Raw genomic sequence first — 57,671 nt, 5'->3', positions numbered from 1 at the left:
CATTTACTGAGAAAGTCTTGAATATCCCATTAAGTAATATCAATGTTCCGGATAGTCTTCGGTTAAAGTGTTTTCCGTCAGATGTAAAAGTTTCGTTTACGGTAGCTGTAAGTCGGTTTAACAATATAACAGATGGTGATTTTAAAGCTGTTGTAGATTATAATTCAGGTACTTCAGGATCCCTGCCCGATCGTTTAAAGGTAAAACTTACCAAAATACCTGAGGGAATTAAAAATCTGGATTATGCACCTTTGTTTATAGAGTGCCTGTTTGAAAAAGTAAATCAAAAATGATTAGCATAGGAATTACCGGTGGCATAGGTAGTGGCAAGAGTACTGTTTGTAAAATATTTGAAACGCTTGGGGTACCTGTTTATTATGCAGATGCCAGGAGCCGGATGCTGACAGATTCTCATCCGCAGATTATTTCTGGTGTAAAAAGCTTGTTTGGCGGGCAAATCTATACTCAGGGAAAGTTGGATAGGAAAAGAGTGGGGGAAGTTGTTTTTAAAAATAAGAATCTTTTAAATGAATTAAATAGGATTATTCACCCTGTTGTTGCTGAGGATTATATTCATTGGAGCAGGCAGCATTTTGATAAGCCTTATGTGCTGAAGGAGGCTGCAATTTTATTTGAGAGTGGGGCATATAAACAGGTAGATAAGATAGTTACCGTATCTGCCCCAAGAGAATTGAAGATTATGCGTGTGATGCAGAGGGATGGTGTTACCAGGGAAGATGTAATGAGCAGGATGAATAACCAATGGGATGATGAGCAAAAAGTGGCTAAGTCCGATTATGTTATATATTGTAACGATACCGATTTGGTGGTGACCCAGGTGTTAGGGTTGCATGAAAAATTAATAAATAGTAAAGGCTGAAATAGAAATGAAACATTTTAAAATATCAACTTCCTCTTTGCTGGGGGCCGGATTAGGTTGGTGGTTTTTAGGACCGGTAGGTGCGGTACTCGGTTTTGTGGTAGGGACAATAGCAGATAATGTTTCTCCTGAGTTTGGTGGAAATGCCGAATATCAGGGAGGTAACCCCAGGGATGGTTTTATAGCTTCTTTGTTGGTGTTGATTGCTGCAGTAATGAAAGCAGATGGGAAAGTTGTGAAATCAGAGCTTGATTATGTAAAAGTGTATCTGGTTCGCTCCTTAGGTGAGGCAAAATCAGCGGAAGCCTTGATTATGTTAAGAGATATTTTGAAAAGGAATATTCCTGTGTCTCAGGTGTGTGGTCAGATTAAAAATCATGTGGACTATAATTCAAGGGTTCAGTTGGTGCATATGTTATTTGGAGTGGCAAATTCCGATGGAAGTATTCCTCAGAGTGAAGTGTCCGTTATTCAGCAAATTGCTTTTGGACTCGGGCTTTCTACTCCTGATCTGCAATCGTTGCTGAATATGTATGTGAAAAATACGGAGTCGGCTTATAAAGTTCTTGACGTGGATCCAAAGGCTGCTGATGATGAAATAAAAAAAGCATACCGGAGAATGGCGCTCAAGTTCCATCCTGATAAAGTAGCTCATTTGGGAGAGGAGTTTCAGGAAGCGGCAAAAGAAAAATTTCAGAAAGTCAACGAAGCGTTTGAATCCATTAAAAAGGAAAGGGGCTTTAACTAGTGCTTTTTTTAGGTTGATTTTTTATGAGTGTAATTTGCTAATTTTATGCGATCTAATCCTTTATTGAAGAGGCTTAGCAATAGTATCATCGGTTACTGATTCTTTATATGCTAAACTTTGTTATAAAACATCTTTTTTGTTTATAGTAATCTGTTATTTTTGCAATCGGATTATTAGGAATATGATTGTTGTGAAAAGCAATTGGAATGTAAACAGGGAAAAATAAATAGAAATGAGTGATATGTTAAAAGGAATATTAGCTGTTTCAGGACAAGGAGGATTATTTAAAATGATTTCTCAGGCAAAGAACAGTATTATTGTAGAGTCGTTAGTTGATGGCAAAAGAATGCCGGCTTACGCTACATCAAGAATTAGTGCATTGGAAGATATTTCCATATTTACAGAAGACGAAGACGTTAAATTGTTGGATGTTTTTAAAAATATTTTCGAAAAAGAAGATGGTGGTCAGGCTATTAGTCATAAATCTTCAGCTAATGAATTAAAATCATATTTTGCGGAGGTTTTACCAGATTATGACAGGGACAGGGTTTATGTTTCTGATATGAAAAAAGTTATTCAGTGGTATAACCTTTTGATTGAAAAAGAAGTGCTTAAGTTTGGTGAGGAAGAAGAGGTTGTAGCTGACGAACCGGATAAGACAGAAGAGTAAATTACGTTGTTAAAATACCAGAGGGAGCGAAGCAGTCTGTTTCGCTCTTTTTTTTAGAAGAAGTTTAATATAATAATAATGTAGGATGAATGGAGGGGTAATATTGTGAGAGTTACTTAGATAATAAAAAATAAACCTGCTTTTTATATGAGAAAAATTAGAACCTATATTGTTGGGATTTTCAACAATACCAAACGGAAGTTTGTTGACCTTGTTTCAAAAGAACTATCTGTGTATAAAGTGGCCAATGCCATAGCCCTTGGTTTTGTACTGGGTATAATTCCTTTCTTTTTAGGAATGAATATCTGGTTGTCGTTGTTTCTTGCCTGGAGATTTAAATTGAATCATGTATTGGTTCAGTTTATTACAAACGTAGTTTACCCTTTGCAACTTTTATTTTTTGTTCCATTTATGAAATATGGTACCCTGCTGTTTTCTGATGAAAGTCTTGAGTTTTCAATGGCATTTATATTTGCAGTGTTTAAAGAAAGCTTTTTAGGAGGGTTGCAAGTTTTTGGAATGTACAATTTTTATGGAATATTGTTGTGGTTATGTATCTCGTTTCCTGTGTATTTTGTACTTTATTTTATATTCACGTATAGTTTTTCCAGATTGAAGTTGGTGCCGGTGAAAGCATAAGATATGGATTTAATAGTAGAGGTAGATTTTTCCAAAGGTTTGCACTTTGGAAAAGTTGCCCATGTAAACATCAATTTCTTTTGATAAGGGTATTTAACTTTTTGATATAGTTTTTCCTTTAGAGTAAAAAGTTAAATATTTTTGTTGGTTGAAATTTAATGTTGCATATAAATTAAACCTCATAATCAGATGCGTATTTTTTTAATCGTTGTATCTATTGTATTTTGTTTTTTATCAAGTTGCAGTAGTTCAGATGATCCTGTTGATTTAGGAGACAACAGTAATGGAACTGTTGATGAATCCAAAGAACCGGAAGAAGACTTCCTGACCGTAGATGTGGATACTATAAGTTTTGCTTCAGACGTAAAAGCTGATATTGTAATTGTTCAGGCCAACACCAATTGGAATATTCAAAGCAATGCAAGCTGGCTTCAACTGTCTCAAACCTCCGGTAGTTCGGGTAATGTTGCCCTTGTTGTTAAAGTAAGTGAAAATACAGGGCTTTCCCGATCAGCAGATTTAACCATTTCCTCAGCTGATATTACCCATAAGTTAGTGGTGATGCAAAAGGGAAGCGATAAATTATGCTTTAATGTTGGTGGAGCAGAGTTTGATTTGATTCGAATAGATGGAGGAACCTTTATTATGGGAGATTCAGAAACCATATCTTTTGAAAGTGCCACCAGGACTGTGCAACTCAACGACTATTATATCTGTGAAACAGAAGTGACCAACCAGCTTTGGGAAAATGTAATGGGTGGTTTGCCTTATGATACCATTGAGGATTTTCAAGGTTATATGCCAAAGCCATTAGAACCTGTTTCAGGGGTAACGTGGGCTGCAGTTGTTAATGATTTTATTCCAAAACTGAAAGAGAAAATTGGAGTTGACGTGTTGTTGCCAACAGAGGCTCAGTGGGAATATGCAGCTTCAGGGGGAAATAAAAGTGAAGGGTATACTTACGCTGGTTCTGATGAACTTAAAGATTATGCCTGGCAGTACTTAAATTCAGATGATATAAAACATGAGGTTAAAACCAAACTTCCCAATGAATTAGGATTATACGACATGAGTGGTAATGTTGAAGAGTGGTGTTCTGATTGGTTTGAAAGTCAGTATTTTGATTGGGATGCTTATGTTAATCAAGTGCCGGAAATTGAACCACAAGGCCCGGAGAGTGGAATCTATAAAGTTGTTAGGGGAGGGAGTTATACCACTCAAGAGCAATTTGGTATTGGCGAATGTGCTGTTAAATACAGGTCATACAAAATCCCTGGACTGGTAGATGGATGTTGGGGAAATTCTGGTCATCCGGATGAACCCCAATGCTTTTTTGGTGTGACAACGGGTTTTCGTTTGGTTGTAAATGCAATAGTTCGTTAATTTTTTGTAAGTGTAAGAATATGAGATATTTAATAAAATCAACTTAAGTTAGGTAAAGATTTGATTTTAAGCATCTTGTAAATAAGTCTCTTATCTTTTATTTAAAATCTAACGATCTGTTAAAATGGTAACTAACAAATTTAGGAAAGAAATTATGAAAACTATAATTACGATAAGCTTGTGTGTGTGTGCCGTATTGCAACTCAACGCACAAACAGTAGTGAAAATGAAAATTACCGAACCGCAACAAGAGGAGTTTACCGCAAAATCTGTTTTAGAAGATAATCTTCCCATTAATGCAAAAGTGCGATTTGGGGCCATTGGGTACTTGGTTTCGGGCGGTCAAGAGCCCTATGATTACACCTGGCTTGAGAATAATATTGTTGTTTCGAAAGGAGAAACAGTGGATTTTGTACTCCGCAAGATGAATCAGTATTCGGTGGTTATTTCTGACGAGAATAAGTGTAGTGTGGAATTGCCTATAAATACAGAAGATGTATCGGTTGAGGAAATCAGATCAAAGGTAAGTATATATCCCACTGTCGTAACAAGCCGTATTACAGTTGATTGTAATATTGGTGAAGCTGAGATAAAAATATTTGATGTTAACGGGACTGAGCATCAGTATGAAGTGGTTTATGGAAACAAGGATTTGGAAGTTGATTTAAATCCGGGGATGTATTTTGCAAAAATCAGCACTCCAATTGGTAGTTATGTTGAAAAAATCATTGTTAAATAGTGAATTAGGATAGAAATGAGAATATATATATATCACTTATGCCTTTCGTTGTTAATAGTTTTTTTAGGTATTAGTATAAACATAACCGCTCAAAGTCCTTTTGATGAGGCAAGGAAATGCGGTGGAGAATTTTTGGCGACGAAGGGAGTTAAGGAAATAAGGCTTGATTTGGTTTATAAATCAGGTAAAGCTGCATCCACTGTACTGTATAATTACAATAACAATCCTGAAGGTTATGTAGTTGTGGCTCAGTCGGGCAATGACTATGCCGTGGTAGGGTATTCAATGACAGGTATTTTGTCTGAAAAAAATACAAATGAGGGTTTTGATGGATTAATCAATAGTCTTGAGAGTATACCGATGTTGGATGTTGAGTCAATAAAGGAACGATATCTGTCTTCATTAAAAAGTACTATGGCTTCTGTAGGCCCACTTTTGGGAGAGGCAGGAGTGAGTTTGGATCAATATTACCATGCTGACGTTGGCGAGTGCCCCAGCGGATGTACAGCAACTGCTTTAGCCCAGATAATGGCCTATCATCGATATCCTGATTTTGGATCGGGTACGTATTGTTACACTCATGATGTATATGGTGAGCAATGTGGCGATTTTGAAAACACTAATTATAATCTGAGTGATCCTGGTCACGCTGATTATAATATATTATCGCGACATATAGGAGTGGCACTAAATATGGATTATTGTGGGAGCCCTTATGGTTCAGCTGCGTATGGCAGACCAGAGCCTATGAGAGAGTTCTTTAAATATCATGCCATTTATGGTGAAAACAACTCTGGTTTTATTAGAAATGAACTAGATCAGGGGCGACCTGTATATGCTTCCTTACCAGGTGAGCCCGTTGGGCATGCGGTTGTTATAGATGGCTATGATGGTGATTATTTTCATTATAATTTTGGTTGGGGTGGAGCCGGAAATGGCTATTATTATATGAACAGTAGAGATATTCATAAGTCATCATATACATTTAATCCGAACCCGGGGTCAATTATCTGTATGTCACCGGAACCCTTTACGGTAAACCAACAGGATTCATTGGCATTGTTAGCTGTTTATAATGCTTTTGATGGTGAACTAGATTGGAATATAAATGATTATGTAGTGTATTGGGGTGCAGATGTTGGTATATGGAATGGAAGGGTAATAAAGCTTAATATTTCGGTTGAAAAAACAGGTGCACCTTTTGAGATACCAGTGGAGATTGGTGGTTTAGAAGAGTTGCAGTTTTTAAGTATCAGAGCCGATATGCAAGGTCCTTTAACAGAAGGAATAGGCAACTTAAAAAAATTACAAGGACTGGATATTTACGATATAGCAGATAAAGATGTGCAGTTTCCTGACAATATTGGTGATATAGAAAGTTTAAAATACCTGAATTGTAATGGGGTTTCAGGAAGCATACCTGTTGGTATTGGCAATTTGCAAAAACTGGAATCCTTTTCAGCTAATGATTGTAACTTTAACTCTGCTATACCTTATGAAATCTGTAATCTTTCCAACCTTAATTATCTGTATTTATGGAATAGTAACCTTACAGGAACTTTGCCTGATAATTTTGGTAATTTAACTAAGCTGGAATATTGTACTCTGTCAGATAATCAATTAGAAGGGGTATTGCCTAATTCAATAGGAGGATTAGTAAGCTTGAAAACCCTCGAAATTGCCAATAATAATTTTTCAGGAGAAATACCAGCTTCGATAGGTAATATGGTTAGTCTCGAAAAATTTGATGCTACAAACAATGATTTTTCAGGAACCTTACCTGGTGAAATAGGTAACTGTTCTGAGTTGACGGATTTATATTTGAGCAACAATTATATTGAGGCAATTGAAAATGGTTTTGGAAACTTAAAAAAGCTCAAAAGTATTGTACTTACAAACAATGCCCTTACAGCACTTCCTGATTCTATTTCTAATTTGCGTGATGTAGAGGGATTTGATGCTTCAAATAATGATATTGCCTCTATTCCCGAGGATTTTGGAGAGTGGCAAAATTTAGCAGTATTGGATTTGTCCTACAATCAGATCCCAATATTCCCTGCCGGAATTTGTTTAAGTAATGAGCTTGTTTCTGTAAAATTAAATAACAATAATATTAAGGAGCTTCCGTCAACCCTTGAGATGATGAAGCAGGTCAATGAATTTTATATTGATAGCAACCAAATTTCAAGTCCATTACCTAAAAACCTATTGACCTACGATCAGGGACATGTTACCTTCTCCTATAATAATTTCTTATTCTGCGATTTACCTGATATGGATGAGTTTTCTGAAACAGCATTGGGGTACGAACAAAATAATGTGCCTGTTAAGGAAAATTTAATCAAGGTACATAAGGGGGATACCTTAAAAATTGATGTAAGGGATATTGCTCCATTTAAACATCCTTATAATAAATACTATTGGTACGAATACCCGGAAAATATCAGGATGAATACCCCTTGGGAGGATCATGATGGTGATCCTGTTTTAGAGTTGGTGATGGATGAGTATTCTATCAACAAAAAATATTACTGCAAAGTGTTTAATGATAGTATTCCCCGTTATAAATGGGATTACTATGGAACAGAACATGAAAATGCAATGATATATTGCTTAAATACTGATACTGTTTCGTTTGGTATTATTACCGAAGATGAGGAAGTAGAGAGGGATTATCCTGATGAATATATCTTAGCTTCTGATGAAATAGTAAATACAAGTATTACGGATAAAAATGTAACTCTGGTTGCGCCTAAATATCTTCGTGGTCGGACCATGTGGGAGGCTTCGTACGATAATGAGAGCTGGTTTCCGGTTGCGGATACCATGGTGCAAACAGATGTGTGGGCCAACGTAGTTAGTGAAAAGGACAGTGAACTCGTGCTGTATCCTAAAACTGCAGCATATTATCGATCGGTAGTAAAAGAGTCAACGTGCAACCCTATAGTAAGTGATGGTGTAAAAGTAAATCCGTATGGACAAGTTTTGTATGAGGATATGATTCCTGTTTCCGATCAGGATATTATCATTTCGGTGGATAGTATTGATGTAATTGTGCCGGCTAATTTTTCAGGAGAGGAATTCAGGTTGAGTATAGTGAAGTTGGATAACCCACCGGCAGGACCAGAAGGTGCAACTATGGGATCGTGTTATGATGTTACCGTTAGTGTGGGAGACGTGTTTGATGTTCCACTTATGATCAGACTCAAAAATATGGATGCCTCTTCATTTCCCAAAGAAGAAATACCAAACTATCGTCCGGTTTACTATGACGATACAAATCAAAAATGGGTTGAATATGAATTAAGTGATTTGTGTGTTGACGATAATTGTTTGGTGTTTAGTACCAAGCACCTTACAAAGTTGTCGTGGTATAACCTGTGGCAGGGTACTTTTACTCATTTTCTGAAACAAGGTAAGGTTACCGTTTATTATAAAACAGGAGGTAATTATGATACACAATATACATCCTATGAATTTCAGCTGCGTAATGAACCTACTGAAGTATGGCGTAATTCAAATACCGATCCGGAAGCAGGAGGAAATCCTTATTTAGTTCAGGATGTTGCAGGCTATGTAAATATTATCATGGATAAATTTAATAGTCTTGGTCTTGAAGTGCCTGAAGAGATTGGAGTTTACCTTGATTATAATATGGGTGCAAAAGGAATGATTAATATTATTGGATATTCGGCCCCTACAGGGTATTTAATTATTGATATTTTGGAGAATGTTGATCCTGTTGATTTTAAACAGACTTTGGCTCATGAATACATGCATTATACTCAAGATTATTATATGAGCGTTGCTCTTGATAATTATTTTTGGTGCGAGGTGAACGCACCTTTAAGTGGCTATCTGGTATGGAATACTATTTTAGAAAGATTAGAGCCTGAGGATGAAATTAAGAATAGGTTGGTTCGTTATAGAGATGATGCAAGTATATTTGAATTGTTGTCAAAATCTTGGGATAACGAAGCAACCTTGCCGGTTTTCGAAAAAAGAATCAATAGTGGAAATGCAAATCTGTCAGGTTCGTTTTTGCATTATATGCAAACCAAGCGAGCCGGAACAAAGCTGGATATTGTAAAGCTTTTAAAGGAGCATACTTTAGGTAGTAATCTGACAACGTGGTTGTGGAGAAGTTATTTAAATGAACAGATTGTATCTCAGTTGAATTCAACAGCAGGGGCGGAATATGATGCATATGTAAGGTATTTGCTGGAAGGAGGAGATGATAATTTTACAGTTATTAGCAAAGATGAGGGGAAGACTCCGTTGAGTCATGTTATTATGGTTTCTAAGTCTGGTCAAACTGAAGATTTTGCACGTAGGATATTATATGGTTTTAAAGAAGGTGAGGGGGAACCTCAGATAGATACTGTAAAAATGACCATCCCATATATGGCATCCAGAGTTGTATTGCTTCAGAATCAATCTGATGAGTTGGCAACGGTGGTCAGGTATAAAGCCAGTCATGCGCTCAATGAAAAATACAAAGTATATCATGGTAAATATAATTACGAAAGCAAAAAAATGGAGTTTGTTGATATTTCCGACAAAGAAAAATATGCATTGTTTTTAGAGCCAAAAACAAAAGATAATTCCGAAAAACAGATGCATGCCGGATTTTTGCTTTTTGTCAATACAAAATGTCCTACAGCTACTGAAACCGGTAGTGATTTTAATGTTGATGTTGAAATATCTGCCCAGCCGGTTCCAAATATTGTAGATGTTGCTTATGCCAATGTGGGTGATGGTTTTGTACACAACTTTAGTAATGGGAAACGCTATTTTATTTTAAGTGGGAATATGGAAAAAGTATTGCCGGATGACTATAACTATATGTTCCAGGTATTGGAGTATGATTCATATAAAACAGATATAAAAGATTCTTCATATACTGTTATCGTTAATTATAAACAAGAGCTTGTTATGGATAATGGACAGGATTTGCCTGTGTCAACAGGTACAGAGACAGGTTCTCAAACTATTACCTATAATTTTATGGAGGGATTGTTAGATATTACATTGAATCGTCATGTTGTCAATAGTTATAGTGGATATGTTGATTATAATACAAAAACAGAATACGACCCATTTATTGGTGGAATAGAGGATGAGACCTATCATGTAGTATATCAGGATATCACATCTTTTGAAAATAGAGATTATGGTACAGAATTCGGAGTTGGTGAGGTTGCTGAATTTACAACTTCTTCATCCGCAGAAACTCAGGCAGTGATCAAGAGCATGAGCGCTTCTTTTACTGACAATCACTATTATAGTAGTGGAGAACTAAATTCTGGTACATCAGGCTCTTATGTTTCTACTGATTATTCGGGCAGCGAAGTAAAGATTACGATTTGGTTGCATACAGAAAAACCAGAAGAGGAGTCGGATGTATATGAGCCCTTGTTTTAGTCTTGTTACTGAGCGAAGATAATTTAAAGAAAGTGTTGTGATAATGTTCGCAACACTTTTTTTTTGTATAAGGTTAGCAGGTTAGTAGACGGTTTGGAATTCCATATATTTATATATGCGTTATGTGAAATAATTTGTTGGAATATGACTTTTGAAGATTTGTAAAAAAAGATGTATTTGGGTATGTGTGGGGTGGTAAAATGGGAGGGTGGTTGAGTTATTGTGTGTTTTATTTAATGTGTTGCCCTGGTAATATTTGGGTGGAGGTAAATTAATTTAAACTTACATTATTTGTATGTGTTCTAAATAGAGGTAAAAGCTGATTTTTATCATATTGCATATGAAGTGGTGTAAAGTCTTGATGTTGATGTGTTATGGTGTAGTGGTGTGGTGAAAATATATGGTATAATGCAAAGGTGGTGTGTTAAAATAGGGGGTGTCCTGCTGAAAAAATATATACTTTTGCGGCAACGCATATAAAATTATTAATTAACAGTTTTTATTATTTATGTTTGATACTGGAACAACAACGTTCATGTTGCTGGCCACTAGCTTGGTTATGCTCATGACTCCAGGATTGGCATTTTTTTACGGGGGCTTGGCCTGTAAAAGAAATATTCTTGGAGTAATGATACAAAGTTTTGTATCGCTTGGAATCACTACTATTTTATGGTGGGCTTTTGGATATTCTTTATGTTTTAGCGGAGGAGAGGGCGCTATTATAGGGAATTTTGATAAGGCCTTTTTAAATGGAGTGGGTCTGGACTCGATGTATTCACCTGACAAACGTTTTCCTGAGCTGGTGTTTATTTCATATCAGATGATGTTTGCCATCATAACACCGGCGCTTATTACAGGGGCATTTGCAAACCGGGTTACATTTAAAGCGTACATCTTGTTTTTAATTGTATGGCAGATATTGGTATACTATCCATTTGTACATATGGTATGGGGTGGAGGATTACTTGCAGAGTGGGGAGTGCTCGATTTTGCAGGTGGTATCGTAGTGCATGCTACTGCTGGAGCTGCTGCCCTTGCATCCGTTTTTTATGTGGGAAAAAGAAGAAACCGGGATTCAAAGCCCAACAGTATTCCATTAGTGGCCGTAGGTACTGGTTTGTTATGGTTTGGGTGGTATGGTTTTAATGCTGGTTCAGAATTGTCGGTAAATGGTATTACAGCCATGGCTTTTTTAAACACAGATATTGCCGCATCAGTTGCTGCTATTACCTGGTTGGCCATAGAATGGGTGCGAACCGATCAAAAAAAGCCGACATTTATAGGCTTGTTAACTGGTTCAATTGCCGGATTGGCAACTATAACACCGGCAGCAGGATATGTTACCATTAATACAGCTGTGTTAATTGGAGTAATTGCAGCAATTGGCTGCTATATTGCTGTAAAAATAAAGGACAGGTTCCAATGGGATGATGCTCTTGATGTATGGGGCGTTCATGGTGTTGGAGGTGTTTTGGGTACCTTGATGCTAGGGTTGTTTGCAACAAAAGCTGTAAATGCAAATGGGGCAGATGGTTTGTTTTATGGTGATTCATCATTTCTTTTCAAGCAAGTTGTAGCCATTATTTTTTCTTCGGTATACGCCTTTGGTTTTACCTATGGTATGCTATGGTTAATCAATAAGATTACTCCGGTTAAAGTTTCTGTTGAAGACGAAGAAATGGGACTTGATGCTGCTTTACATGGTGAAACAGCAAGAGATAGTTATTAGAACTATTTAAAAAATACAATGAGATATGATAAAGGCCAGTAAGTATCAATTACCTACTGGCCTTTTTGCTTCTCCAAGAATGTTATATCTTTAGTATTTCGACATCATAGCAGCAATTCCCCCTCCGTTCTTTACATTGGTAAATCCTCGCTGCATCAAAACTTGTTGTGCATATGCCGAACGTGCCCCTGATGCACAATAAACAATTATTTCTCGATCTGTATTGTTTCCTATATCTGCCTTGTTTGCCATAATGTCATCTAACGGGATATTTACAGCATTGGGGAATGCACCTCCCATAAATTCGCCAGGCGTTCTAACATCAATTACCAAACGTTCCATTTCGTTGGCCGAAATATTTTTGTTAGTCTCCTCTTGCTCAATTGCTCTTTCTGCTGTTGATTTTTTTTCAACGGGTAATAGTTCAACATGGAAGTTTTTAAAACCTACAGTAATGGCATGGCGCTGCAGCGATATATGACCTCCTGATATATTGACGACTTCTTTACATCCTGCACCAACCAGAGTACGTAATGCCTGATGTCCTTTTTTACCAGTTTCATCATATACTATAATAGGAATGTCTTTGGGAATCTGGTCCAGATGCTTTGATAGCATCTCTATAGGTAAATGGTGTGCCCCTTTTAAACTGCTTTTCTGAAAAGCGAAAACATCTCTAACATCTAATACGATGACTTGCTGTTTTGATTCCAGGTAGGCGTCAAGGTTGCTTACGGGAATGCTGGTACTGTATCCTGATATCTTATTTTCAGCCGTATAGGCAGCCATATTCATAACATCATTGGCTGTTCCTATAGGAGGCGAATATGCAAAATCCATATCTGCTATTTCACTAACAGGTAATTTGGCCGCTGTTGCTGTTGCAATTACATCTAAACGTTTGTCGGCACCTTTATAGCCAGCAGTTTGTCCTCCAAGAATAATACCTGTTTTTTTATCAAAGACTAGCATAACGCTTACGGTTTCAGCCCCTGGATAATATGATGTATGATGTTCTTTATGTACAACCACGGCATCGGCATCAATTCCTGCAGCCAGGGCTTGTTTAAGCGAAAGACCGGTTGTGCCCGCTACTGCATCAAAAACTCGAACTACAGAGGTGCCTATAGAACCTTTGTAACTATGTTTTCCTCCCAAGGCGTTTTCCGCAGCAATTCTACCTTGTCTGTTTGCTGGTCCTGCTAAAGGTATTCTTACCTTTTTGCCATTGACACGATGCTCAATTTCAACCATATCTCCGGCGGCATAAATATCAGGATCTGAAGTCTCAAGTTTGTCGTTAACCAATAAGCCACCTGCTTCACCTATTGCCAAACCTGCATCCTTTGCCAATTGTAGGGTAGGTCGAACACCAATCGATAGAAGCACCATGTCAGCATCAATAACTTTTCCATTATCCAGTTCAACAGTGTTTGTATTTATTTTGGTGACTGCAGTTTCTGTATGCACATCAACACCATATTCAAGTAATTCGCGAGTTATAAAACCTGCTGTTTCAGCTTCCATAATTGACATTACATGCGGCATCTTTTCAACAACATGAACCTTTAGACCCCTTTTTACCAGGGCTTCAACCATTTCTAAGCCAATAAAACCTCCTCCAACAACAACTGCCGTTTTAGGATCTTTGTTGTTCAGGTGGTTATCTATTTTGTCCATATCTTCTAAGGTCCATAGACTAAAAACATGGTCGGTGTCTGCACCGGGCAGGTCTGGCTGAACTGGTCTTCCTCCCTGTGCCAATATAAGCTTTGTATACCCGTAACTGTTTTTTGACCCATCGCGGCTGTCAACTGTTTCAACCATGCGTGCCTCTTTATCAATTGCTGTTACCAAAGTATGAGTATGTACATCAACATCATACTGTTCTTTAAAACTTTCAGGGCTTTGCAGTATTAAGCTTGAGCGGTTTTTAATATCACCGGCTATATAATATGGGAGTCCGCAATTGGCAAATGAAATATCAGGCCCGGCTTCCAGCATTGTAATTTGGGCATCTGGTGAAATCCTTCTTGCTTTTGCTGCTGCTGTTGCTCCTGCAGCAACCCCTCCAATAATTAAAATTTTGTCCATATTTTGTATGTGTTTTTTTAAAAAGAAAAATTGATAGGTAAAACTATATTCAAATTATGAGGGAAAAAAGATTTCAACCTTGACTATAATCTGTTTCAAAATTGATCTTGAACAACTTTTTTATTGGGTAAAGTTTTATATTTGAAGATTCCTTGATAAAAAAAGATGTAATGAAGACTCTTTCAGAAAACGATAGTGAATATATATGTGAAATTAAAGCCCCCTGCTTTCAGGCATTAAATCCTGAAGAAGCCGACTTAATCCGGAGCAGCCGTACTCAGGTACTGTTTCGTAAGGGCGACAATTTGATAAAACAAGGGACTTTTGCATCTTATGTGCTTTTTGTGGTAAAGGGATTGGCTATACAGTATGTAGAAGGAGATAATAATAAGAGTTTTAATTTGCGTATCATTCAACCAGGTGAATTTGTGGGCTTGTCATCTGTATTTTCAGCCAATACATTTAGCTATTCATCTGTAGCTATTTGTGATTGCCAGGTGATGTTGGTTGAAAAAACAGCTATTTCAAAAGTCATTAATCAAAATGGTAGTTTTGGTTTGAGCCTGATAAGGAGGTATACAGAACAGAATAATAATCTATTTGAAACCTTGAGGGTGGTTTTGTATAAGCAAATGATGGGAAGAATAGCAGAAACCTTATTATATATAGATGAGATAAAGAAGGAGTATGTTGAGGTGTTTACTTTGTTAAGCAGGAAGAATCTGGCTGATTTTGCCGGTATTACCACAGAAAGTGCAGTCAAGATGCTGAAAATGCTTGATAAAGAAGGGGTGATTAAATTGGAAGGAAAGGATGTGGAGTTGTTGAATAAACCTTATTTGCTGGAGTTGAGCAAGAAAGGTTGAGCTTTTATTTTAAAAATTACAATTCATTATAATTTCTTTTGTATTTGATACTTGATATTTGACGATTGGGTCATTATTTTTGCGTTAATAAAATATGTTTTATTTATTTCGCGTCAAACTTAATATTCTAACACTAAAAAGTAAACTGAATGTTTATTCTTAAAAAGAAATATGTCCGTTCCAAACTAAAGCATCATGTGTTTTTCTTGCTATACGCTTTGTTTTATTGGAATGTAGCCATTCGGTTAGCACTATTTATACAATGGTTGGGGTATAAGTCAGAAAATACTGGCGAGATGCTTACAAAGGGAATGGTTTTCATGCACGACCGTATGTTAGGTTCATCTATAATCATTTCGGTTTTTGCAATACTTACCTGGTATATCCAAAATTTCGTTTATCCTTCTTGGGTTCGCAAATATCATATTAAACGATTAACACCGGTATTTGTATTGTTTGATACAGCAATATTTGTTTTGATTGGTGTTTTGCTCGGGTTGGTACATTATAGTGTAGATAAGGGCTTGGCATGGAGTGAGGTACGCCTTGAAATGGGCGATTTTCTTTTTAATTCTACCATACTGTTCTTTTTTACTGTAATGTTTGTGGGTAGCTATGTATACCAGCTGTTGATAACCCTGTTTCGTCAGATTGGATTTGGAAAGTTGGGAAGGGTTATGATGGGGTATTATCAGAAACCAAGGGAAGAAAACAGAATCTTTCTGTTTCTTGATCTGAAATCATCTACTACTTTTGCAGAGGAGTTAGGACACGAACAGTATAGTTATTTTATTCAGGACTGTTTTAAAATACTTTCAAACCCATTATTGCTAACTCAGGGAGTGGTTTACCAGTTTGTAGGTGATGAGGTAGTGGTAACCTGGGAAGCCCATAATCAAAAGAATTTTAAAAAGGCAGTTGATTTTTTCTTTCTCTTTCAAAAAGAACTGGAGGATAACCGTTCTTATTTTGAAGATAAATACAATATGGTTCCCATATTCTCTGCATCAATTAATTCAGGAAAAGTTATGTCGGCAGAAGTAGGTGAAATAAAAACTGAGTTAGCTTACCATGGAGATGTATTAAATACTGCAGCCCGCATTCAAAAGCAATGCAAACAGTACAATAAAGACATGTTGGTTACTGAAAACTTTGCCCTTACTTTGAATAACTTTAAAAATGGCTACGAAATTTGTTTTGTAGATCATGTCATGCTAAAGGGAAAGGCACAGAAAGTGAGACTTTATGAAGTGAGTTTCAGGAATTAGAAGTGTTGTAGGAATATGTAATATAGATTTCCTTCATGTCATCTCGCCAAAAAATGAGTATTGATACAATTTGATTATTGACTTACCTTTGATTATGTCCATTTTTAATTAGGGATATGATGAAAAGGTACATTTTTCTATTCATATTATTAATTGGGGTGTTGGGTAATGCTCAAAATAGTTATGTTGTGGATATTGATAACCGCAATATGGCTTTGGATTTATTGAATGTGGCAAAGGAGCGTATTGATGAAAACAAAAGTAAAGAAGCCATAAAAATATTGCTAAAAACTGTATCGATAGATTCTGTTTTACGTGATACTTACTTATTGATTTACCAGACCTGGCTTGCTGATAAGGATCTGAAAGATACCGTTGTTTATGCACTTCAGATAGGGAGAAAAATTTTTAAGGATGATGATGAACTGTGTTTTTATCTTGCAGAAATTCATCGCGATAGTTTTGAACTGCCCGAAGCCATTTTGGAGTATACAAACGCTACTAATTACGCCAGGCAAAATGGCGAAGACTTCTATCTGGTTCACTATTATTATTTTAACAGGGCTAATTGTTTTATGAAAATGGATATGTACGATGGGGCCCTTCATGATTATGATTATACCATTAAGTTGAAACCGGAGTTTACCAGTGCTTATTATAATAGAGGGGTTTGCTATTTTAAAAAGGGAGATAAAGCCAGGGCTTGTGCTGATTGGGAAAGGGCAACCCAATTGGGTTGTAAGGTATCAAAACAATATTTTGATACATATTGTAAGCATTAATAAAAAAAGGAGGCTGCCCGTTGAGCAACCTCCTTATAGTTATCTAATAATTGTTCAATTTACTTTTTGTAAAGAGGGTCGGCTCCAATAGTACCTACCAAATCATCAACAAATTTGTCTGATTCAACATAAGCAAGTCTTTCTTTTGCAATTGTAATCCTATTGTTAATGTTCATCTCATTAACAAGTTCTGTATTTTCAGCTTTACTTGCAAAGTCTTCAAGATCTGCTAATTGTTTGGTTGTGAAAGCAAGCTCTTTTGATTGCTTAAGCTTAAGTCTTTCTTTGTACCAATCGCTTTCAATTACGTATTCCCTGTCAAAATACTTGCGTAATTCCGGATCGCAGATATTTTTACCTTCATACTCTCCATAAGCCATAATGTTTAACAATATTTTCAATGGAGGTATAGCAGCTTCAACACTTCCGTCTTCAAAATATGCCAAGGCCACTTTTTGTTGGGCTTCAACAATATTGTTGATTCCATCAACGAAGTCTTCCATACCCTGAAGTTCTGGTTTAAGCATTTCTTCGCTGAACACAGCCTTTGGTTCGTCAAACAGACGGTTCATACATCTGAAAGCAAAGTTTTCAGTAATTCTATATCCTAAACGGCTAGCCAATACTTTTTTTCCTTCAAAATCAAAGTCTTCAAGCTTTTCTAAACAGCCTGTTTCAATTAATAGTTTAGGATCCCTGTCTTCCGGTACTAAACGTGCCCAAATTTCAGGAATCAATAAACTGATATCGTGATCAAAACGACTTTGACCAACATATCCTGCTGCCGAACTGAATCCTTGGTACTCAGTTAAGATGTATGATAATAAAGCGTTGTTCAAGTCAGATGTTGGGGCCAGCATATTAAATGGTCCTTTTGTTAAAGCACCTTCAGTACCCGCTCCGTGAGTTGATGGAGATTTACCTGTTAAACTACAGATGAAGTCCATAAATAATTCAGGAAGTTCCTGATAGTGAATTGGGTTGTAAACACTCAACGGACGAATTCCATTTTCTTTATCAACCGGGTTGTTTCTACGTCCTGGTAATACTGCATTTACAGTAGTGATCACAGGTTCGTCTTTTTTAATCCTTCTTCTTAGTCTGATACCTACGTCCGCTAAATAACTATCCTCTGTTTCAACAGCATAAATGTTCTTTTGCAGGTAACGAGGGTTTTTTGTAGGGCCGTCAGCCACTACGCGTGTATGCGAAGGTGTAACAAAGAAACCATCCTTATCGCTTTCTGCAACTTTTGATATCAGATCCTTAACTGGTTGAGTATATTTATCAAAGTTGATTGCATCCTCTACTAATTCAACGGCATCAGCTTTGCGCATTGGTTCGTAGTTGGTCAAGAATGTGTTTGGCTGAACCATGTCTAACTCAGCATCAATGTCATAACCTCTGATTACAGCCTCATCTGGACGTTGGAACAAGTGGCTCTCACAGTTCTTGGTTACTTTTACACTTGGGTTGCTATATTCATTGTTTAAGTGTGCAACTTTTGAAGCCGGGATAGTAATGGAAGCTGTAATGTCATCCTCCATCTGGATTTTGTGACTAGGCACAAAGTCTGAACGCAGTTTGTGTACTAACCAGTTACCATCTTTGCTAAAACCAATACGAACATAGCTACCGATAACCGCATTATTTTTATACATTAAGGTGGTTCCTGCACGACCGTTTACAATTTCTACAGTCATATAATCTTTCCAGTTGCCTTTTTCTGTATCGTTTCGGTATAAACGCTTGATAAATAATACTAAAGTTCTGATGTGCTCCGGCATATCTTTTAAGAACTTGTTGTATTCGTCGCTATACTGATCAGATGGTGTTAACAACTTAACCGCAGAACCTAAAGTTCTTTCTGTACTTAGGAAAGGACGTGAATCTCCAGCATCAGAACGGATGTTTTTCCATCTTGTAGAGTAGTCTTTGTTAATAATTTCATCAGCCAGTTTAAAATCTTCTTCAAGATTCTGAATGTTGAAAGTTCCGTATTTAATAGCGTTTTGCAGCGACTTGGAAATTTCAGATTTACCGCCACCTGAAACAGTACAGGGCTTGTGGCAGAACATTCCTTCTGCATTTGTATGAATCATTCTCCAAAGAGGTTGTGCCGGGTGCTTCACCAATTGGAACTTATCTCCGGATGGGTATACATAAATCTTATCGGGAGAAAGTTTTAAAGAGAATTCACTTCCGTTGTTGTCCCAGCTTACCGTACTCTTTTGAATATCAATGTCAGCGGTTTCGGGGATGTAAACAATATTCTTGTATTTTGTGTCAACAGCATAGCCTTCTGCTTTTAATTCAGCCTTGTCGCTGATTAATTCCATGGCTTCTTTAAAGCTGTAGTTGTAATCGAATTTTTGGATAAAGTTTTTGCCGAATACGTTTTCTCCCATAATTCCACGTGGGAAAGCAACGGCACCACCAGCATGTTCTTCTTCAACCAAACCATATAGGTTTGCCGAGTACCCGATTTGAGTTTTAACTTCTTTTTTAGAGTATCCGTAATAGTTATCTGCTATCAAGGTAATAACCACACCCCGGTCGTCTCTACAGGTTAGTTTAAAGGCACCCCCATCGTTATATAGTTCATCTTCTTTTTCCCAGCACATACCGTCTTTTTTCTGACGCTCAGTGGCTTCAGAGATATGTGGAAGACCAACATCTTTTTTCTTTAGTTTTGTCATTTGGGGAGCAAGGATGATACATCCGGTAGTCCCTGTCCAGTGCTCAACATCTAAAGCAGCATCGTTCTCTGCCAGGTTATGATCTCCTGCATTTCCAAAGATGCTTTCCACAAAATCAAGGTTACTGGCTAAACAACCTGGTGCAAAAAAGCGGATTTCCATGCTTTTTTCCTCGATAACACCTTCCACTTTCGGACACACAACAGGGCGCATTAAAAATGATACCATCACTTTAGCTTGCTTTTCCTGATTTGCTGTAAAAGGAAGGGTTTTAAAGTCGTCCGAAGGATTAAATGCAGCATTTAATAAATGTGCAAATGTTACTTTGGGTACTTCTTTTTTGTCTAAAGGAACAGGAAGTCCGCCTTCAACAATATGGAATGTACCTTTTGTTGTTCTTTTGTCGTTTGCAGGGTTGTTTAATATCCCTTGTTTAATCCTGTATGATTCGATCAGATCATTTTTGAATGTTTCGCCGTTTGGTGGTAAACTAACTTCACGGGCCATCCCTTTTTGGTTCAATACAAGTGTATTGTTTGGGATGCGAAGTGATTTGTCAATGTTTACATCCTTTAGGTAATCATTGATAAAGTTTTGTATCCTTGTATCAACCGGAGAAAGGTGATCGGACAACAATCTTGATTTTTCCCTAAAGCTGCTTATTAAACCTTCTGTCAATCCCATGAATTTGGCATTCGAAAGTTTTTTTTGGGCATCCGTTTCATCGTGAAATAGCGGTTGTCCTAATGCAGCCAATTGAAGGTTGATGTACTGGATCATGTCCTTACGATCCTTCTTGGTTGGTTTTAAGTTGAATACTTCCTCTTTCATTATCATTCGGTTTTATGAATCTTCATGTATTAAGCGCAGCAAAAATAATCAATTAAAGATATTTTTCTTCATTTAAAAATAAAATAATCATTAAAATGTGAGTTGTTATTACGAAAAGCGCCTAAAAATCTACAGATTGTAATTAAATATTGTTTAAAAACATACTTTATTAAAAAATGTGAATGTATATTGTGTTAATTTATAATTACCGTTAGCATAACATTCATGTAAACAAAAAGTTTAAGCGATAAGGTTTAAAACATAAAATTTGATTGAGTATTTAAAGGACTGTGAATATAGTAAATAATCGGGAGAAAATAAAGGGGGATATTTTTGAAATTATTTACGTAAAATCATGTAGAGAGGGGTGAGGTTTTAAAAAAAATGTTGCCATACAACAATAACTCTGATTATTATATGGCAACAATTATTTTTTATATTGTATGCCTGATGCTAAAAATCTTCATCAGATATTTTGTCTTCGGTATCGGCATTAAAGCTTTCAGACTCTTGCTGGAATGTTTCTGAATTTTTTTGTTGGTAGTCGCTTAGGGGTGTTAAGTGGTCTGGGATGGGTTCGTTAACTTCATCTTTGAAATAGGGAAACACATCGGCAATGTTGCTTTCTATAATTGAAGTGATATCAAAATCTACAGTCATTCCCTGCATAGATTCATTTATCCTGTCGTATGCTTCTTTTAGGTCAGAAGCCAGCACTAACATTTGATTTGATACTTTCTTTTCTTTTCCGGCATTTTCATCAATGCTAACAAAAACCACTTTGCATTTGTACCACTTATCGCCATCATCGTAAAAAAACAAATCGGTGTAGTTGGCTTTTTTTATCGAAGGAACAGAGAATTCTCCTCTGACGTATTGTTCCATCTCGGCATGGATTCTGCTCTCTGCCTCCGTGTACGATACGGCATCAATAAGGTATGGTAGATTTACTTTTTTTTCTTTACCAGTCTGTTCGTCAACTGTTTCATATTTAACTTTGCATTCAAACCAAGTATTCATTGTTGTCTTGTTTTATAATTTAGAAGGATGCAAATATAGCAGTGTTATTTATTAAAGGTTGCTTTTGGAGATTAAAATTTTGTCTCCTGTTTTCAGTTGCTTAAAATTATTTATTTAAAAATTCACTTTTTTTATACGTGTGGGGTTTATAATGATTGTCTTACTAGTAAAATAAGCATATTGTTATTGAAAACTGTAAGGTTATGAAACAAGATACAATTAGGAGAAACTTGTATAAAGTATTGAGAAAGACTGGTGTGCCAAGGGAGAGGATTGTTGAGGATGCTGCTTTAAAGGAAGAACTATTGGTTGATGAAATTGATTTAACTTGCTTTTTGTTTTTATTAGAGACGAAGTTTGAAGTTGAAATAGGCAATTCAGAATTGCCAAAATTAGAATCGGTAGGTTCAACCATTGAATATTTGCAAAAACATTGCGCCTAATACATATTTAATGTCAGATTATAAATAACCGAAAAACCAGGCTTTATGGCTTGGTTTTTTCGCGTTGTGGTACTACATTTATTTCCACTGCGTCCGATCGGAATATATTCTTCAAGCTTTCTTCGGGGTTGATTACGTTAAAATCTTTCCAGAAATCAACATCTTCATTATTTATTTTATCAGCTAATATATAATTGGTTTTAAAAGCCTCAGAATATTTAATTTTTTGTCCTTTGCCATTTATTGCATTGGTTATAAGTAATTCTGTGGTTGTAGTATAAATTGATTTTGTCTTTCGGTTTCTTTTGTCCAGTATTTTTATTTTTAGTTCGCCTCTGATACTGTTTAAAATCCATTTGTTGCCAAAGGGGCGGTAATCAATGTGATAGTTGGTGTGTATTGGGGTTGATTTTATCTTTTTTGCGTTTTTACGTATTAGATATTTTTCGCTTTCTTTCAGCGTTTTTTTTGTCATATTAAAATCGGCGCTTATTAGTGCGTAGGTTTCTGTATCTATGTGTAATTCCCCCTGGTAATATATGTTTTCTGTTTCAATAACTGGTTTAAACCCTACTTTATAAATAACTTTTCCATGTTCAAAGCCTTTTCCCAGGTAATGATATAGGTATTGTACGCCATCGTCGGTATTAAAGAAGTTGGTATGTTTTACAACGTCAATAGCAGCAAATAAACTTGGACCTCCTGCCAGTTTTAACCGTGCCAAAGAAATCTCCTTGTCATCAACGCTTTTGCGACCTTTAACGAATCTCGCTTTTTCTACATCATCAGAGTTATATGAGCTTTTGTAAATGTCAAGAACAGCTTCGGAAACTTCAATGTATTTTCCATCCTGCTTTATGGTTTCCCTAAAAAAGCCTGTAAGTAGCATGGGTGTTTCCGGGTAATTGTAGGGGATGTTTTGTTGTACCTGGTATATTATTTCAGGGGCCTTTAAATACTTAACCTCAATTTCCCTGATTTTTATTGTGGTAGGGTTGAGGTTGAGGTTTATTAAGCTGTCGCCCGATGGGATGTCAATGTTTTTTGTTTCGTAGCCTATGCTTGAAAAGCTGACTTTGCTGCCTATGTTGTTTCTAGGGATGAGAAACTTATAATATCCATCAAAATTACTGGTGGTACCAATGGCTTCCCCAGTGATTGAGATGTTTACCAGAGGGAGGTTTTTCCCATCTTCTGTTGATTTAATAAAGCCTTGAAGTATGATGTAATCTTTAACTTTAGTATTGCGAAATCCTTGTGATATGATCACTTGTTTGTCAGATATATGGACTGAGGGCGAATATTCTTTAAAAATATGTTGAATGACTGCGTTTATAGTCTGGTCTGTGAAATTTACATCAATAACTGAATCAAAAGGCAAGCCCGACGGATCATAGGCAAAGTGGAATTGATGTTTTTGGTGTAACGAATCAAGGAAATTTTCAATTGTGATGTTTTTGTATCGGGAAGATATCAGTAAAGAATCGGTAGGTGTGTTGGTTTTAAGTACCTGTGTATGTATTGTAGCAAAACAATAGAGCAAAAACAAAATTATGAGAGCCTTGAGTTTCATTTATATAAATATAAAGGAATAATTCTATATTAAAGACCAATAATAGAGATTACTCCTTTATTTTATATTCTAAGTTTAAGCTGTGTGACTTGTTGATTGTACTAAGTATGTGTTCAATGGTGTTTTTTTCAAACGTGGCGCTTATTTCATTTTCAGGGTTGAGTTCTTCTGTTCCTGAAATTTCTACATTATAAACTTCTTCAAGAAGTTTGATGGCATCGGTCATTTTATCCTTTTTAAATGAAATGTCTTTAGTTTTCCAGGATAAGTAATTTATATTCTTGTTTTCAGTTTTGGTTAATTGGTTTGTTTCCCGGTTATATATGGCTTTGTCACCTGCGTTTAAAAGTGTTTTATTTAAACTATCGTTGTGGGCAATAACTTCAACTATACCTGTTTTTACAATTACTTCGCTGTAATCAGAGTTTGGGTAGTCTTTTACATTGAATGATGTGCCCAATACCTTTATGGTAATATGTTTTGTGTGTATAACAAATGGGATTTTTTCATTTCTTTTTATATCAAAAAAAGCTTCGCCTTGTAATTCAAGAGTCCTTTTGTTTGTATTAAATGATTCTGGTAGCGATATAGAGCTGTGTCTGTTTAAATCTACCGATGATCCATCTTTTAAATTTACCTGTTCAACCAGGTTTTGTGTAGAAAAGGTAAAGAGGTGCTGAGGAGTCCTGTGCCAGTCTATAAACAAGAATATGCCAATGAGTATAATGATGGAAGCAGCTACAGCAACTAAATAGTACCTTTTATGTGTTTGTATTGTTTTTGAAGTGGTTTTGTTTCTAACGCTTTTCCATGCCCTTTCTATATCAATACTTTCGCTGGTCAGTGCATATTCTGCCTGTTCCACTTCGCTTAATAGTTTATTCCATTCGTTTATGTTATTGTCCTTATTGAGCCAAAGATCAAATTCTATTTGCTCTCGGGAGCTTGCTTCACCGGATATTACCTTCCCAGCCAGGTTCCAATCGATATTTTTATTAAACTTTTTCATTGCCATTGAATAATTACCATAAAATATGGTACACTTGTTTTTTTAACTCTACCAGATTTTCTCTCAAAAACTTTAGGGCTTTCCCCATTTGAATTTCCACTGTTTTGGGAGAGATGTTTAGTTTTGCAGCAATTTCACGGTATTTTAACCCCTCAAGTCGACTGAGTTTGAATATTTTTTTTCTCTGCTCAGGGAGTTGGTTTATGATGGATGATATTTTATCCATTACCCAACTGTCAGAATATACCATGGTTTCACTAATTTGGGTTTTGTCAGCCGATTGCCTGAAGTTCCTTTCTTGTTGTAATCGTTTGATTTCGTTGTTGCAGCTGTTTTTAACCGCAATCATTAAATACCCTTTTAATGAAACAACTTGATATTGCTTGCGTTTCTCCCAAAGTTTTACAAATACGTTTTGTACAATACTTTCTGCTTTGTCAGTATCGTGTAAAATCGTATTGGCAAAAGCAACCAAATGCACATAATGTTGCCTGAACACTTGTTCAAAGGCTTTCTGGTCTCCTTGTTTTATTTTTTCAAAGAGAATTCCGTCATTTATGTTTATGTGTTCCGCTTTTAGCATTAAACTGCAATTATGTTGCTTTACTTAAAGACAGGCAATAGTGGTATTTACCCCTATCTAAATTACAATTTATTTTTGTTTTCTTTTAAAAGTAATCAGTAATGCGGCATGGTCGGATGGGAAAAATGAATCGGTTTTGTCTATTACGCTTGCATCAATGGCTTCAATAGTTGTTCCCTTGTAATAAACAAAGTCTATCCTGTCGTTATACCCTTCCTTGAATATAGGTGAATATGTGTTTCCCTGTTTTTTTAGGTTGCCGGGCCATATTTGCCTGTAGGCATCAGTATAATTGTTTTCTTCCAACAGGATGGAGGTTGGAAAAGGGATGACTTTGTTGTATTTGTTGTTTATGTTGTCGGCAGTCCAGTCGAGATGGGACCCGCTGTTGAAATCCCCAGCCAATATGATGGAGCCGGATTCAATCTGGGTGCTGAATTTTTTCAGTTCGCTCAGGATGAACCGAACTTCGCTGCCCCTCGATTTTTCTTCAATGTTGATGATTGTATCCTGATTTGCCTCTGGGTTGGCAAGCATACCCTTGATGTTTGGAGTAAACGAAAGCCATATGGGACAGATAAGAATAGGGTCGTTTTCTTTGAGTAAGAGCTGTACTATGCCTATGTTTAATGGGCGGAATATTTGATGTGTTTTTGAAATGGGAAAGCGGCTTAGCAGACTCAGGTTTTCTGAGCATTTGTAATAAGTAAATCCCAGTTTGTCAGAAATGTATTGTCCGGCTCCAAAATCCTCCTGGAGGGATACAATATCTGCACCTGATTTTTTTATTACATTAACGATTTGATTTATTCCGGCTGTTTTTCCCATTTGTTTCCCACCATTCCATATGTTCCAGGTAAGTACTTTAAAGGTTTCCCCAGCATATTCTGTGGATGGAAGTTTTTCTTTTTTCAGGCATAGGTAGGCATTTTTAAAATCTTCATGACTAAGGGGTTTTGACCATATGCCAATTTCATCGATCATTCCGTTAAATGCATCCTTGGAATAATCGTTTGAGCCGGGATTACAGCCGATATGCAAATGGTAATCAGCTTCAAAGTTTGTAAAATTTTGCATGTTCAGTATTCCAACCGGTTGCCCGTCGAAATAGGTATAGGTCATGTTTTCATCCTTATTAATATAAAAGCCTAATTGATGCCATTTTCCGTCGTTTATCCTTTGACGCGATGGAGTGGCAGTATATTCCCAGTTTTGTAAACCATCAGATAGCTGTAGTTTCCAGGCACCTTTGGGGGTGGTTGAAATAATCCATCCTTTTTCATGACTGGCATCAATGCTTTTGTTTCCGATTATTCCATATGTTTCCAGGTCGTTTAGTTTTTGCTTTACCCATACCATAACGGCCATTTGAGGTTGGTGCTCAAGCATCAGGTCGCCTTTGGTTTTTATGATTACAGGTTTTCTGGATCGTGATGTAATGGATAAATCAAGACAGGAATCTTTGATCCCGGGTTTATATGAGAGGTTTTGGTTACCAAATGTCTTGAAATCTTCAATCCCGCTGGAAGTGTTGTTTTCGTTAAAGTCGAAATAAATCATGGGAACAGATGGGATTTGTGGATCCGGGTGAAACAATTCGCATGATGTAAAAAAAATCGTAAATGCCAGGATAATTGAAAATTTCATAACAAACTCTTACTTGTTGTTTCTTGCTTTTTCGAGAAAAGGACTAATAATGTTACAATATGATTTCTAATTTACAAAGTTTCGGTAATTAAAATGCTTTAAGTGTTGGTAAAACTATTGTTGCATGTGGGTATAACGAAGGAAAAACAATAAATAAACTTTTGAACAAGGTTTGGTGTTTAAGTAAATATGGTTAAATTTTAATAATGTGTTTTGATTGTATTCTAATCAGTTTAAAATTAATCTAATTAACAGGTTTAAAGATGAAGAAGTTTTTTATAGCAACACTAGTGGTTGTTGCAATGGCTATTGCAGGTACTTTAATATGGTTGTATACTCTTGAAGGAAATTACAAGGTGGAGCGGAATATAACCATAAATAAAGCTTCGGAAGAGGTTTTTGACTTAATTGTTGATTTTAATAAGTGGGGAACGTGGTCGCCCTGGTTGTGTATGGAACCCGGTGCAAGGGTGGAAGTTTCAGGCTCTGGCTTTGAGTTGGATAATGAATATAGATGGGAAGGGGAATTGGTAGGTTCCGGAGTTATCAAACATACTGAGATCGTGCCACGAAATTATATAAAGCAGGAAATCAGGTTTATAAAGCCTTTTGAATCCAGTTCGTTGGTGTACTGGAATTTTAAAATAATCAATGATTCTGTTACTAATGTGACCTGGGGGATGCAAGGAGAAATGCCTTTTTTGTTCCGGTTCATGACAAAAATGATGGAACCTATGGTTGGGATGGATTATGAGAGGGGATTAAAAATGATTAAAGATTATGCTGAGAAGGGTTATGTTGCTTCGGATATAAAAATTGATGGAATAGTGGATTGTCCTTCCTTTAAATATGTGGGAGAAAAAGTGGCTTGTGAACTGGATGAAGTCGGATCTACCATGCCAAAGGTGTTTGGGAACTTAAAAACAATGGCAGATGAAAGGGGACTGGATTATAACCGTGCTCTATCCTTATATCATGAATTTGATTTTTTTACAAAAAAGTGTGTATATACTGCCGCAGTGCCTGTAATGGGAGAAGTAACTGTTCCCGAACCCTGGTATCAGGGTGAGATTCCATCTGTAAAAGCGGTGAAGATTACATTTAAAGGAGACTATGAACATCTTGGGAATGCCTGGTCTGCAGGAATGAGCTATATGCAGGTTCATAAGCTTTCTGAGAGCAAGGAAGTGGTTCCTTTTGAGGTTTATATAAATGATCCGAAGGTAGTAGCCGACGAAAGACAGTGGGTAACTGAGGTTTATATGCCGATAAAATAGCACTAATGATCTGATTACTAAACAATGCTATCGTAATTTGTTTTAATATATGCCACGAAAAAAGATAGAGTTATTTGCCAGTAAAGTTGTAGAATTGAATCATGTCGTTTCGAATGTTTACACGCTTTCCTTTGTAAGAAAATTTGAGTTTGTACCCGGACAGGTTGTTGCCCTGGCAATTAATAATGAGCATGAACCAAGGTTGTACAGTATAGCCAGTGGGGCAGATGAAAATGTGTTTACTATTCTTTTTGATGTTGTGCCTGATGGATTTTTAACCCCACAACTAATCCGGCTTAAAGAGGGAGATGAGGTTTTTGTTTCAAAACCTTTTGGCGATTTTACACCGGAAAAGGGTGATAAATGGTGGATTGCTACCGGTACAGGTATTGCCCCGTTTGTTTCTATGGCTAAATCAGGGTGCAATTTGCCCTTAAAAATACTTCATGGTAGCAGAACCCTGGATCATTTTCTATATCAGGATCTTTTTGAGGAATGTATGGGGGAGGGGTATCTTCGCTTTTGTACTGCCGAAAATTCTGATAAAGTTTATTCCGGTAGATTAACCACCTGGTTAAAAGAGCAAAGTAGTTTACCAAAACAGATTAAATATTACCTTTGCGGAAACCCGGATATGGTTGTAGATGTAAGGGATATTATTTTAGAAAAGGATATAGATTTTGCAAATGTTAAAGCCGAAATTTATTTTTAATCAATGTGCTTTATTGTAAAATGGTTTGTCTTGCCAGATATATAGCGTATACGCTGCAAGGATTCTATGCTTAAATAAATGATATTAACTGTGCCGGGTATAAAGCAATCACGATAAACAAGAAAATGATGAACAAAGAAGCGCTGTTTGGGAAAACCTTGGAAGAATTAAAGGGGGTGGTTAAGGAGTTAAAGTTTCCTGGATTTGTAGCAAAGCAGTTGGTAGACTGGCTATACAAAAAAAAAGTAGGGAGTTTTGATGATATGTTGAATATCTCAAAAAAAAACCGGGAAGTGTTAAAAGCCCGTTTTGAAGTAGGTTTATCGACCTATAGCAATGTGCAGGAATCAATTGACGGGACAAAAAAATACCTGTTTAAAACAGTTTCCGATCAATATATAGAGGCAGCTTATATACCGTCAGAGAACAGAAAAACATTGTGTGTGAGTTCGCAGGTGGGTTGTAAAATGGGATGCCTGTTTTGTATGACCGGGAAGCAAGGGTTTCAGAAAAACCTTACTGCCGGAGAGATATTGAATCAAATGGTAAGTATCAACGAAAAAGATGAGCTTACCAATTTGGTATATATGGGTATGGGAGAGCCTATGGATAATATTGACGAAGTGCTCAAAAGTCTGGAGATTATTACATCGGAATGGGGATTTGCCTGGAGCCCTCGAAGGGTAAATGTTTCTACCATTGGGGTTATACCTGCGATGCGAAGGTTTATTGAAGAAAGTGATTGTCATTTGGCCATTAGTATGCATGCAGCTTTAAATGAACAACGAAAGGAATTGATGCCTATAGAAAATGTATATTCAATAGAAAATGTGGTGAATGTACTAAGGGAATATGATTTTGGTCGTCAAAGGAGAATTTCTTTTGAATATATTATGTTTAGTGGTGTGAATGATTCTAAAATGCATGCTGAAGCCCTTGTGAAATTGATAAATGGATTAAAGGCCAGGGTTAACCTGATTAAGTTTCATCCCATTCCCAATTCCCCGTTAAAGGGATGTTCGGATGAGGTGATGGAGAAATTTAAACAAATACTGGAAAATAAAGGTGTTACAACAACTGTTAGGAAGTCGAGAGGGGAGGATATTTATGCAGCTTGTGGTTTGTTAAGTACCAAAAAGCTTGTTGAGACCTCAAAAGGAAAAGACTATTGATATTTAGTTTTGGTATTTTAATGAAGTGACAGGTTGTTATATTGAACTTTTATTTTACAGAATGTATTTGTGTGTTTGGTTAAATTGATTTATATTTGAGTAAGCCTGAATTATTTATGAATAAAAGAGGCCGGAATGTTTAATCAAACAATTATTTTAAATGTTTAAATTAATGGTAAGTGGTAATCTGGGTTCTGACGCCACTATAAAAGAAGTTGGAAACAACAAAGTGATCAATTTTGATGTAGCTGTTTCCAGAACCTATAAGAATTCAAAGGGAGAAAAGGTTGAGAAAACCGAATGGGTAAGAGCGGATATTTGGCGTTCGAAAGAAAGTGATACCAAATTTGTGGATTACCTGAAAAAAGGAAAGAAAGTTTTAGTAGAAGGAGAACCATATAGCTCTGGATACCAAACCAAAACAGGGGACGTTCAATCGGCCTTATGTGTGAGAGTTAAAGATTTTGAATTTTTAAATTAAGATTAACCATCTTAATATTGATTAAAGCCGGTATTTATTGCCGGCTTTTTTTTTGAAATGATGTTTTTCACCCGATTTGCCGTATGTTAACCACACAAAAGGGTTTCAGGAAAGGGCTTTTATTATTGAAAATGGCAAACAAGTTTTTTATTAGCATGGTTTATTTAGGGAGAGGAAGGTGTCAAAAAAACGAATCGCAAACATTGGTAATAAAAATTCTCATGATCTGTTGCAATAAAATAAAGGAGAAATGAATATTTTTGCTAAAAATGATATTAAATGATCCGAAAAAGTAGAGTTTCAACCGTAGTTATTGCATTATCAATAGTTTTATTGTCGGGCTGCGGTCCCACTTCCGAAGAAATTGCCAGAGAAAAGTTTGACAGGGCTTCGGGCCTGTATGATCAAGGGCATTTCAATGACGCCATGTTAATACTGGATTCCATAACTATAGATTTTCCATCCGAAATAGAATTTGTTGCCAGGGCAGAAGATCTGATCCGAAAAATTAAAATCAGTGAACAGGAGCGTAGCCTCTCTTTTTTAGACAGCGCATTGGTTAAGAAAGAAAAAGAGTTGGAAGTTTTAATGAAAAACTTTAGGGTAAGCAAAGAATACGGTGAAAAGGAAATATTAATCCATAAAAGGCAAAAACCTCAAAACTCTTTTAACCGGACTTATCTTAGGGCTCATTTAGATATGGATGGTAATTTTTATATATCAAGCCGATATTCGGGCGACCATTATATTAACCATTCAAAAATTAAGGTTTACCACAAAGACCAGTCTGTGGTGAGTGAAGAAATTCCTTACGATGAATTTGATAACCGGCATTTTGAAGATGGGGGCACCTATTGGGAAGTTGTAAACTATAAAGACAATGCCGATAATGGAATTATTGATTTTATTGCCCAAAATGTAGATAAACCCTTGAAGGTTCAGTATATAGGTAAGAAGTACTATTATATTGTTATGGAAAAATTTGATAAGGAAGCCATAAGCGATGGGTATGAAATTTCCTTTGTTTTAAAAGAAATTTCAAAAATTAAAAAGGAAATCAAAATTGCCAAAACGCAATTGAGTCGTTTGAAATAGTATTTCAAACTCTTTACAAAAGTGCTCCGGCATCCTTATCAATTAAAAATACTGGAGAATCAACCAATGAAGCAGGGTAATTTTTATATCCTGCTTTTTTATTTATGATTTCATTTAGTTTTTCTGCCTTATCCTTGCCTGTTATTAAAAAGAAAATCTCTTTGGCGTTGTTGATGGTTTTACCGGTAAATGAAATCCTTCTCTGTCCTGACTCCGGGTGCCATGCAGGAACGCATAAATCAGCAGAGTCCCAAAGATTGATTTGATGAGGAAAGATGGATGCTGTATGCCCATCTGATCCCATGCCCAGAAGTACCATATCAAATTGAGGTATTCCATTCACTATGGGAAGTGTATGTTTGAGATGTTGTTCGTAAGCCTTTGCCTCTGCATCAATCTCATTTTCCCCTTTAATTCTATGGATGTTTGTTTGGGGAATAGGTACTTTGCTAATCAAATGGTCGTAAGTCATTTTATAGTTGCTCTCAGCATCGTCAGGCCCAACACACCTTTCATCCCCCCAAAAAAGGTGAATTTTATTCCAGTCAATTTTATCTTTATATTGAGATACAAGTACATCAAATATAGCTTTAGGAGTACTACCCCCTGAAAGTGCAATGGTAAATTTATTATTGGTGCTTAGCCTGCTTAAAAGTATATCACCAAAGTACCCGGCTAATTTTTGTTTTGTGTCAAATATCTTAAGGTCTTTCATTTTTCATAGTTTAAAACCACCAACCAGTAACCTGTAACCAGGTGCCAGGAGCCAGTAACCAATTACAATTCACAATAATTGCCATCGTTAGCCAGATTCTTACAAGGATACCTCCATGACAGATGGGGGTCTTCAAAAAGGTTGTCGGCAATATCCGGCCCCCAGGTTCCGGCAGGATAGCCATGAACACTAATGTTGCGATCCTTTTCCCAGGCGTCCTGTATGGGTTTAATAAATTTCCAGGCCGCTTCTACAGCATCCCCTCTGGAGTAAAGCGTAGAATCTCCCAACATACAATCGTGCAATAATCTTTCATAGGCACTGGGTAGTTCTTTTTCCGACAGGTCAGCATAGTGGAAATCCATATTCACATTTTGAACGTTAAACCCTGATCCGGGTACCTTCATGCCAAATTTTAGCAATAAACCTTCATCCGGTTGAATGCGGATAACCAATTGATTCTGGTTATTGGTTATGGCTGTATTGCCGGCAAAAAGATGATGAGGGGTTTGCTTAAAGTGAATAACAACCTCCGTAACTCGGGTTGGTAGCATCTTACCGGTTCTGATGAAGAACGGTACGCCAGCCCAACGCATATTATCAATAAAAAACTTCATGGCTACGTAGGTTTCAGTTCTTGATTCAGGATTAACACCTGTTTCTTCCCTGTAGCCTTTTACTTTTACACCTTTAATGGTTGATGGCATGTATTGACCACGTATAACATGTTTGTCAACCTCATCCTCCTTTATGGGGCGGATTGACTGAAGCACTTTTACTATTTCATTACGGATACTGTTTGAGTCAATGATGGCAGGTGGTTCCATACTAACCAGGCTGGCCAATAAAAGCAGGTGGTTTTGAAGCATATCCCTTAAAGCCCCTGAGCCTTCATAATATCCCCCTCTGGAACCAACTCCAATGCTTTCTGCAGATGTGATCTCCACATGGCTTACGTAATTCCTGTTCCAAAGAGGCTCAAAAATTCCATTGGAGAATCTGGTTACCAATAGGTTTTGAACAGTTTCTTTACCTAAGTAATGGTCTATCCTGTAAATTTGATCTTCTTTATAATCCTTTAGCAGGTGATTGTTTAGCTTTTGAGCACTCTCCAAGTCATAACCAAAGGGTTTTTCTACAATAAGTCTTTTAAAACCTGTGTTTTCAGAATTTAGTCCTTGTTTAGCAAGGTTTTCCGGGATAACAGTATACATACTAGGAGGCGTGGCCAGATAAAAGATGAAATTTTCACCTGTGCCAGTTTCTTTATCAAGGTTTAATAAGGTTGATTTAAAACCGTTATAATCCTCTGCATTTTTTGTATTTAACGAAGTGTAGTATAGTTTTTTAACAAAGGATTTTAATTTCTCTGCTTTATTGGAACTTGCTTTAACCATAGAAGCAAAGGTTTCTATACCTTCTCCCATTCTTTTTCTGAATTCTTCATCGGTAAAGGAAGTTCTGCCTACCCCTAAAATGGCAAATTTTTCGGGAAGGGTATCTTTAATATATAAATCAAAAATGGCTGGAATCAGTTTTCTGTGAGTTAAATCTCCTGATGCTCCAAAAATTACTAATATATGGTTTTCCGGTTTTCTCATATTTTATCGCTATTCAATGCTAATGTAGAGATATTAACAACAAAAATTGTTTTTGGTTGTGCAAAATTATGGATTAGTTCGGTTAAAATAGTGTTTTGAGTCGCCCCATTGTCCTAACCCAACTTCCCTGTTGGCCAGTTCAATCCTCATATTCATACAATTGCCACAATCTTCAGCGCCTTCATCAATACAAGGTTTATTTTCGTATAACTGATAATTTTTTCTGTTTAAGGTAGGGGTAATGTTGGGCATGATTACATTTGCTCCATGTTTTAGGGCTTTTTCTCTTCCCATGGGATCAATAGCCTGAAGTGCCGTTGCTGCAGCAATATTGATGTCTTTCATCAGGATCCTTAACACAGCAATCATGTTTAGTGCGGTATTAAAACGTTTCCCGATATGCCAAAGTTTGTGCCTTTCTTTGTATAAAGGGGTATCCTTGTGTTCAATATACGGGCCCATCCCACACATATCAATATCAAATTCTTTCATAAACAGCAGATCTCTTGCCAAATCATCAAAGGTTTGACCAGGCAGGCCAATCATTACGCCAGTTCCGGTCTGGTAGCCAATTTTTCTGAGTAAATGCAGGCAATTTAACCGGGTGTTAAAATGATGAAGTTCATCTTTAGGATGAATCTGCTCATATAGTTCTTTTGTGGAACTTTCAATTCTGAGCAGATATCGGTGGGCACCACTGTTAAACCATTTTTGGTATGTTTCTTTGGTTTGTTCGCCAAGGCTTAAGGTAATCCCAATTTCAGCGTTAGTAGCTTCTTTAATTCTTTTTATCAGATGGTCAATTCTGTTTACAAAATGGTTGTCGCTACGTTCTCCTCCCTGAATCACAATAGAGGCATATCTGTTTTTCCAGGCAAAAACAGCTGCATTTACAATGTCATCATCACTAATGTTATATCGTTCTACATTTTTATTGTCCTTTCTGATGCCACAGTAATAACAGTTTTTTGAGCATACATTCGAAAACTCGATCAATCCCCTGTAATATACTTTGTTGCCTACGTATTTAAGCTGAACCTCTTCGGCTTTCCTAAAAAGAAGTTTCTGCTCTTCTCCTTCCAGGTTGAGTAGTTGCGACAAATCTTGTAAATTAAGTTCTGTTTTGTTGATTATGTTTTGAATGTCGTTTGCCATATTGCTAAAATCAATTGAGGTACAAAAATACTTTTTTATTTACAGTTATCAATTAACAATTAAGAATTGATATTATTCATTGTATTTTTTATATGAATTTATGAGTTTTGGTAATACCGTTTGTTTAATATCAAAATCTGAAAAATGATAAACAATCAACTTTTAAATCCCCAAAGCATTGCCGTTATTGGAGGATCTGATGATCTGACAAAGCCCGGAGGTAAAATACTCCAAAATATTGTAGCAAGTTTTAAGGGCGCGATTTATGTTACCAACTTAAAGTCGCCAGATGTTCAGGGGCAGAAAACCTTTTCATGTGTTGAAGACATACCGGCTAAGGTTGATTTAGCAGTGTTGGCTGTTGCTGCAAAATTTTGTTTGGGTGCAGTTAAAACCCTTGCCATACAGAAAGGCACAAAGGCATTTATTATTATTTCGGCAGGCTTTGGAGAGGAAAGTGAAGAAGGCGCCAGGGTGGAGCAAGAGATTGTGGATGTTATCAATTCGGTTGGGGGATGTTTGATTGGCCCAAATTGTATTGGGATGATGAATAGTGTTCACCATAGTGTATTTACAGCACCGATCCCGGATTTGCAGGATGAGGGAGCTGATTTCATTTCAGCCTCAGGGGCTACCGCAGTTTTTATTTTAGAAGCGGGGATGCCTTTAGGACTAAAGTTTAATAGTGTTTATTCGGTTGGTAACAGTGCGCAAATTGGGGTGGAAGATATTTTGGAATACCTTGATGAAACTTTTGATTATGAGAGGAGCTCCCGTATCAAGCTCTTGTATATGGAGAGTATAAAAGATGCCGCAAAACTGCTAAAGCATGCCAGATCGTTAAATAAGAAAGGATGTAGGATTGCGGCAATAAAAGCGGGTTCCTCGGATGAGGGTAGCAGGGCTGCATCGAGTCATACCGGGGCAATAGCCAACCCGGATGTGGCAGTAGATGCTTTGTTTAAAAAGGCAGGGATAGTCCGCTGCTATGGCAGGGGGGAGTTGGCTACGGTGGCAGCAGTTTTTATGTGTAAAGAGTTGGAAGGTAAAAAACTGGCCATTGTTACCCATGCTGGTGGTCCAGCAGTAATGCTAACGGATGCCCTTTCGGGTGGAGGGTTTAACATTCCAACATTAAAAGGGGAGAAAGCATCGGCTTTAAAAGAAAAACTTTATGATGGGTCGAGTGTGGCCAACCCTATTGATTTTTTAGCTACAGGCAATGCGGAGCAACTGGGACATATAATTGATGCTTGCGAAAATGATTTTGATGAGATAGATGGTATGGTGGTTATTTTTGGAAGTCCTGGACTTGTTCCTGTAAAAGATGTTTATGAAATGCTTCATCATAAGATGCAAATTGGTTCTAAACCAATTTTTCCGGTATTGCCCTCAATTATCAATGTGAAAAATGATATAGAATACTTTGTATCCAAAGGAAATGTTTGTTTTCCGGATGAAGTGTTGTTTGCCGAGGCGTTGATTAAAGTTCAGAACCGGCATAGGGACTTGTTTGAAACTGATCCTATTGATGTGGTAGATGCAATTGCAGGAATTGTAGCTCAGAATAAGGATGGGTATTTAGCTCCTGAGGTAGTAAGTGAAGTTCTGGCGTTAGCCGGTATCCCTTTTGTGGAAGAGGTTGTGGTTACTCAGGAAGATGAACTTGAAAATGTAGCAAATAAAATAGGCTTTCCTGTTGTGATAAAGGTGGTTGGCCCGGTACATAAATCAGATGTGGGCGGTGTTGTGTTGGATATTGATAATATGGATAGGCTAACAAAGGAGTATCAACGTTTAATGGATATCCAGGGAGCGCAAGGAGTGTTGATTCAACCTATGGTTTCGGGAATAGAGCTGTTTTTGGGTGCAAAATACGAAGAGGGCTTTGGACATGTGGTATTGTGTGGCTTGGGGGGTATTTTTGTTGAAGTAATGGGAGATGTTAGTTCTGGTTTGGCTCCTTTGTGCAAACAGGAAGCATTGGGTATGATTAAAGCATTAAAAGGGTATGATATTTTAAAAGGAGTCAGAGGAGTAGATGGCGTTTCAATTGATGGATTTGTTGATGTTATTGTGAAATTTTCCAATATGCTGACGTATACCCCTGAAATAAAAGAGATAGATATAAATCCCTTGATGGGGAACCGGGATACGATTATTGCTGTGGATGCCAGGATCAGGGTGGCGCATGGTTGGAAATAGAGAAATAGCTATTAGCTGATAGGACGGCTGCGCCTTTAGGACGCTTCGCTTTAGCTTGATTGCTTGCTACTACAGCATTTTTGCTCAGGAGCAGCATTTTCCCGGATCCGTTCTTTATAAGCGCCCTGTAAATAAGATCGGATCCATATAATTTAGCCATTAGCAGATAGAACGGCTACGCCTTTAGGACGCTTCGCTTTAGCTTGATTGCTTGCTACTAATACACATTTTGCTCAGGAGCAGCATTTTCCCGGATCAGATCTTTATAAGCGCCTTGTAAATAAGATCGAATCCGTATAATTTAGCTATAAGCAGATAGGACGACTATGCCTTTAGGACGCTTCGCTTTAGCTTGATAACTTGTTACTACAGCATTTTTGCTCAGGAGCAGCATTTCCCCGGATCCGATCTTTATAAGCGCCTTGTAAATAAGATCTGATCCGTATAATTTAGCCATTAGCTGATAGAACGGCTACGCCTATAGGACGCTTCGCTTTAGCCTGATTGCTTGCTACTACAGCATTTTTGCTAAGAAGCAGTATTTCCCCGGATCCGTTCTTTATAAGCGCCCTGTAAATAAGATCGGATCCATATAATTTAGCCAATAGCTGATAGGACGGCTATGCCTTTAGGACGCTTCGCTTTAGCCTGATTGCTTGCTACTACAGCATTTTCCCGGATCAGATCTTTGTAAGCGATTTGTAAAAAAGATCGGATCCGTATAATTTAGCTATAAGCAGATAGGACGGTTACGCCTTTAGGACGCTTCGCTTTAGCTTGATTGCTTGCTACTACAGCATTTTTGTACAGGAACAGCATTTTCCCGGATCAGATCTTTATAAGCACCTTGAAATTAAGATCAGATCCGTATAATAGTCATTAGCTGATAGGACGGCTACGCCTATAGGACGCTGCGCTTTAGCCTGCTTGCTTGCTACTACAGCATTTTTGCTCAGGAGCAGTATTTCCCGTATCCGATCTTTATAAGCACCTTGAAATTAAGATCGGATCCGTATAATTTAGCCATTAGCTGATAGGACAGCTACGCCTTTAGGACGCTACGCTTTAGCTTGAATGCTTGCTACTACAGCATCTTTTGCTCAGGAGCGGCATTTTCCCGGATCCGTTCTTTATAAGCGCCCTGTAAATAAGATCGGATCCATATAATTTAGCCATTAGCTGATAGAACGGCTGCGCCTTTAGGACGCTTCGCTTTAGCCTGATTGCTTGCTACTACAGCATTTTTGCTCAGGAGCAGCATTTTCCCGGATCCGTATTAATCAGGCAAATTGTCTGTGTAATATCTGCTAAAAATCATATTTGTAAATGTTAACCCTTACTTTTTGGGGGATATTGTATATTTTTATGGCTGTTTTGCAATAAAAATTACAAAGGACTATATGATGCAAAAAAATATTTGGGTAATTGTATTGATAACGATAGCGTTAGGTTGCCAATCGAAGCAATCGGAATTGATAACGGGGAAATTTGAGACCTACAAAATTGATGTGGGCAATATTGAAACATTTGTTCCAACAGAGGGGTATGTAATCCCGGCCAATGAAGTGCTCTTGCTAAGTCCTGCCGCGAGTATCGTAGCAAAAATTGTAAAGGAACCCGGCCATCCGGTAAAAGAAGGTGATGTAATCGTAAAACTGGATACTAAATCTATTGAGGCCAAAATAGAACAGCTTAACGATCAATTGGCTGTAAAAGAAAATAATCTGGAAAAGAACAGGTTGAATGCCAGAAGCACCAGGGCTGATCTGGCTTATAATGAAGAAACTAAAAAGTTAAAAATTGCCTCTATAAAATCTACCCTTGCCGATCAAAAACAATTGTTGGAAGTAGGGGGTATTTCACAGGCCAAATATGATAAGACCAAGCAAGAGCTGGTTTTGGCAGAAAAGGACTTAAAGTTGGTTCGGGAAAAAAACTCTATCAGGATTGCACAGTTGGCTGCTGATGAAAAAGGATTGTTGCTGCAAATTGAAATGCAGCAAAAGGAGCTTGGTAATCAGAAAGAGTTACTCGGATTAATGGAGGTTAAAGCCCCTTCGGATGGGATTGTCCTTTCGGTAAACGCTAAAGAGGGTGAAAAAATCCAGGGAGAAAAGTTGCTTGTTACCATGTCCGATCTGTCGCGGCTTAAAATCAGGGCTTCTATCGATAGTAAGTTTAAAAATCTTATAAAAACTGGTCGAAGGGCTTATGTTTTGGTCGATAAAAACCGTCTGGAGGGAAGGGTAGCCAGCGTTAATCCTCAGTTGGAGAATAATAACTTAGGTTTTACGATTTGCTTAACAGAAAGTGACCATCCAAAGTTAATCCCAAATCAAAAGGTTAACCTTGAAGTTGTTAAAAGAGCAAGGTATGATGTGTTGAGGATAAAACGGGGTTCTTTGTTTAATAATAAGAAGAATCAGAAAGCCTTATTGGTTAGCGGTGACAGTGCCGTTCGTAAGGAAGTTACATTGGGTTTGATTACCGATGAGTTTATTGAGGTTAAAGAGGGGCTTAAAGAAGGGGATGAAATCGTAATATCATCAGAAGTTCCGTTAAAAGAGGTGGGATCTGTAAAAATAGAAAAGCGTTAAAGGGTGTGGGATGAGACGAATTGTTTGCATTATTACAGGGGTGTTCTTTTTAGTTTTAGTAAAGGCAGAATCACAGGAAAAGAAATTAAACCTCAGCTTAAGAAATGTGGTTGATTTAGCAGTAAGTCAGTCTTCTGCTGTTAAATATGCACAAAACCGGTATGAAAATAACTATTGGAGGTGGAAGAACTTTCAAACCCAGTTTCGCCCTCAGTTTGTGTTGAGTGGTGATTTGCCTAATTATGAGGAAGGCACCCGGCCTATTACCCAGAATGATGGTAGTGTGCAGTTTAGGGAGGTGGGTTATTTTAAAAACAGTGCGCAGTTATCGGTTAACCAGTCCATACCGCAATCAGGAACTTACATTTACGCAAAAAGTACGCTTTTTAGGTATGAGGATTTAGTTCATGAATACACAAACTTTCAGGGGAATCCATTTTTGATTGGTGTTACACAACCGATTTTTGCCTATAACTGGATGAAGTGGTCGAAAAAAACAGAGCCATTGATTTATAATGAAGCCCAAAAATATTTTATTGAATCACTGGAAGATATTTCCAGAAAAGCTGTTTCGTTGTTTTTTACCTATTTAAAAGTGCAAACCAATTTTAAACTGGCAGAAAATAGTTTAAACAACAGCAAGGATAACCTTAGAATTGCAGAGACAAAAATCAAACTGGGTATTATTAGTGAAAATGATTACTCAAGGATAAAATTATCGGTACTAACTGCCCAAAAGGCCTTGAGTCAGGCCACTATGGATTTAAGAAATGCGGATTTTGCACTGAAAAAATATATCGGACTGGATCAGTCAACCAATGTGGAGTTGTCAATGCCATTAAATATGGTTCTGTTTAATGTGGATCCGGATAAGGCTTTAGAAGAAGCTCTTGCCAACAGGAAAGAGACGACCGCGTATGAGCGCCGGCTTATTGAGGCCAGGCGTGATTTGACCAAGGCAAAAAGAGATAATGGATTGGCGGCCACTTTAAAAGGGACTTATGGAACTACGAATATAGCAGAGGAGATTCCGGGTGTATACGAGAATACGGTGAATCAGCAATCGCTCCGCATATCCTTATCTATTCCTCTTCTGGATTGGGGTAAGTCTTCTTCAAACGTAAAGCTGGCCGAAAGCAAGCGTGACTTGGTTTTATTTGATGTGCAGCAGGATAAGGAAAATTTTGAGCGTAATGTTATTGTGCAGGTCGAACAGTTTGGTTTGCTCAAGGATCAGTTGGATATTGCCAAGGAAGCAGATAAAGTGGCCGAAAATGGTTACCTGATTGCCTTAAAAAAATTTCAGAATGGAGAGATTAGTATCACCGATCTGAATATTTCTTTATCAGACAGGGAGAAGGCAAAAAGAGATTATGTGAAGTCATTGGAAACTTACTGGTTGTCGTACTACAGGTTGAGGGAACTTACGCTTTTTGATTTTGAGAGTAATGAAAAAATCATGTACAGCAACCCCTTGTTGGAAGGACTGAAACAGTAACAAGTAACAATGATCAGTGATCAATTAACAATGATCAATTAACAAGTAAAAATTAACAAGTAACCTGCAACACGCAACTCGCAACCAGCAGCCAGTAACAAGTAGCAGGCAATAGGTAACAAGTAATCGATAATACGTAACAATTAACCTGCAACCAGTAACACGCAACCAGTAGCCAGTAACAAATTTTATATCTTTGATAATGCAATTAATACTACAGGAAAAGGGTATTGTTCCCATAAGTGATAATCCCCAAAGGTTATCGGATGTGGCTCCGGAAATATTTAAATCACTTCCATCTAAAAAGAGTGTTAAAAAAGCAGTGAAAAATGGTTTGGTGTATGTTAATGGCAAAAAAGGGCATACAGCGGATTATATGTCAGGCGGAGAATTACTCGAACTTTATCAGGATTGTAGTGTTAAAAACAAACCGGTAATTGATATCCCCATAGATGTTATTTATGAAGATGAATTTCTGGCTGTAGTCAGCAAGCCAGCCGGGCTTGTAGTAAGTGGCAATAAAAAGCGAACACTTGAAAATGCACTACCGGCAAATCTAAAAAAAAGCAAACAGGAGGGTGCGCTTGACTACCCGGAACCCATTCATCGGTTGGATTATCCCACAAGCGGAGCTTTGCTGGTAGGGAAAACACGAAAAGCTGTTATTGAGTTGAATAAGATTTTTGAAAACCGGGAGATTACCAAAAAATATATGGCTGTTGCCGTAGGAGAAATGAACACGGCTGGTATTGTGGAAAAGGATGTTGATCAAAAGTATGCAAAGTCTGCCTTTAAAGTACTGCATACTGTGGTTTCAGATAAATTTAAAAAGCTAAATCTGGTTGAACTGACCCTTTTTACCGGAAGAAGGCATCAGCTAAGGCAGCATATGGCTTCATTGGGTAATCCTATATTAGGCGATGAATTGTACGGTATTGAAGGTTTAATATTAAAAGGCAAAGGTTTGTATCTTCATTCTTTTTTATTAGAGTTTTATCATCCTTTTCTTGACAAGCCGATGAAGCTGACAGTGCAAATCCCTAATAAGTTTATGCGAATTTTCCCTGACTCTTTGGAAAAATAAACTTTTTTATACCATTTTGACAATGAAATGAGCACTTATAAGGGTTTTGACATTAATGATTAGTTGCCTCCAGTAAAATATTTTTTCTAAAATATCCTAAGCCCAATTCTAATTAAAAACCTGTTGTATTTCACAGATCTTTGCAAATCGTCCAGCCACCAATCTTCAATACTATACGAATACTCCTGAAACCTATATCCTATAGCAGTATAAAAAGCAGCTACACCTTTTGTAGGAAACACATATCCAATTTCTGTATTAATAAAGTCCCCGCCGTGGGTGTTTTTTATTTGTCTCCAATCATCCTCTGCATCATCTAAAGGGATCACCCTGCCCAAAGAGGCTCCGAAATAAACAGACTGTTTATTGGTTGTGGGAAAAATAATCTTGATGTTACCTCCAATAGTTGCCATGTTTATGTCCATCCATTCTAAACCGGTAGTTAAACCAAATGCAAAATTTTTATTAAAAAGATAATTGTGTTCCATTTGTATGGAACTGACAATAGTATTGTTGTCCCTGCCGGAACCAATTAGCTGACCATATGAAGTATAGTTTTGGTAACCAGTTTGTTTGTCCGGTGTTTTGCTTTGCTGACAGACTATAGTTGTAGGTATCAGGATAAAGAGAATGGAGATTAAATTTTTCATAAGCAGGTATAATTAGTTTTTTAGATGATGGTTCGAAATATAGATGGTTGCGTATAAAAATAAATAAAAATAATCTACGCAACCATTTATTATTTGTCTCATCATTACAGTGTAAATAAATTCTTATATTGATATTTAACCCCAACGGACATAAAAGAAAACTCCGTATCGCTGTAATCTCTTGTGTTCAGTTTTACAAAAATGTAATCATGAAAGCGAAACTACTTTACATTGCCTTAATCGGTATAGCCCTGGTACAATTTAGTTGTACTAACCAAATTGAAGAAACATACGTTGTAAACACTCCGGAATATTTAAGCTATTCCGATTTACGGTCTTCTTTCTCTGTTTTGCCCCCTGAAGATATTAACCAGGCCGGGAAGATTTATTTTAAGGACAACTTTATTTTTATCAATGAATATCAAAAAGGGATTCATGTAGTGGATAATTCAGATCCGTCGAATCCGCAAAAGGTATCGTTTATAGAAATCCCCGGTAATATTGATATGGCTATTAAAGGAGATAAGCTGTATGCGGATAGTTATATAGATTTGCTGACCATTGATATTAGTGATATGGATAATATCACTGAAGTAGATAGGGATGAGGAGGCCTTTCCTTATATAATACCAGAGGTAGTTTCGGGAGTAGTAGAAAGCGTGGATGTGGAAAAGGGTGTTATTGTTGGGTATACTCAAAAGGAGGTTTCGCATAAGGTAGATGATAACCAATATTATTATGAGGTAATGCCCACCTGGCGAGGCGACTTTTTAGCTATGGATATGGCCTCGGCAAGCGTAAATGGTAGCGGCACAGGTGTAGGCGGCTCTATGGCCCGTTTTACCTTGTACGATAACTATTTGTATGCTATAGATAATGCATCTTTGCGCTTGTTTAATGTGTCAGATGCATCTGATCCTGTATTTGAAAAGCAAATTTATATCAGCTGGCAGATTGAAACCTTGTTTCCATATGAGGATATGTTATTTATAGGAGCCCAAAGCGGCATGTTTATTTACAGCCTGCAAAATCCCGCTAACCCGCATTTTATTTCTGAGTTTACCCATGCCACCGCTTGCGACCCGGTTGTAGTGGAAGGTGATTATGCATACGTAACCCTTAGGGGTGGAAACCTTTGTGGTGCTATCGAAAGCCAGCTTAATGTGATTGATATTTCAAATATGGAAGCGCCAAAGCTATTGAAAGAATATTCCATGAGTGAGCCTTATGGGTTGGGGATAGATGATGGAGTGCTTTTTATTTGTGATGGAAATGATGGTTTAAAAATATTTAATGCCGAAGATCCTTTAGTTATAACAGATAAGCAGTTGGCACATTATAAGGATATCAATGCTTTTGACGTAATACCATTGGGGGATGTATTATTGATGATAGGAACGGATGGTCTGTATCAATATGATTATTCTGATTTGGAGAATATTACCCTTTTGAGTCATATTCAGGTGTATAACCAATGATCAATAGCCATTAGCTGGTAGGATAGCTACGCCTTTAGGACGCTGTGCTTTCCTCAAACGCTAAAGCTACTCAGCGGAAGCGCTAGCTTAAATGCTTGCTACTACAGCATTTTTCCTCAGGAACAACATTTCCCCGGATCCGTTCTTTATATGTAATTTGTAAATAAGATCGGATCCGTAAAAAGCAGGCCAATAGTCAATAGAGTCAATGGTTATTGGTCAATGGTCAATAGTTATTGGTCATTGGTTATTGGTCAAGGTCATTGGTTATTGGTCAAAGGTCATTGGTTTATAGGACAATGAAGGGTATTAGTCAATAGTTATTATGCGTATTGTTGGAGGTGATGGTTGTAACAGAAAGCCTTACGTATCGCAAGTTGGTGCGTGGCCTTTGGATGTTCGAATACCTTTAGATTCTATTCAGAAGGGATATAATACTCAAAATACTTAGGTTCTTATCCCTTATCAAATCCTTTTAATCCTGTCTATAATCTCACCAGCGATACAATATTTGAATATTCCTCATTATAATATAAAATATGAGCTTGCTTTAAATGTGAAAGCACTTCAACTAATCGTTCTTTTGAAATATGAGGGAGCGATGCATTAACATGAAGTTGTAAATTTGCAAAAGATGTAACTTGATTTTGGGTTGCTTTTAATACAAGGCCATATTCCGGTCCATCAAAAACAATATTTTCAATCTCTTCATCATTACAATATTCTGTATAATAAACTACGCCATTGTGTTCCTGGGTTTTGTAGGTAAAACAGTTTTCCTTATAGTAGTTTTCAATCTCCTGTAGTTTGTCCCATTCCTTGATGTTTTCAGGGATGTTCTTTTCGTACCGGAACAAATGAAACCTGTTTTCGTCACCATGAAAATAGTCAGGCAACAGATAGGTTAAAATATCATAGTTGTATGTATTGCGCTCCTCTACTGACAACATGCGGTAATATTTACTCATGGAAGATAATACCAGGTTGACGAAATTATGCTCAAAGGAAATTACTGCATCGTTATAAAAGAAACGTGTAAAATGCAGGTTGTCAATGCACTCCTGAGCATCCTCTTCGGTTTCATAAGGTATATGTTTTATTACATTTACATAAGGATAAATGCCTTGTTTCAAACTCTCTTTCACAAAAAACAAATTGTCGGAGAAGCTACTTTTCTTGTTCATCTTTTGCAACAATACATCCGAAAGCCCATCGTAGCCGATAAACAAATTTTTGAACCCGGCAATGGCCATCCGTTCTATCATAGCGGCATCTATTTCTGGGTTAGGAATGATTTCAGCCCAAAACTCAAGATCTTCGGCTGTTCTTAATTTAAGGTCTATAATCAGGTTGAGCAATTTATTAAAGTGCTCTTTGTTGCCAAAAGTGTCGCTATCAACAAACGAAAAGGTGGAAAACCCATATGTGTTGTAAATATATTCAATTTCGGCAACTATGCATTCCGGAGTCCTCATCCGTAGTTTATACCCGGTGTTAAAATCGCAAAACTTGCATTTGCCCCAATTACAAGAGCGAATTGAGTTGATCGGGATATTTACCTTATCCATATCATCCTGATGAGGATGTTGAGTTGTATAATCACTGAAATCAGGGTAGAGGTAATTATTAAAATCAAGGTATTCGCTTTTGCTGGTAGCCGATTTTATCAGTTCGTCACCATTGCGATACATAAAACGAGGAATAATAGCATAGTCAGGTTTTTCTTTTTCCAGTTCCTGATAAAATAGCCATAAGGGGTATTCGCCCTCGCCCCAGGTGGCCATATCAAAATACGGGCATATTTTCATGGCTTCATGCGCTGCGTTACTGTTGCCAAATCCACCTACCACAACTTTTATGTGGGGTGCGATTTTTTTTACCGCCCCAGCTAAAATCATACCTGGAATCCATTGGTTGTATTTGGCACTGATCCCAAAAATCTTTGTTCTGCTAAAATCAAAATCGCTCAAGCCGTTTTCGATGTTTTGCAAAATCCCTGATTTCATTTCCTGCAAAAGCTCCTGATAGTAACTGTGCCCATAAGTCTTGTATGCTGGTTTTACTTTTTGCAAGAACGACGCAATACGTTTGTTGCCTTTTGTATTATTGTGCAGGTCGTTTAATATGGATAAAAAGGGTAGTAGCCTAATCTCAGTATCCTCACTGTCCGAGTGCTCCAATATGGGTGATAGCTCGAAGTTCCAGTATTTTACACCTGTACTGACACCTTTATCCTCCATAAAGGATTTTAAGATAGATAAGGATATGGATGGAGTGTGTATATCAAGCGGAGGCAGGCAGTTTAATAGTATTTGCATAAAAAATAGATAATAGGCTTTGTAATATATCAGATGAGCAAAAATAGAGAATTATATGTAAACCCCGAAGCTTTTCAAAACCTTGGGGGTGGATAAGTATAATGACAGTTTTTTATAATAATAGTGGTTGTTCTACATATAAGATAGGAGTTAGAGAATTGTCACTGATGTTTTTTTATCATAGGATTGTCCTCTCGAAACGAGGTATTCAAAAACGACCTTATCGCCATCAATTTCAATATGTAATATAAAGAATGCCCTTAGATCCCCAATTCTTTTTCTATATGCGTTATTATATCCAACCAATTCCCTTTAATCGAATTCATCTTTACTCCATCAAAAGTTCAAAATCATGTTTATGCAACTCCTTGCCATTCACCACTAAGGCTATTTGATGTAATCCGGGGTAATATTTTCGGGTGGTAATGGGTTTTATGGCATGTTTGCGCTGAACAATATTATTTGAGCTGGCTGAGTAGTTCTTTTCACTGATTTTAAAAATCTTTTTAGCCAACGATCCATTGGCCTTTATAAAATAAATGTAGTACTCCAAACGTATGGTGGTTGCTTCGGAGCCATTGTTTTTTATTGAGAAACTAAAATCAAGGTGATTTCCAAAAACAACTTTGGGAGTATTGATTTTAAAATCATTTACTTTTATGTCATCGGAATGATTAAACCCAAATAAACTCATGGCTTTGGGGTGCGCCTGTTTTAATAAAGTTCTGCAGGCATGTTTCACAATCCAATCTGTGTTTTTAGAGGTGCCTTTCCATTGAGAGGCCATATCTAATACAACATCGGGATGATCTTTAGAAATATCATTTAAATTATTGGCAACACTTTTTCTTACAAAATCCGATTCATCGTTTTTTAAGTTTTCGAGAATAGGAAAGATAGGAGCCGGATCTTTCTTTAAATCGGGTAAGGCAACAGCCCAGGGCAACCGAGGGCGACATCCTTCAGATGCAAAGCGCCTTACGTTTTGATGAGGATGTTTCTACCATTGTAACATCTGCTTCATCATTTGTTTGGGGTATTTTATAATATAAGGACGAACAGCAAATTCACAACTCACAAACTGAGTTATTTTTTCCATGGCAGCAATTGATTTTTGCAGGTGATCAACTCCATATAACTCAACATAGTTGGGCATTACCATGTGCGTAATATTCATTTGGGTATTTTCCTTTTCAATAATATCGGTTATACCAACAATAATATCAATGGCCTGGTTGTAATCTTTGGGTAGTTGCTTGTGTAGCTTTTGGGTAACATGTTTCATTCTACCCTTTAATTCTAATGCTTCCCATTCATGGTTAAAAACATCTGTATTAAACTGCTCCAGATTAAAGTTATTGGAGATTTGCTTAATGGTATTACCCAGCTGTGTTATTACTTCAGGGGTAAATAGGTTTTTAAATGGTTCTGCCATAGTGTTTTCGTTTTGCTACAAACAAAGATAGTAAAGAGAATGATGTAGATTGAAAAATTTAGAATAAAGACAAGAAATACCTGTAGAATACTTAGTTTCTTTTAAGAAAACTCATGATTCCTACGCTCACACTTTTGATTCTCCTAAAGGGGAAATTCCAACGCACTGTGCGGATGTAACTTCCCTTTTAGAGCCTGTCCCGAACTTGTATTCGGGAAGACTGAGGGGTGTGAGTGGGCTAATAGAAAAATCAGCAGTTTTCTTGTAAGCACTACGTAACATTTTATAAACATCTAAAAAATGCTTTATCCTATTGTATTCAGATCTTTATACTTTTGTCTTTATACTTTATACCAAATATATAAGTGATTGCCTTATTATCAAATGTAGCCCATCCCAAAAGATTAATTGTAATTTGTACATTTGCAGCATTACTCAATGAACAAAAGAAATGAACGATCAAAATACATACATTCCGCAACAGGAAGACATTATCAATGCGGTATCTCGTTTAAAAGGAGTTATTCGTCAAACCCCTTTGGAATACAACCATACTTACTCTGAAAAATATCAGGCCGATATTTATTTTAAACGCGAAGATCAGCAAGTGGTACGCTCCTATAAAATAAGGGGAGCCTATAATAAAATGGCATCACTGCCTGCCGAAGTTATAAATAAAGGAGTGGTGTGTGCCAGTGCAGGTAATCATGCGCAAGGAGTTGCCTTTTCTTGTTTCCTGTTAAAGGTTAAGGGAACTATTTATATGCCCACAACTACGCCGCAACAAAAAATTAAAAGAGTAAACACCTTGGGGAAAGAGTGGGTGGAGGTTGTTTTGGTAGGTGATACTTTTGATGAGGCCAATGAGGCGGCCTTAAAGTTCAGCGAGGATAATAACCTGTCTTTTATTCCGCCATTTGATGATCCCAAAGTTATTGAAGGTCAGGGCACCGTTGGGATGGAGATATTGGAAGAATTGCCGGATGCTGATTTTGTATTTATACCTGTTGGGGGTGGGGGATTGTCTGCTGGTATGGGGGCGTATTTAAAGCAATCATTACCAGATATCAAACTGATAGGGGTGGAGCCCGAAGGGGCACCTGCCATGTATTATTCTTTAAAGGCAGGTGAAATAGTTGCGCTTGATGAAATAGATAAGTTTGTAGATGGTGCGGCCGTACAACGCGTTGGGGATTATAACTTTCCAATATGCCAAAAGTACCTGGATGATATGCTGCTGGTTCCTGAAGGAAAAGTGTGCACCAAAATTTTAGAGTTGTACAATAATGAAGCTATTGTGGCTGAGCCTGCAGGTGCCTTGTCGGTGGCAGCATTGGAGCAGTATAAAGAGCAAATAAAAGGTAAAAAAGTAGTATGTATTATTAGTGGGGGCAATAATGATATTACCCGAACAGAAGAAATTAAAGAGCGTTCTTTGCTGTATGAGGGACTAAAACACTATTTTATTGTGCGCTTTCCTCAACGGTCGGGGGCTTTAAAAGAGTTTGTAAACGATATCCTTGGTCCTGATGATAATATTGTGTTGTTTGAGTATGCCAAAAAGATAAATCGTGAAAAAGGTCCTGCATTGGTTGGAATAGAGCTAAAAGATAAAAATGATTTTGAACCATTGCTGGCCAGGATGAAAGCCCGGAATTTTTACGGGGAATATGTGAATAAGAATCATGACTTGTTTGCTTATCTGATTTAATTGTATTTAAATCAGGTAGTTATTGTTTTTTTAAGAGAGGGTAGTTTATTCTGCTATGGTAAAAGTGAATTTTGTTCCCTTTTGCACTTCGCTTTCTACCCATATCTTGCCGTTATGTTTTTCAATAAATTCCTTGCACACAACCAGGCCTAAGCCAGTACCTTTTTCCTGGTTGGTGCCCAAAGAGGTGAACTCTTCAGATACATCAAATAGCTTTTCAATCTTGCCTTTGTTGATGCCAATCCCATAGTCAATTACAGATATTTCTACAGTTTTGTCTTTTCGGCTTGCATGGAGTTCAATAGTGCTTTCCTGATAAGAAAACTTAATGGCGTTTTGCAAAAGGTTCCGCAATATGGTTTCCAGCATTATTCTATCAGCAACTACCATAAAGTTATCCGGAATAAAGCACTTTATGCTAATTTTTTTGCCGGTTAAATTTAGTTTCAGGTATTCAATGGCCGATTTTGATATGTTGTTTAGTTCTAGCGGACTGGGTTTGAAATAAAATTTACCGGTTTGCATTCTCGACCAATACAATAGGTTGTCCAGCAGCCCCAATGTTTGTTGGGTGGTTTTGTAAATTGCCTCAGTAATTTCTTTGGCAGCATTATAATCTTCTGTTTCAATCCTGTTGATCACAATTTCGTTTAATCCCAAAATGGCGTTGAACGGAGATCTTAAATCGTGTGTGATAATAGAGAATACTTTATCCTTGAACCTGTTCAATTCGAATAAATACTTTTCGTGCTTCTTGCGTTCGGTAATATCGGTATGGGTACCAATCATTCTAACAGGCTGTCCATCAACATCACGTTCAATAATAATCCCCCTGTCCAAAATCCATTTGTAGGTTCCGTTTTTGCATATCACACGATGCTCATTTTTATAATACTCCGTTTCTCCTTTTATATGTTTTGCAATGTCCTCATACGTCCTCTCTTTGTCGTCCGGATGTACCCGCTTGTCCCACTCTTCCAATGTGTTGCCGATCTCATGTTCACTAAAGCCCAGCATTTTTTTCCATTGGGTCGAAAAAAATACCCTGTTGGTTTTTATATCCCAGTCCCAAAGGCCATCCTTGTTTCCTTCTATAGCAAATTTCCATCTCAGCTCACTGTCGGCCAAAGCTTTTTTTAGGTGTTTTCGCTGCGATATATCAATATGGGTACCGATCAAACGATAAGGTTTGCCTTTTGAATCAAAATAGCAGTTGCCCCTTGATAAAATATCTATCCAGTTGCCGTTTTTATGTTTCATCCTGAATTCAATATCAAAACGGTCTTTTTTACCTTCCAAATGTTCACGCAGGGTTTTGTTTGTTTCCTCCTTGTCCATTGGGTGTACCAGTTTTTGCCAAACCTCAAAACTGTTTTCAAGTTCTTCATCCTTATAGCCCAGCATGCTTTTCCAGTTTGGCGAAAGGTATATTTCATTTGATAATAGATTCCAATCCCAAAGCCCGTCCTTGGTGGACTGCATAGCTAGTTCAAACCGTTGTTTTGCTTCTTCAAGTTCGATTTCAAGCTCCTTTCTCTTGGTGATATCCGATGCGTGGCCTTCAATCACTATCTCGTCATCGATAACAGACTTGTACATAAACTGATCGTGTAGCCAAATCCATTTGCCGGAATTTGACTTTATTCTATATTCGACGGAGTAAATACCCCCTTTTTCATAATTTTCAACCTCTTCTTTAACTCTTTGTATGTCATCCGGGTGTATGGAATTTTTCCATATAAAAGGATCTGATTTTAATTGTGCCGGATCATATCCCAAAATTTCTTTTACCTGGTGACTCCAGAATAGCGAGCCTTTTTTATTTGAAAATTTGTAAAGTATATCCGGAGAGTGGGTTACAAAGTTTTGGTAATTTTCCTCACATTGTTTGAGTCTCCTTTTTGCTTCAATGAGTTCAGTAATGTCTTCAGTAATGGTAAAAACGCATGAGCTATTTGAATTTTCATCAGCAACAGGAATAATTTTTTGCCTGAAGGTATGGGGATCTTTTAATATATTATATTGTTCAGATAGAGCTGAAGGGTTTTGCGATTTAAGGAATTCTGTTTGTTTGGGGTTTGTGTAGCAGGATGTACCATCTTTATCAAATAATTGAATTCCAATGGGTAATTGATTGATCACTTCCTTGTAAAGCCCGATCTCCCGATTTAAATCCTCTATCTTCTTCTGTAGATCCTCAAAATTCTCCATAAATTCCTCAATTTGCTTACCGTATGTGGATTTTACAATTTACTTAAATTTCTGAACTATTCATATACCCTGATAAAGAATGTATCTTTGTGCCATGCATAAGAAAAGAAAAGAATATCTAAATAAACTTGGCATTGATGCCCTGAATGAAATGCAGATAAAGGCCTGCGAGTTTATAGAAAACAACCATAACCTGGTATTGTTATCACCAACGGGATCGGGTAAAACGTTGGCATTTTTACTTCCGTTGTTGGATAAAGTGCATCCCGGCAGCGAAAGAACACAACTGTTAATACTGGCACCAGCCCGTGAATTGGCCCTGCAAATAGAGCAGGTGGTCAGGAGTCTGGGAACGGGTTTTAAATGCTTGTGCTGTTACGGGGGGCATTCCATCCAAACAGAACGGAATAGTTTAAAGCATCCTGCAGAAATAATAGTCGGTACTCCGGGCAGGATTGCCGATCATGTGCGCCGGGGCCATATTTCTACTGATTATATAAAGTACCTTGTTTTAGATGAATTTGATAAAGCACTGGAGTTAGGTTTTCACAACGAGATGCAGGATATTATCTCAGAAGCCTGGGCTGTTAAACAACGGGTGCTTACATCAGCTACCAATATGGATGAGATTCCCGGCTTTGTTCGAATGAAAGAATATCAGGTTCTGGATTTACTGCCGCATGAAGCAATTCAGGAAAACCTGACTTTAAAAGCCGTGCGCTCAGAAGGCAAGGATAAATTGGGAGCCTTTTTTAATTTGGTTTGCAGTTTAGGTAACGAACCCATGGTGGTGTTTGCTAATCATCGTGATGCTGTAGACAGGATAAGTAAGCATCTGGATGAAATGGGACTTGTTCATGATGTGTTCCATGGAGGGTTAAAACAGGAAGAGCGTGAAAGGGCTTTGGTAAAATTCCGCAATGGAAGCCATCACTTGTTGCTTACAACGGATCTGGCTTCGCGGGGACTGGATATACCCGATATTAAATATGTGATTCATTATCACTTTCCAAAAGAAAAGGAATCCTTTATTCACAGGAACGGAAGGACTGCACGGATGAAAGCCTCGGGTGTGGCGTACCTGATTTTTGCTGAGCAGGAAGAAATGCCGGAGTATATTGATCATGAGGTGCTGTTTGAAAGTCTTGAGGTAAATGTGAATTTGCCTGAATTACCCCAATGGCAAACCCTTTATCTGGATAAGGGAAAAAAAGATAAAGTGAATAAAATTGATGTTGTTGGGCTGTTATTGAAGAAAGGCAAGTTAAAAAAAGATGAATTAGGTTTGATAGACGTTTTAGACCATTCTGCTTTTGTGGCAGTACAAAGGAGTAAGGTCAGGCAGATATTGGGCTTGTTAAATAATGAAAGAATTAAAGGGAAAAAGCTGAGGATTGCTGTTTCGAAATAAAAGCAGGGAAACAGTATCGATATTACTGATCATTATTTTCAGGTAGTATGGGTAGGTAGTATAAATAATGGCAGAATTTCCATGGAAAAACTGCCATTATCCATGCTACTTTTATACCCAGATTCCTTTCTTTGGAGGATTCCCAAACGAAGCAAAGTCATCACCATTTTCACGAAGAACTTCTTTTAACTCTTCAGCCGAAAACTCAAAACCATCTTCTTTAGCAAGTTCTGCAAATTTTTCTTCAGAAAAACAGTTGTCGTACTTAATACGAAATTCTCTGTCGTCTGCACCCTTGTCGAGTAAATCTAAAACACTTTTCTTTGACATAATTTATATATTTAATATTTGAAAGTAAAAATAGGCAAAAAAATAAAATATGACACAAAAAGTGGGTTAAAAAATATAAAACAATAGTTTTAGTATGTAAAATGTTTTGAAATGTAATATTTGAATATATAGTTGATGGCTTGGTTTTAAATGTGTTTCTTGCAGCAAATTTTAAGTGATTGGAAGAAACATTTTAAATAATTGTCGGTTGTATAATTTTATTGTAATTAGTTAAGCTAAGTTTTCTAATTCATACAGCAGGTTATTATTGGCATAAAACAAAATAAAAATAGAATGAAGGATCTTAGAACAACAAATGTGTTATTGTTATTATTGGTTATCCCTGTAATTTTTTACCTGTTAAAAACACTTTCTTTTATATTTATCCCACTCGTGTCTGCAATGTTTATAGCACTGCTTTTTTTGCCTTTGTTAAGGTGGCTGAGCAGGAAAAAGGTGCCAAAGTACTTGAGCATTATTTGTATTGTGGCAATCATTGTTGGGGTATTTAAGCTGGGAGGGGTACTTATTGGTTTGGCCAGTAATGAAATTTTATCGGCCAATAGCATGTTTTTTGATAAGGCAGAAGCCAAGCTTGTTGACCTGGTTGTTTCGCTTGAAGAGTTTTTTGGTATTACCAGGATACAGGGAAATAATGTACTGATGCATTATTTTGGAAATGGTGATATAGTTAATAAAATTGGTTTTTCACTTGATTTTTTAAGCAACCTGCTGTCAGGAACCTTGATGACAGCTTTTTTTGTAGTGTTGTTGCTTTCCGGATCTGTTGATTTTGAAAAGTTGCTCAATAGTACCCTGATAAAAGTAAAGCATTCGTCAGTTAAAATATTCAGAAAAATTGAGAAAGATATTATCAAGTTTGTTATTGTAAAGTTTGTTATCAGCCTTTTTACTGGTGTGGGCTTTGGTTTGGCTTGTGTTGCGTTTGATGTAAGTTTTCCTATATTTTGGGGATTGTTTGCTTTTACAATCAATTTTGTACAAATGGTGGGGTCGGTTGTTTCTGTGGGATTGCTCTCGGCTTTTGCTTTTGTAGAGATGGAAAATATGAGTGGTTTGCTTTTCTTTTCGCTTGTGTTAACGGGGGTTCAGGTGGTGATGGGGGCTGTTTTAGAACCTATATTTATGGGAAAAACCTTTTCGGTTAATATTATAGCTATTTTGATTATGTTAATGTTTTGGGGGTATATCTGGGGCATTCCGGGTTTAATATTATCTATCCCAATAACAGTATTTGTAAAAATTATTATGGACCAGTTTCCTCGGTATCGGGTTATTGCAGAGTTATTGTCGTAAAATAGGCTGTTTTGAGTCAGAGTATAGAGAGTTGTAATAATTCTGTTTTGTAGCAGGGTAGAAATTGTAATTTGCATGCTTTTATGGATTTGTTGTTTGATATATTGAAACAATAAAAAAATAGTATAAATTTTATTTCTCAATATTTGTTATTTCCGATAAAAATCAGTTATTTTGCGCTCTGTTTGAAAAATGTATCCGAAAAAAACGATTGAAAAATGTCAAGAGTTTGTGAAATAACTGGAAAAAGGTTCATGGTTGGGAACAATGTGTCTCACTCAAAAAGAAGAACCAAAAGAAGATTCGATGTGAATCTGTTTAAAAAGCGCTTCTTCTTGGTTGAGGAGAACCGTTGGATCAACCTAAGGGTTTCAGCTTCCGGGCTTAGAATGATCAACAAAGTTGGTTTATATGCTGCTTTGAAATCCGCTCAGGAAAAAGGTTTTATAACTAAATTTTAAGGGGATTAAGAGATGGCTAAGAAAGCAAAAGGTAACAGAGTTCAAGTAATTCTTGAATGTACAGAGCATAAAGAGAGTGGCATGGCTGGAACTAGCAGATATATTACTGTTAAAAACAGAAAAAACACTCCGGATAGAATGGAACTTAAAAAGTATAACCCAATTTTGAAGCGTTATACTGTTCATAGAGAAATCAAATAAATATTTGAATTATGGCTAAGAAATCAGTAGCAACCTTACAAACAGGAGGCGGTAAAGGTCACACTAAAGTGATTAAAATGGTAAAGTCGCCTAAAACTGGTGCATACTCTTTTAAAGAAGAGATCGTAACCAATGAAGAAGTAAAGAATTTTTTCAAAAAATAATTTTGCGATAGCAAAAGACCTTTTTACAAAAGAGCTTCCTTTATGGTAAAGGAAGCTTTTTTGTATATAATATTGTGCAATAAAAGGTTTGTCAGGTAGTAGTGTTATATTGGAACTGGATTTGTTTTCAATATTTTTTAATGCATATAACTGAATAGCCATATTATAAATGGTTATTTTATGTATATTTAACAGCGCTATTATCTAATGTCTCAAAATCTAATAGTCTGAAATATATGGGATTATTTGGAAGTTTTACACGGGAAAAAAAAGAAAGCCTGGATAAAGGCCTGGCTAAAACAAAAGAAAGTGTATTTAAAAAGCTAACCCGTGCCGTTGCCGGACGCTCAAAGGTTGATGATGAAGTTCTGGATGAACTGGAAGAGGTATTGATTACTTCTGATGTTGGTGTAGATACTACATTAAAAATTATTGAACGTATTGAGGAACGTGTATCCAGGGATAAGTTTTTAAGTACTTCTGAATTAAATAATATCCTAAAAGAAGAGATTGTTGAACTCCTGTCTGAAAACCAGGTGGAGGGGGAAGGTGATTTTGAACTTCCAAAATCTAATGAGCCCTATGTGATCATGGTTGTGGGGGTAAATGGTGTTGGAAAAACTACTACTATCGGTAAATTGGCCCATAAATTCAAGGCCGCAGGTAAAAAAGTGGTGCTGGGTGCTGCCGATACTTTCAGGGCTGCAGCAATTGAGCAATTACAGGTTTGGGCCGACAGGGTTGATGTTCCTTTGGTAAAACAGAATATGGGTTCCGATCCGGCTTCTGTGGCGTTTGATACCTTATCGTCGGCAAAGGCGCAAGGTGCCGATGTGGTGATCATTGATACCGCCGGACGACTGCACAATAAGGTAAACCTGATGAATGAGCTTACAAAGGTTAAAAAGGTGATGCAAAAAGTAGTGCCTGGTACGCCTAATGAAATTATTCTCGTGCTGGATGGTTCAACAGGACAAAATGCATTTGAACAGGCCAAAGAGTTTACCAAAGCTACAGAAGTAAATGCCTTAGTGATTACCAAATTGGATGGTACTGCAAAAGGTGGGGTTGTGATCGGGGTTTCCGACCAATTCCAGATCCCTGTAAAATACATAGGTATTGGTGAAGGGATGGATGACCTGCAAGTGTTTAACCGTAACGAGTTTGTTGATTCGTTATTTAATTAATCAGGTATAAAGTATAAAGACAAAAGTATAAAGATGAATAATCTATTTTGTCTTTAATATTTAACAATAGTTAGTTAGTTAGTTAGTTAGTTAGTTTTTTATAAGTGTTAGATTATGAGATACTTAATAAAATCAACTCAAGTTAGGTAAAGATCTTATTTTAAGCATCTTGCAAATA

Annotated in this window: 46 protein-coding genes (1 of these 46 running past the window's edge); 30 read left to right on the top strand and 16 right to left on the bottom strand. The window is 37.1% G+C overall.

Annotated elements, in window-relative coordinates; all coding sequences use genetic code 11:
* From OM074_RS13235 to OM074_RS13195, 9 genes are all read left to right on the top strand, one after another.
* Positions 1-293: the end of a CdaR family protein gene (locus OM074_RS13235; protein ID WP_301200173.1), read on the top strand. 733 nt of this gene lie to the left of the window's left edge; 293 of the gene's 1,026 nt are visible here — the last part of the coding sequence; its start codon lies off the left edge, out of view; it ends in the stop codon at positions 291-293.
* Positions 290-880: a dephospho-CoA kinase gene (gene coaE, locus OM074_RS13230; protein ID WP_301200171.1), complete on the top strand. Its 591-nt coding sequence runs from the start codon at positions 290-292 to the stop codon at positions 878-880. The genes OM074_RS13235 and coaE overlap by 4 nt, the downstream gene beginning before the upstream one ends.
* A 7-nt stretch (positions 881-887) precedes the next feature.
* The gene (locus OM074_RS13225; RefSeq protein ID WP_301200169.1) at positions 888-1,628 is read left to right on the top strand and encodes a TerB family tellurite resistance protein; all 741 of its coding nucleotides are present in this window, start codon (positions 888-890) and stop codon (positions 1,626-1,628) included.
* A 232-nt stretch (positions 1,629-1,860) separates the two neighbouring features.
* Positions 1,861-2,298, top strand: a complete 438-nt coding sequence (locus OM074_RS13220; RefSeq protein ID WP_301200167.1) for a DUF5606 family protein — start codon at positions 1,861-1,863, stop codon at positions 2,296-2,298.
* Between the two features lie 147 nt (positions 2,299-2,445).
* Positions 2,446-2,937: a DUF2062 domain-containing protein gene (locus tag OM074_RS13215; protein ID WP_301200165.1), complete on the top strand. Its 492-nt coding sequence runs from the start codon at positions 2,446-2,448 to the stop codon at positions 2,935-2,937.
* Positions 2,938-3,126: 189 nt separating this feature from the next.
* Positions 3,127-4,320: an SUMF1/EgtB/PvdO family nonheme iron enzyme gene (locus tag OM074_RS13210; protein WP_301200164.1), complete on the top strand. Its 1,194-nt coding sequence runs from the start codon at positions 3,127-3,129 to the stop codon at positions 4,318-4,320.
* A 154-nt stretch (positions 4,321-4,474) separates the two neighbouring features.
* Positions 4,475-5,059 carry a T9SS type A sorting domain-containing protein gene (locus OM074_RS13205; protein WP_301200162.1) on the top strand — a complete coding sequence of 195 codons (585 nt, stop codon included), beginning with the start codon at positions 4,475-4,477 and terminating at the stop codon, positions 5,057-5,059.
* 15 nt (positions 5,060-5,074) lie between these two features.
* A complete protein-coding gene (locus OM074_RS13200; protein ID WP_301200161.1) occupies positions 5,075-10,483 on the top strand; it encodes a C10 family peptidase in 5,409 nt (1,802 codons plus the stop codon).
* Positions 10,484-10,991: 508 nt separating this feature from the next.
* On the top strand, positions 10,992-12,212 hold the full coding sequence (locus tag OM074_RS13195; protein ID WP_301200159.1) for an ammonium transporter: 1,221 nt from the start codon (positions 10,992-10,994) through the stop codon (positions 12,210-12,212).
* 90 nt (positions 12,213-12,302) lie between these two features.
* Here the strand turns inward: OM074_RS13195 and OM074_RS13190 are convergent, their stop codons facing one another.
* Positions 12,303-14,306, bottom strand: coding sequence for an FAD-dependent oxidoreductase (locus OM074_RS13190; protein ID WP_301200157.1), 2,004 nt, complete (start codon positions 14,304-14,306; stop codon positions 12,303-12,305).
* Between the two features lie 170 nt (positions 14,307-14,476).
* Between OM074_RS13190 and OM074_RS13185 the strand changes: the two genes are divergently transcribed.
* From OM074_RS13185 to OM074_RS13175, 3 genes are all read left to right on the top strand, one after another.
* Positions 14,477-15,172, top strand: coding sequence for a Crp/Fnr family transcriptional regulator (locus OM074_RS13185; protein ID WP_301200155.1), 696 nt, complete (start codon positions 14,477-14,479; stop codon positions 15,170-15,172).
* Positions 15,173-15,321: 149 nt separating this feature from the next.
* Entirely contained in the window at positions 15,322-16,440 is a 1,119-nt protein-coding gene (locus OM074_RS13180; RefSeq protein WP_301200153.1) for an adenylate/guanylate cyclase domain-containing protein, read from the top strand.
* 116 nt (positions 16,441-16,556) lie between these two features.
* Positions 16,557-17,222: a tetratricopeptide repeat protein gene (locus OM074_RS13175; RefSeq protein ID WP_301200151.1), complete on the top strand. Its 666-nt coding sequence runs from the start codon at positions 16,557-16,559 to the stop codon at positions 17,220-17,222.
* 59 nt (positions 17,223-17,281) lie between these two features.
* Here the strand turns inward: OM074_RS13175 and OM074_RS13170 are convergent, their stop codons facing one another.
* Entirely contained in the window at positions 17,282-20,752 is a 3,471-nt protein-coding gene (locus tag OM074_RS13170; protein WP_301200149.1) for a PPi-type phosphoenolpyruvate carboxykinase family protein, read from the bottom strand.
* 453 nt (positions 20,753-21,205) lie between these two features.
* Positions 21,206-21,772 carry a DUF4494 domain-containing protein gene (locus OM074_RS13165; protein WP_301200148.1) on the bottom strand — a complete coding sequence of 189 codons (567 nt, stop codon included), beginning with the start codon at positions 21,770-21,772 and terminating at the stop codon, positions 21,206-21,208.
* Between the two features lie 203 nt (positions 21,773-21,975).
* On the opposite strand from OM074_RS13165, the gene OM074_RS13160 reads away from it, so the two are divergent.
* Positions 21,976-22,215, top strand: coding sequence for an acyl carrier protein (locus tag OM074_RS13160; protein ID WP_301200146.1), 240 nt, complete (start codon positions 21,976-21,978; stop codon positions 22,213-22,215).
* A gap of 43 nt (positions 22,216-22,258) precedes the next feature.
* Here the strand turns inward: OM074_RS13160 and OM074_RS13155 are convergent, their stop codons facing one another.
* The 4 genes from OM074_RS13155 to OM074_RS13140 all read right to left on the bottom strand — a co-directional run bounded on the left by OM074_RS13155 (position 22,259) and on the right by OM074_RS13140 (position 27,027).
* The gene (locus OM074_RS13155; protein WP_301200144.1) at positions 22,259-23,788 is read right to left on the bottom strand and encodes a carboxypeptidase-like regulatory domain-containing protein; all 1,530 of its coding nucleotides are present in this window, start codon (positions 23,786-23,788) and stop codon (positions 22,259-22,261) included.
* Positions 23,789-23,837: 49 nt separating this feature from the next.
* Complete coding sequence (locus OM074_RS13150) at positions 23,838-24,797, bottom strand: FecR family protein (RefSeq protein ID WP_301200142.1); 960 nt, start codon at positions 24,795-24,797, stop codon at positions 23,838-23,840.
* Between the two features lie 13 nt (positions 24,798-24,810).
* Positions 24,811-25,380 carry an RNA polymerase sigma-70 factor gene (locus OM074_RS13145; RefSeq protein WP_301200140.1) on the bottom strand — a complete coding sequence of 190 codons (570 nt, stop codon included), beginning with the start codon at positions 25,378-25,380 and terminating at the stop codon, positions 24,811-24,813.
* A gap of 69 nt (positions 25,381-25,449) precedes the next feature.
* On the bottom strand, positions 25,450-27,027 hold the full coding sequence (locus OM074_RS13140) for an endonuclease/exonuclease/phosphatase family protein (protein ID WP_301200139.1): 1,578 nt from the start codon (positions 27,025-27,027) through the stop codon (positions 25,450-25,452).
* 263 nt (positions 27,028-27,290) lie between these two features.
* On the opposite strand from OM074_RS13140, the gene OM074_RS13135 reads away from it, so the two are divergent.
* The 5 genes from OM074_RS13135 (at position 27,291) to OM074_RS13115 (ending at position 31,764) form a co-directional block, all read left to right on the top strand.
* Positions 27,291-28,304, top strand: a complete 1,014-nt coding sequence (locus OM074_RS13135; protein WP_301200137.1) for an SRPBCC family protein — start codon at positions 27,291-27,293, stop codon at positions 28,302-28,304.
* Positions 28,305-28,353: 49 nt separating this feature from the next.
* On the top strand, positions 28,354-29,016 hold the full coding sequence (locus tag OM074_RS13130) for a ferredoxin reductase domain-containing protein (protein ID WP_301200135.1): 663 nt from the start codon (positions 28,354-28,356) through the stop codon (positions 29,014-29,016).
* A 125-nt stretch (positions 29,017-29,141) separates the two neighbouring features.
* Complete coding sequence (rlmN, locus tag OM074_RS13125) at positions 29,142-30,188, top strand: dual-specificity RNA methyltransferase RlmN (RefSeq protein WP_301200133.1); 1,047 nt, start codon at positions 29,142-29,144, stop codon at positions 30,186-30,188.
* A 160-nt stretch (positions 30,189-30,348) separates the two neighbouring features.
* A complete protein-coding gene (locus OM074_RS13120) occupies positions 30,349-30,669 on the top strand; it encodes a single-stranded DNA-binding protein (RefSeq protein WP_301200131.1) in 321 nt (106 codons plus the stop codon).
* Positions 30,670-30,948: 279 nt separating this feature from the next.
* Positions 30,949-31,764, top strand: a complete 816-nt coding sequence (locus OM074_RS13115; protein ID WP_301200129.1) for a hypothetical protein — start codon at positions 30,949-30,951, stop codon at positions 31,762-31,764.
* A 13-nt stretch (positions 31,765-31,777) separates the two neighbouring features.
* Here the strand turns inward: OM074_RS13115 and pgl are convergent, their stop codons facing one another.
* The 3 genes from pgl to hydE all read right to left on the bottom strand — a co-directional run bounded on the left by pgl (position 31,778) and on the right by hydE (position 35,235).
* Positions 31,778-32,479 carry a 6-phosphogluconolactonase gene (pgl, locus tag OM074_RS13110; RefSeq protein ID WP_301200127.1) on the bottom strand — a complete coding sequence of 234 codons (702 nt, stop codon included), beginning with the start codon at positions 32,477-32,479 and terminating at the stop codon, positions 31,778-31,780.
* A gap of 62 nt (positions 32,480-32,541) precedes the next feature.
* Complete coding sequence (gene zwf, locus OM074_RS13105; protein ID WP_301200125.1) at positions 32,542-34,080, bottom strand: glucose-6-phosphate dehydrogenase; 1,539 nt, start codon at positions 34,078-34,080, stop codon at positions 32,542-32,544.
* 66 nt (positions 34,081-34,146) lie between these two features.
* Positions 34,147-35,235 carry a [FeFe] hydrogenase H-cluster radical SAM maturase HydE gene (gene hydE / locus OM074_RS13100; protein WP_301200123.1) on the bottom strand — a complete coding sequence of 363 codons (1,089 nt, stop codon included), beginning with the start codon at positions 35,233-35,235 and terminating at the stop codon, positions 34,147-34,149.
* 144 nt (positions 35,236-35,379) lie between these two features.
* Between hydE and OM074_RS13095 the strand changes: the two genes are divergently transcribed.
* From OM074_RS13095 to OM074_RS13080, 4 genes are all read left to right on the top strand, one after another.
* Positions 35,380-37,440 (top strand): acetate--CoA ligase family protein, encoded by a 2,061-nt coding sequence (locus tag OM074_RS13095; protein ID WP_301200121.1) that lies wholly within the window; start codon positions 35,380-35,382, stop codon positions 37,438-37,440.
* A 1,400-nt stretch (positions 37,441-38,840) separates the two neighbouring features.
* Positions 38,841-40,037 carry an efflux RND transporter periplasmic adaptor subunit gene (locus OM074_RS13090; RefSeq protein ID WP_301200119.1) on the top strand — a complete coding sequence of 399 codons (1,197 nt, stop codon included), beginning with the start codon at positions 38,841-38,843 and terminating at the stop codon, positions 40,035-40,037.
* Positions 40,038-40,047: 10 nt separating this feature from the next.
* Positions 40,048-41,535, top strand: coding sequence for a TolC family protein (locus OM074_RS13085; protein ID WP_301200117.1), 1,488 nt, complete (start codon positions 40,048-40,050; stop codon positions 41,533-41,535).
* A 202-nt stretch (positions 41,536-41,737) separates the two neighbouring features.
* Complete coding sequence (locus OM074_RS13080; protein ID WP_301200115.1) at positions 41,738-42,619, top strand: RluA family pseudouridine synthase; 882 nt, start codon at positions 41,738-41,740, stop codon at positions 42,617-42,619.
* 86 nt (positions 42,620-42,705) lie between these two features.
* On the opposite strand, the gene OM074_RS13075 is transcribed toward OM074_RS13080, so the two are convergent.
* Entirely contained in the window at positions 42,706-43,269 is a 564-nt protein-coding gene (locus OM074_RS13075; protein WP_301200113.1) for a hypothetical protein, read from the bottom strand.
* 209 nt (positions 43,270-43,478) lie between these two features.
* Between OM074_RS13075 and OM074_RS13070 the strand changes: the two genes are divergently transcribed.
* On the top strand, positions 43,479-44,747 hold the full coding sequence (locus OM074_RS13070; protein ID WP_301200111.1) for an LVIVD repeat-containing protein: 1,269 nt from the start codon (positions 43,479-43,481) through the stop codon (positions 44,745-44,747).
* 485 nt (positions 44,748-45,232) lie between these two features.
* Here the strand turns inward: OM074_RS13070 and OM074_RS13065 are convergent, their stop codons facing one another.
* The 3 genes from OM074_RS13065 to OM074_RS13055 all read right to left on the bottom strand — a co-directional run bounded on the left by OM074_RS13065 (position 45,233) and on the right by OM074_RS13055 (position 48,500).
* A complete protein-coding gene (locus OM074_RS13065; protein ID WP_301200109.1) occupies positions 45,233-47,065 on the bottom strand; it encodes a B12-binding domain-containing radical SAM protein in 1,833 nt (610 codons plus the stop codon).
* Between the two features lie 328 nt (positions 47,066-47,393).
* Complete coding sequence (locus OM074_RS13060) at positions 47,394-48,011, bottom strand: YhaZ family DNA alkylation repair protein (RefSeq protein ID WP_301200107.1); 618 nt, start codon at positions 48,009-48,011, stop codon at positions 47,394-47,396.
* A gap of 54 nt (positions 48,012-48,065) precedes the next feature.
* Positions 48,066-48,500: a hypothetical protein gene (locus OM074_RS13055; protein ID WP_301200105.1), complete on the bottom strand. Its 435-nt coding sequence runs from the start codon at positions 48,498-48,500 to the stop codon at positions 48,066-48,068.
* Between the two features lie 451 nt (positions 48,501-48,951).
* Between OM074_RS13055 and ilvA the strand changes: the two genes are divergently transcribed.
* Complete coding sequence (gene ilvA, locus OM074_RS13050) at positions 48,952-50,211, top strand: threonine ammonia-lyase IlvA (RefSeq protein ID WP_301200103.1); 1,260 nt, start codon at positions 48,952-48,954, stop codon at positions 50,209-50,211.
* 45 nt (positions 50,212-50,256) lie between these two features.
* Here the strand turns inward: ilvA and OM074_RS13045 are convergent, their stop codons facing one another.
* Positions 50,257-52,422, bottom strand: coding sequence for a PAS domain-containing sensor histidine kinase (locus tag OM074_RS13045; protein ID WP_301200101.1), 2,166 nt, complete (start codon positions 52,420-52,422; stop codon positions 50,257-50,259).
* Between the two features lie 94 nt (positions 52,423-52,516).
* Between OM074_RS13045 and OM074_RS13040 the strand changes: the two genes are divergently transcribed.
* Positions 52,517-53,833, top strand: a complete 1,317-nt coding sequence (locus OM074_RS13040) for a DEAD/DEAH box helicase (RefSeq protein WP_301200099.1) — start codon at positions 52,517-52,519, stop codon at positions 53,831-53,833.
* Between the two features lie 111 nt (positions 53,834-53,944).
* On the opposite strand, the gene OM074_RS13035 is transcribed toward OM074_RS13040, so the two are convergent.
* Entirely contained in the window at positions 53,945-54,163 is a 219-nt protein-coding gene (locus OM074_RS13035; protein WP_301200097.1) for a Nif11-like leader peptide family natural product precursor, read from the bottom strand.
* A gap of 294 nt (positions 54,164-54,457) precedes the next feature.
* Here OM074_RS13035 and OM074_RS13030 point away from each other — a divergent pair, with 294 nt between their 5' ends.
* The 5 genes from OM074_RS13030 (at position 54,458) to ftsY (ending at position 57,493) form a co-directional block, all read left to right on the top strand.
* The gene (locus OM074_RS13030; RefSeq protein ID WP_301200095.1) at positions 54,458-55,480 is read left to right on the top strand and encodes an AI-2E family transporter; all 1,023 of its coding nucleotides are present in this window, start codon (positions 54,458-54,460) and stop codon (positions 55,478-55,480) included.
* Positions 55,481-55,698: 218 nt separating this feature from the next.
* A complete protein-coding gene (rpmB, locus tag OM074_RS13025) occupies positions 55,699-55,941 on the top strand; it encodes a 50S ribosomal protein L28 (protein ID WP_301200093.1) in 243 nt (80 codons plus the stop codon).
* A gap of 12 nt (positions 55,942-55,953) precedes the next feature.
* Positions 55,954-56,142, top strand: coding sequence for a 50S ribosomal protein L33 (gene rpmG, locus OM074_RS13020; protein WP_301200091.1), 189 nt, complete (start codon positions 55,954-55,956; stop codon positions 56,140-56,142).
* 11 nt (positions 56,143-56,153) lie between these two features.
* A complete protein-coding gene (locus OM074_RS13015; protein ID WP_301200089.1) occupies positions 56,154-56,306 on the top strand; it encodes a DUF4295 domain-containing protein in 153 nt (50 codons plus the stop codon).
* A 236-nt stretch (positions 56,307-56,542) separates the two neighbouring features.
* Complete coding sequence (gene ftsY / locus OM074_RS13010; protein WP_301200087.1) at positions 56,543-57,493, top strand: signal recognition particle-docking protein FtsY; 951 nt, start codon at positions 56,543-56,545, stop codon at positions 57,491-57,493.
* The last annotated feature ends 178 nt before the right edge of the window (positions 57,494-57,671 follow it).

Source organism: Plebeiibacterium marinum, assembly GCF_026013615.1.
Classification (GTDB): Bacteria; Bacteroidota; Bacteroidia; order Bacteroidales; family Marinilabiliaceae; genus Saccharicrinis; species Saccharicrinis marinus_A.
Note: the sequence above shows the minus strand (reverse complement) of the source record. Positions and strands in the feature narration are given on the sequence as shown.

Excerpts from the sequence above, each read along its gene's own strand:
- coaE (WP_301200171.1), top strand. The coding sequence starts at position 290 with ATGATTAGCATAGGAATTACCGGTGGCATAGGTAGTGGCAAGAGTACT.
- OM074_RS13225 (WP_301200169.1), top strand. The coding sequence starts at position 888 with ATGAAACATTTTAAAATATCAACTTCCTCTTTGCTGGGGGCCGGATTA.
- OM074_RS13220 (WP_301200167.1), top strand. The coding sequence starts at position 1,861 with ATGAGTGATATGTTAAAAGGAATATTAGCTGTTTCAGGACAAGGAGGA.
- OM074_RS13215 (WP_301200165.1), top strand. The coding sequence starts at position 2,446 with ATGAGAAAAATTAGAACCTATATTGTTGGGATTTTCAACAATACCAAA.
- OM074_RS13210 (WP_301200164.1), top strand. The coding sequence starts at position 3,127 with ATGCGTATTTTTTTAATCGTTGTATCTATTGTATTTTGTTTTTTATCA.
- OM074_RS13205 (WP_301200162.1), top strand. The coding sequence starts at position 4,475 with ATGAAAACTATAATTACGATAAGCTTGTGTGTGTGTGCCGTATTGCAA.
- OM074_RS13200 (WP_301200161.1), top strand. The coding sequence starts at position 5,075 with ATGAGAATATATATATATCACTTATGCCTTTCGTTGTTAATAGTTTTT.
- OM074_RS13195 (WP_301200159.1), top strand. The coding sequence starts at position 10,992 with ATGTTTGATACTGGAACAACAACGTTCATGTTGCTGGCCACTAGCTTG.
- OM074_RS13190 (WP_301200157.1), bottom strand. The coding sequence starts at position 14,306 with ATGGACAAAATTTTAATTATTGGAGGGGTTGCTGCAGGAGCAACAGCA.
- OM074_RS13185 (WP_301200155.1), top strand. The coding sequence starts at position 14,477 with ATGAAGACTCTTTCAGAAAACGATAGTGAATATATATGTGAAATTAAA.
- OM074_RS13180 (WP_301200153.1), top strand. The coding sequence starts at position 15,322 with ATGTTTATTCTTAAAAAGAAATATGTCCGTTCCAAACTAAAGCATCAT.
- OM074_RS13175 (WP_301200151.1), top strand. The coding sequence starts at position 16,557 with ATGATGAAAAGGTACATTTTTCTATTCATATTATTAATTGGGGTGTTG.
- OM074_RS13170 (WP_301200149.1), bottom strand. The coding sequence starts at position 20,752 with ATGAAAGAGGAAGTATTCAACTTAAAACCAACCAAGAAGGATCGTAAG.
- OM074_RS13165 (WP_301200148.1), bottom strand. The coding sequence starts at position 21,772 with ATGAATACTTGGTTTGAATGCAAAGTTAAATATGAAACAGTTGACGAA.
- OM074_RS13160 (WP_301200146.1), top strand. The coding sequence starts at position 21,976 with ATGAAACAAGATACAATTAGGAGAAACTTGTATAAAGTATTGAGAAAG.
- OM074_RS13155 (WP_301200144.1), bottom strand. The coding sequence starts at position 23,788 with ATGAAACTCAAGGCTCTCATAATTTTGTTTTTGCTCTATTGTTTTGCT.
- OM074_RS13150 (WP_301200142.1), bottom strand. The coding sequence starts at position 24,797 with ATGAAAAAGTTTAATAAAAATATCGATTGGAACCTGGCTGGGAAGGTA.
- OM074_RS13145 (WP_301200140.1), bottom strand. The coding sequence starts at position 25,380 with ATGCTAAAAGCGGAACACATAAACATAAATGACGGAATTCTCTTTGAA.
- OM074_RS13140 (WP_301200139.1), bottom strand. The coding sequence starts at position 27,027 with ATGAAATTTTCAATTATCCTGGCATTTACGATTTTTTTTACATCATGC.
- OM074_RS13135 (WP_301200137.1), top strand. The coding sequence starts at position 27,291 with ATGAAGAAGTTTTTTATAGCAACACTAGTGGTTGTTGCAATGGCTATT.
- OM074_RS13130 (WP_301200135.1), top strand. The coding sequence starts at position 28,354 with ATGCCACGAAAAAAGATAGAGTTATTTGCCAGTAAAGTTGTAGAATTG.
- rlmN (WP_301200133.1), top strand. The coding sequence starts at position 29,142 with ATGATGAACAAAGAAGCGCTGTTTGGGAAAACCTTGGAAGAATTAAAG.
- OM074_RS13120 (WP_301200131.1), top strand. The coding sequence starts at position 30,349 with ATGTTTAAATTAATGGTAAGTGGTAATCTGGGTTCTGACGCCACTATA.
- OM074_RS13115 (WP_301200129.1), top strand. The coding sequence starts at position 30,949 with ATGATCCGAAAAAGTAGAGTTTCAACCGTAGTTATTGCATTATCAATA.
- pgl (WP_301200127.1), bottom strand. The coding sequence starts at position 32,479 with ATGAAAGACCTTAAGATATTTGACACAAAACAAAAATTAGCCGGGTAC.
- zwf (WP_301200125.1), bottom strand. The coding sequence starts at position 34,080 with ATGAGAAAACCGGAAAACCATATATTAGTAATTTTTGGAGCATCAGGA.
- hydE (WP_301200123.1), bottom strand. The coding sequence starts at position 35,235 with ATGGCAAACGACATTCAAAACATAATCAACAAAACAGAACTTAATTTA.
- OM074_RS13095 (WP_301200121.1), top strand. The coding sequence starts at position 35,380 with ATGATAAACAATCAACTTTTAAATCCCCAAAGCATTGCCGTTATTGGA.
- OM074_RS13090 (WP_301200119.1), top strand. The coding sequence starts at position 38,841 with ATGATGCAAAAAAATATTTGGGTAATTGTATTGATAACGATAGCGTTA.
- OM074_RS13085 (WP_301200117.1), top strand. The coding sequence starts at position 40,048 with ATGAGACGAATTGTTTGCATTATTACAGGGGTGTTCTTTTTAGTTTTA.
- OM074_RS13080 (WP_301200115.1), top strand. The coding sequence starts at position 41,738 with ATGCAATTAATACTACAGGAAAAGGGTATTGTTCCCATAAGTGATAAT.
- OM074_RS13075 (WP_301200113.1), bottom strand. The coding sequence starts at position 43,269 with ATGAAAAATTTAATCTCCATTCTCTTTATCCTGATACCTACAACTATA.
- OM074_RS13070 (WP_301200111.1), top strand. The coding sequence starts at position 43,479 with ATGAAAGCGAAACTACTTTACATTGCCTTAATCGGTATAGCCCTGGTA.
- OM074_RS13065 (WP_301200109.1), bottom strand. The coding sequence starts at position 47,065 with ATGCAAATACTATTAAACTGCCTGCCTCCGCTTGATATACACACTCCA.
- OM074_RS13055 (WP_301200105.1), bottom strand. The coding sequence starts at position 48,500 with ATGGCAGAACCATTTAAAAACCTATTTACCCCTGAAGTAATAACACAG.
- ilvA (WP_301200103.1), top strand. The coding sequence starts at position 48,952 with ATGAACGATCAAAATACATACATTCCGCAACAGGAAGACATTATCAAT.
- OM074_RS13045 (WP_301200101.1), bottom strand. The coding sequence starts at position 52,422 with ATGGAGAATTTTGAGGATCTACAGAAGAAGATAGAGGATTTAAATCGG.
- OM074_RS13040 (WP_301200099.1), top strand. The coding sequence starts at position 52,517 with ATGCATAAGAAAAGAAAAGAATATCTAAATAAACTTGGCATTGATGCC.
- OM074_RS13035 (WP_301200097.1), bottom strand. The coding sequence starts at position 54,163 with ATGTCAAAGAAAAGTGTTTTAGATTTACTCGACAAGGGTGCAGACGAC.
- OM074_RS13030 (WP_301200095.1), top strand. The coding sequence starts at position 54,458 with ATGAAGGATCTTAGAACAACAAATGTGTTATTGTTATTATTGGTTATC.
- rpmB (WP_301200093.1), top strand. The coding sequence starts at position 55,699 with ATGTCAAGAGTTTGTGAAATAACTGGAAAAAGGTTCATGGTTGGGAAC.
- rpmG (WP_301200091.1), top strand. The coding sequence starts at position 55,954 with ATGGCTAAGAAAGCAAAAGGTAACAGAGTTCAAGTAATTCTTGAATGT.
- OM074_RS13015 (WP_301200089.1), top strand. The coding sequence starts at position 56,154 with ATGGCTAAGAAATCAGTAGCAACCTTACAAACAGGAGGCGGTAAAGGT.
- ftsY (WP_301200087.1), top strand. The coding sequence starts at position 56,543 with ATGGGATTATTTGGAAGTTTTACACGGGAAAAAAAAGAAAGCCTGGAT.